We start from the raw sequence: 57,671 nt of genomic DNA on the forward strand, positions 1-57,671 counted from the left end.
TAGAGCTTTATTCCTATGAAGTCGATTTCCAGCGCGACATTCAGCCCGGTGACAGTTTCGAGGTGATGTTCGAGGAACTGCGCAACGATGCCGGCGAGCGCGTTCGCTATGGCGATGTGGTTTATGCCAGCATGACGCTAAGCGGCAATAATGTCCGTCTGTATTCCTATAAAGACAGCAATGGCGATGTTGACTTCTATAACCAGAAGGGCGAATCGTATCGCCGTGCCCTGATGCGCACCCCGATCAATGGTGCGCGTCTGTCATCGGGCTTTGGCGCGCGCAAGCATCCGATCCTTGGTTTTACCAAGATGCACAAGGGTGTGGATTTCGCCGCCCCACCGGGAACGCCGATCTTTGCGGCAGGTAACGGCACCGTTGCCCAGATCGGCCGCAATGGGGGTTATGGCAACTATATCCGTCTGCGCCACAACGATTCCTATGATACCGCATATGCCCATATGAAGGGCTTTGCCAAGGGCCTTAAACAGGGATCGCGGGTCAAGCAGGGGGATGTCATCGGTTATGTCGGCACCACCGGCGCATCGACCGGCCCGCACCTGCATTTCGAAATCCTGAAAAACAACGCCCAGGTCAACCCGATCAAGGTCAAGATGCCAAGCGGCAAGACCCTTAAAGGAAACGAACTGAAAACTTTCCTGGCCAAGGCAGAGGGGCTCCGCGGGCAGTATGCCGAACTTTCGATGCATAACCGCAAAGTCGCCAGCGCCGAATAAACAGCACTTCCTGAAAATTTAGCAAGCCCGCCATTTGGCGGGCTTTATGCTTTTGGTGCCTGCTCGCCCCCCAGCATTTTATGCATTTCAAGAATAAGACCGTCATAGAAATCACGTGCCATACCCGATAACGGCCGCACGTTGGACGTAATGATTTCCAGTGGCTCCATAATGCGAGGACGAAACGGCAGCAACCGGATGTTGGGAAAGTTGAAGGCATCGCTGAAATACCGGCAATTAAGGGCATCGACCAATGTCAAACCCATGCCGAGATTGACAAACGACATGGCATGAACCGTCGTATGGACCTCGATGATACGATTGAACGTGATCCCGGCATCGTCATAAGCCCGGCGCAATTCCCGTGTGGTGGCATTTTCCGAATCAAGTGTGATCCAGGGGGATGTTCCGGCATCCGCCAATGTCACCTCATCAAGCCGGGCGGCAGGATGATCAAGTGGAACGGCACAAAAGCAGGGCAAATCCATCGAAACCGATTCATGGCTAAGCGAGCTTTCGGATTTATCCACCAGCCCGATCTGATACTGTCCGGATGCCACCCCCTGCCGGATCACTGAACAACCCGCATGATGCAGGCTGACCTGCACACCGGGATTCCTTTTCATGTAATCGGCAATCAGTTCAGGCAAAAAGCGATAGGCAGGGCCAAAGATGGAACAGATCCGCAAACGCCCGCCCTTATTATTGCGTGCCGCTTTCAGACTGTCTTCAAGATGGCTAAGCCCTTGCAGAATTGAATAAACTTCATCATGCAGGAAGTGCGCTTCGTCGGTCGGCAGGAGTTTACCGTTATGTCGAACGAACAGCTTGTAACCGATTTCCGCCTCGAAATTCGCCAGCATCTTGCTGGCAGCAGGCTGGCTGACGAAGCTTCGTTCGGCCGCGCGGGTGATGCTGCCAGTGACAAAAACCTCGTGAAATATCCGTAAACGCTTGATATTCATCAATCATAACTCGAAGTTATCGAACCATTAAAAACATTCAATACCATTATTCTTGTTCTTATCCTAGGATCACGATGATTTTGCGCCGGGGGGCCGGAAATCGCGTCTGATGCAGCAGCATCACAAACTGCGATACGGAAAACCGGTTTGCAGAAACAGCATCAACAAGAACCTTAATCAGGGAAGCATAATGAATAAATTTGCCTCGGCGCTGGCTGTCAGTGCAGCCATGATTTTCGTCCAGACGTCGGCCAGTCAGGCCGAAGAAGGCACATCGACACTTCAGACCGTCAAGGATCGCGGCAGTGTTAGCTGTGTGATCGGGAACTCCTTCCCGGGCTTTTACAGCCTGAACAAGGAAGGCGAATGGCAGGGCATGGATATCGATATGTGCCGTGGTGTTGCCGCAGCCGTTTTCGGAGATGCCGGCAAGGTCAACTTCCTGCCGGTTCAGTGGGCACAGAGCTTTACCACGATCAAAAGCGGGAAGGGCGACATCCTTTCCAAAGGCATGACCTGGACGCTGTCACGTGATGTAAGCCAGGGCCTCGACTTCCTTGACACCTATTTCTATGACGGTCAGGGCTTCATGGTTCGCAAGGACCTTGGTGTCACGTCTGTCAAACAGCTTAAAGGGGCGACGGTATGCGTGCTGACCGGCACATCGAGCGAACTGAACCTTGCAGATTACAGCCGGACACATGGTCTGGACCTGAAAACGGTTGTTTTCGATGATTCGGCCGTGCGTAACACCGCGTTCTTTAACGATAACTGCGACGCGCTGACCAATGACAAATCCGGCCTTGCCGCACAACGTTCCGCCGCACCGAACCCGGCAGATTATGTTGTTCTGCCCGAAACCATTTCCAAGGAAGCCCTGTCATTTGCCGTCAAACAGAATGATAGCGAATGGGCCAATGTCGTGAAATGGACCTTCCAGGCGATGGTTGCCGCCGAAGAATACGGCATTACCTCGGAAAATGTTGATGACATGCGCGCCAATTCGGAAAGCCCGATCATCCGGCGTATTCTGGGGGTCGAAGGTGATCTGCATGTCGGTCTGGGATTGCCGCAGGACTGGGCCTATCAGGTCATCAAGAATGTTGGCAATTACGGCGAAATCTATGAACGCAATGTCGGCCCGGACAGCATTCTGGGTCTGGACCGCGAAGGTACGCTCAATGCCCTTTGGCAGGGTGGCGGCCTGATGTATGCAAAGTCATTCCGTTAATTCCGTACGTTCAGGCAGGCTGGTGATCCAGCCTGCCTGAATGCCCCACATTCCCACGGTTACCCCGGTATGAACTTTATTTCGCCATCGCGTCCAAAACCCGGCATCGCGCACAGCATTTTCTCCTGTCTGAACAAGGATTCAACACGCGGCGTGGTCATACAGGCCGCAACGCTTGGCCTTGTGCTGGCAGTTCTTTTGTATCTGTTTTCAAATTCGGCACAGAACCTTGACAGGCTCGGTCTGAGTTTCGGGTTTGACTTTCTGCAAACGACCGCCGGCTTTGACATAAGCTGGAGCCTGATCGCCTATGACCCGAGTATGAGCTATTGGCGGGTCTTTCTGGTCGGGATCGTCAACACCCTGTTCCTGTCCTTCTGTGTCATTGTCTTTGGCACCCTTATCGGCACCATTGTTGGCATTTTGCGCCTGTCCCATAACCCGTTGGTGTCGCAACTGGCGCGTTGTTATGTCGAGGTGGTCCGTAATGTCCCGCTGCTGATCCAGATTATTTTCTGGTTCACCACCGTCTTTTCCGCCCTGCCGCCACCGCGCAGCGGTTACGGGTTTGCCGGGCTGATCTTTTTGAACAATCGCGGCTTTTACATGCCATCCGCCGTCAGTGATATGTCCGGCTGGCTGATTGCCGCAGTAAGCCTGATATTGCTTGGCACGCTCTGGTTCTTGTTGCGTGGCATACGTCGCCAGCAACGCCAGAACGGATCGGTCAGCCGTTCGTACCGGATTGCCTTTGCCCTCTGGGGGCTTGTGTTATGTGGCATGGCCCTGATCGTTGGCAGTTCATTGCGCTGGTCTGTACCCGCGTTGCAGGGCTTCAATATCGAGGGCGGCATGTTTTTGCCCTCGGCATTTGGCGCGGCCTTTATCGCAATGACGGTTTACCGGTCCGCCGCCATTGCCGAAACCGTGCGTGCGGGCATGGAATCCATCAGCAAGGGACAACATGAAGCCGCCGCGACCATCGGCTTTTCACGGTTTCAGACGCTTCGCCTGATCCTGATTCCACAGGCCGTTCGCGCCATTATTCCGCCGCTTGCCAATTCCTGGCTGGTCGCGACCAAGGATTCGTCGCTTGCCGTTGCCATCGGCTTTCCCGAACTGGTGTCGGTCTTTATGCAGACATCGGTCAACCAGACGGGGCGCGCGATCGAGATCATTACGATGGTGATGGGCTTTTACGTCGTGGTCAGTCTGATCATTTCATATCTGCTCAACAAATATAACGCCCACGTGCAAATCAAGGCGAGGTAAGCAATGTCTGAACAGAAGCTCAAACATTTCGTTCCCACCCCGCCCCGCCTTCCGGCCACGAACGAGCAAAACCTGCTGCGTCGCATTCAAAAGCGCTGCTTTAACAGCATCGGCAACAGCCTGCTGACCATTTCGGTTCTGGTGCTGATCTATTATGTCGCGAAGTCGTTTCTTGACTGGGCTGTCTTCAACGCGGTGTGGAATGCGGCCACCCGGCGCGAATGCATGGATATAAGCCCGGATGGTGCCTGCTGGGCCGGTGTGATCGACTGGTTTAACGGCCTGATTTACGGGCGTTATCCGGATGAAGAACAATGGCGCGTCAATGGCGGTGTCATCATGGCGCTGTTATGGTTATTGCCCCTGATGACCCGGCGCATTGCCTATCGCAATTCCATCCTGATCAGCTGGATCACCCTGTATCCGTTCCTTGGGGCCTATATGTTTCTTGGCGGCACCTTCGGACAGGATGTCGGGATCATTCATATGATCTTTACGTCGCTGGCTGCGGGCTACTTCATCCTGCTGTATCTGAACTGGATGCTGTGTGCCGCCGGGCAGCCATCCCTGCCGGAAAGGCTGACACCGCTGACGTCAAAGCTGTTTCGGCGCGGGCAACATATGAACGGTTTCCTTTTGATCTGGGCCGTTCTGTCGATCCTTTGCGGCGGCGTACTGGCGCAGGTGCATCTGGAACCGGTTCCGGTGGATCGTTGGGGCGGATTGTTCCTCACACTGATCATTGCGTCTTTTGCGATTACCATGTCCATTCCGGTCGGCATTCTACTGGCCCTTGGGCGACGCTCGAAACTACCGGTCATTCACTGGCTATCGATGATGCTGATCGAACTGGTACGCGCGGTTCCGCTGATTACCGTTCTGTTCATGGCCGTAACCCTTTTGCCGATCTTTTTGCCAAGCGGTGCCGAGCCCGACAAACTCTCGCAAGTCCTGTTTGCGGTCTGCCTGTTTGCCGGGGCCTATATGGCCGAAAACATTCGCGGCGGCCTGCAGGCCATTCCCGACGGCCAATATGAAGCCGCCCAGACACTGGGCCTTGGCTATTGGCTGACGATGGGCCTGATCATTCTGCCACAGGCCATGCGGCTGATGATCCCCAACATCATGACATCCTTTATCAGCATGCTCAAAGACACGACCCTGGTGTCGATCATCGGCCTGTTCGACATCATGCTGATGGCGCGCAATATCGCCAACGACAAAAACTGGATCGGCCTGCATACAGAACCGCTTGCCCTGATTTCGATCCTGTTCTTCGTGATGTGCTACGGCATGTCGCAATACAGCCTGAACCTTGAAAAACGACTGAAAGCGCATCGCTCATGACTCTGTCTGATCCGCAGGCACCGGCAGGCAAACTGTCCCGCCCGGCCATTGAAATCGATAACCTGAACAAATGGTTTGGATCCTATCACGCCTTGCGTGACGTCTCCCTGACCGTTGGCGAGCAGGAGATCATGGTGGTGTGCGGCCCCTCTGGCTCCGGCAAGTCCACTTTGATTCGCTGCCTCAATCATCTTGAAGAATATCAGGAGGGCCGGATTTGCGTCTTTGGGCAGGAACTTGCCCGCGACCAGAAAAGCGACCTCTTCATTCATCAAACCATGGGCATGGTATTTCAGAACTTTAATCTGTTTCCCCATCTTACGGTTTTACAGAATTGCACCCTTGGCCTGACATGGTTGCGCAAGAAAACCGAAAGCGAAGCCCGCGATATCGCCATGGGATTGCTTGAGCGTGTTGGCATCGAACATCTTGCGGATCGCTTCCCCGGGCAGCTCTCCGGCGGTCAGCAACAGCGCGTGGCGATTTCGCGCTCCCTCGCGATGGATCCGAAAATCATGCTGTTTGATGAACCGACATCAGCCCTTGACCCCGAAATGGTCAAGGAGGTGCTTGATGTGATGGTCAAGCTTGCTGAAACCGGCATGACCATGGTGTGTGTCACCCACGAAATGCAGTTCGCCCGTCAGGTCGCCGACCGCGTGGTGTTCATGCAGGACGGCGAAATTGTTGAAGTTGGCCCACCTGAGCAAGTCCTCTTGCATCCGCAATGGGATCGCACGCGGGAGTTCCTCAATCACATTCTTTAGGTCCTGATCCCCTAATCCCCGATACACGCCCTGAAACGGAACACATCGAGATGTTGGCAAAACATTCATCGAACTATATCCATGCGCCTTATTGGCAGGCGGCCATCGCGCCGAAAAAACCCGAAGCATCGATCAACCTTCGCGATCTTCCCAAGCGTGCCGATACTGTCATTGTCGGCGGGGGCTATACCGGCATCTCGGCCGCCATCACCCTTGCCCGTGCCGGGCAGAAAGTCGTTGTTTTCGAAGCCGACGCGTTCGGTAACGGCGCCAGCAGCCGCAATGGCGGAATGCTTGGCCCGAGCTTCAGCAAGCTGGGTGAAAATGGCCTTGAACGCCAATATGGCCGCGAACAGGTTCACGCCACGATCCGCGAAAGTCTCGCCGCCTTTAACTGGCTGGTCGATTTCATCCGCAACGAACAGATCGACTGCGACCTTCAGATTTGCGGCCGTTTTCGCGGCGCCAGTCACCCCGCTCACTATGCCGGTCTGATCGAACAGGCCAGCGAAATCGCCAAGATTGTCGACTTCCCCGCGATTGAAATCAGCCGCACCCAACAGGGCGACGAAGTCGGATCGAACGCCTATTACGGCGGCGTGGTTTATCCGACCGATGGCGCGGTCCATCCGGCCAAGCTTTTTCACGGTCTGTGTGAAATTGCAAAGCGCGACGGGGCATTACTGTTTGATCACAGTCCCGTACGTCAGGTGATCAAAAACAACAGCCAGTTCAACATCAGCATCGATGACAAGAAAATCACCGCCGATCATGTCATCATCGCGACCAACGGATATACCGGCGGGCCGTTCGGTAAATTCAAACGCCGCCTGATTCCGATCCGCTCCGCGATGATCGCCACCGAAGAATTGCCGGAATCCGTCATCCGGTCGGTGTCCCCCAAACTACGCTGTCACGGCAGCACCGAACGTCTCTCGGTCTATTACCGTCCCTCCCCCGATGGCAAACGCATCCTGTTTGGCGGGCGGTCGCTTGGTTATGGTGATTGCCCGCAGATATATCATAAATACCTGCAAAACTTCATGACGCGCCTGTTCCCGCAGCTATCAAACGCAAAACTTGATTACGTCTGGTCGGGCAAAATCGCCTACACCTTCGATCATGTCCCGCATATCGGGGTAATGGATGGCATGCATTATGCCATGGGCTATTGCGGATCGGGCGTCGGACGGGCGAATTACTTCGGACGCAAGATTGCGCAAAAGGTGCTTGATCAGGCCGAAGGCTACACAATCTTTGAAGAATTCCCCTTCAAGACCCGCCCGTTCTATACCGGTCATCCGTGGTTCCTGCCCGCGATCATGAAATGGCACAGCTTGGCGGATCGACTTGGGTTTTAGGGGCGGCATTAATCCCCCTCGGAAATAAGAAAAGGGCGGCCCGACGGGGCCGCCCTTGCTTGTCTTTTAATCCATAGCCGATTGCTGGGGCCTATGCCGCATCCTGTTCGAACTGCAACCTGGCCAGACGGCCATAAAGCGGGTTTGATTCCATAAGTTCCTGATGGGTCCCTATGGCAATCAGCTTTCCGTCATCAATCACGGCAATCCGGTCGGCATGCAGCACGGTTGCCAGTCGATGGGCAATCACAAGGGTGGTGCGTGTTGCCATGATGGTTTCAAGCGCCTTCTGGACCACCTGCTCGCTTTCGGCATCCAGCGCACTGGTGGCTTCGTCAAGCAGCAGAACCGACGGATTGCGCAGGATTGCGCGTGCAATCGCGATGCGCTGGCGCTGCCCACCCGAAAGACGAACGCCCCTTTCCCCCAGGAAGCTGTCAAAACCGTCGGGCAACCGATCAAGGAATTCGGTTGCATGGGCGGCATCGGCCGCCGCCCGGACGTCCTCGTCGGACGCGTCAGGGCGGCCATAGCGGATGTTTTCCCACGCATTGGCGGCAAAAATCACCGGATCCTGCGCCACCAGACCAATCCGTTCGCGCACGGCGATCGGATCAGCCGTACGGATATCGACGTCATCGACCTTGATCACGCCGTTCGCCGGATCGTAGAATCGCAGCAGAAGCTGAAACACCGTGGTTTTGCCCGCACCCGACGGGCCGACAAGTGCTACGGTTTCCCCCGGTTTGACCTGTAACGAGAAACCGGTCAGTGCCGAGCGGTCCGGGCGCGCCGGATAATGGAAAGTGACGTTTTCAAAACTGACATGGCCAAGATGTTTTTGCGGCATCTGGACCGGGTTTGCCGGTGCGGCAATCGCCGGTTCGGTTTCAAGCAACCCCATCAGGCGTTCAGCCGCCCCCGCCGCGCGTTGCAGATCACCGATCACCTCGCTGATGGCACCGACAGAACCGGCAACAACAATGGCATAGAACACAAAGGCAGAAAGGTCCCCGGCCGAAATCGTGCCATCCAGCACGTCATGCCCGCCGATCCATAAAATCGTCCCCACCGCGCCAAACACCATGACGATGACAATGGCGGTCAGAAGGGCGCGCGCCGAAATACGCGAAATCGCGGTTTTGAATGCGCCTTCGACAAAGCCATCAAACTTGTCGCTTTCAATCTTTTCGTGGGTATAGGCCTGAACCGTCCGCAGCGCATTGAGCGATTCTTCGGAAAAGGCACTGACATCGGCAATGCGGTCCTGTGCCTCACGCGACAGGCGGCGTACCCGGCGCCCGTAACCGATGATCGGCACAACCACCAACGGCACGACGAGCAAAACAAGTGCGGTCAGTTTGGGGCTGGTGATCGCCAGCATGGTCAGACCGCCGACAAACATCAGGATATTGCGAAGCGCAATCGAAACACTTGATCCGATCACAACCTGCAAAAGGGTGGTGTCTGTTGTCAACCGCGAGAGGACTTCACCTGTGCGGGTTACCTCAAAGAATCCCGGATCCAGCCGGATGATGTGGGCATAAACCGCCGAACGGATATCGGCAACAACACGCTCCCCGATCCACGATACCAGAAAGAACCGGGCATAGCTTGCCCCGGCCATCAGCAGCGTTACGGCAAACAGAACAAAAAGCGCCTGATCAAGCAAGGAGGCATTGCCATCGGCAAACCCCTGATCAACAAGCATGCGCAACCCGCTGCCAAGCGCAAGCACCGTGCCCGACGCAACAACCAGTGCCACCATCGCACCGGCAACCTGCAACCTGTAGGGCCGAACGAAGGGGATAATGGCGCGAAGAGCGGAGAAATTACGACTGGAGTCCCTGTCTGCAAGACGGGGTGAAGTACGAGGATTTAATGCCACAGCAGCCTTCCAGTTTACGCTTTTCCTGCCATTTCCATGATCGGATCAGTCGAGATCAAGTCGCCGACCGGTTTTCACCGCAAGATCCGCCGAAAGCTGATCGGTCAGCGTCGTCGACCCGCGGGTCGAGGTCCAGCTTTCATTGTCTTCATCGAAATCATAATGGCTGGCCCCGCTGACCGGCGAGGACATCCATATCTGGCGGTTCGGACCATGTTTATTGATGATGAACTGTTCACCCGAGTCGAGCTCGATCGTCAGGATTCCCGATTGCAGATCGACATCAAGATCATCGCCCATCTCGTCATCTATATGATCCGAGAGGGTTTCGATGGTGTCATCAGCAAGCTGATGGAAGCGGGTTTCATCAAGGGCCACGATCAACACTCCGTCTGTCAAAAGGGGCAAAACGCCCCCTGGCAAGGCGACAATTTCATATGCTGGCGCACCATACTATATAAAGAGTCTCGCGCAAGTCTGCATCACACAGGAACTACGGATTATTACCCGATGCGGTGTGCAATATCACCCTGCCCGCCGGGAAAAAACGCCTATCGCAACCGTTAATCAGGCTTTATCCAATAATTCCCGGATACAGGGGTTGCATAGGTCGATTTTTTACCTTATACACCGCGCTTCAAATTCCGGAGTGATAGGCGATGAAAAAAGACATCCATCCCGATTACCATGAAATCACCGTTCAGATGACGGACGGCAGCAGCTTCACCACCAAATCGACCTGGGGCAATCCGGGCGACGTTCTGAAGCTTGACATCGATCCGAAAAGCCATCCGGCTTGGACTGGTGTTCATCGTCTGCTCGACAGCGGCGGTCAGCTCGCGAAGTTCAAAAAACGCTTCGCCGGTTTCAATATCGGTAATAACTAAGCAAATTTCGCCTTTCTGGCGATTTATGGGATCAGCGCCCGCTAGCGTCTTCATGATGCTGCGGGCGTTTTTCTTTTCCGGATGCAGAATCAGAATGGTATGCAACCCAGCTATACGGGGGCATTAGCCATATTTAATGGTCATCCGGACATTTTCTTGCCATAATCTTCAACCGGCGCTATACCGCGCGGAAAACGGGGATGGGGTCCCCCTATTGTCAGGAAGACTGGGCGAACCGAATGAACCAGGTGATTGCGCGCACCCAGGTCAGTTATGAGGTCTATGTAAAAGACCGTTCAGGGCGTTGGGAAATTCACGCCCATTTTACCGGTGCGCAGAAAAAGCAGGCCGAGGAAGAGGCGCGCTCGCTTGAAAAGATGGCGCATGTCTCGGCTGTGAAGGTCATTCGCGAAGTCTATAACCATGCGACCAATGCCGCGGATGAATATGTCATCTATGAAACGCGGCAAAGCGGCGCAAAAGACAAACCCCAGAACGCACCAAAGACAGCACCAACCCGCCCGGCCCCGGCGCGTGCGCCAGCAAGCCCCCGAACAGGTTTCCCACCCGGCCCTAAAACCGGCCCGGACAAAGGTCAAAACAGCCAGCCCGGATGAAAGCCCGGGCCTCATTGCTGTGGCGCTGAAACTGGTGATGGCGTTTTGCATCGCGATTGCCATCGGTCTGGCTGCGATGCTTGGCGCATCTCACGGGCTTGAATATCTGCCGCGTATGGGACTTTCGATCAGTCAGGGCTTCTACGACAAGGCCAATTTCATATCCTTTATTGTCGGCTTCCTTGCCAGTGCGACACCGATGCTGATGAGCATCACAAGCAAATTCAAGGGCAAGGCACGAACAGAGCCGGCGCAACAGCCCGTGGCCAAACGTTCAGCCAGACCGGGGCGCAAGACGGCATCGCCGAACCGCCCGTCCTTATCGGGCAGCTTTGCAGAAATGGCCGCCGAGGTTGCGCGTTCTGAAAATGAAGCAATGCCCGACATCGATGCGGATGAAACCGACGATACCCAATCCGCATCCGAGCCGCGCGATGACGGCATCCCCGATCAGCCAATGACCGTAACGCCAGCCCTTCAGGCCACGCGCGAGGTCATGAAATCCTTCATCGCCGGTTCGATAGAAGCCATCAAGCGGACCGTTCCGAACATGGACGCCTATCACAAATTCGGCGTCAATCTTTACGTTGCCGGTGCCTGCGACGCGTGTAGCGAGAAGAACGCCCTTGGCACCAGTCAGGGACGAAGTGTTCTGAAAGACTGCATTTCCGCACTTGGGGCAACCCACAATATGGCCGACACATTCTGCAAGAATGTCGACAGCTATATCCTGGAACCAAAATACAAGGACATGTATGGCGCGGGCAGAAGCTCGATGGATGCCTACATGAAGGACGAGCAGAGCATCACCACATCGGTGTCGCGTGCGATTGCGTCATGGTCCGAAAAGCCGACTGGCGCGCCAGCAAACGCGAATAACAAGCTGCATGCGCTGATGTTTACCGACATCGTCAATTCGACCCAGATGACCCAGCAACTGGGTGATGTCGGCGCCCAGAAGATGGTGCATATCCACAACCAGATCGTGCGCACCGCCCTGATCAATAATTACGGCAAGGAAGTGAAGCATATGGGGGATGGCATCATGGCCGTGTTCCCGTCGTCTGCAAGTTCCGTCGAAGCCGCCATCGAAATTCAGCGCAACATGGCGCAGCATAATGGCCGCGAGGACCTGAAATTCCAGGTTCGCATCGGCATCAATGCCGGCGAGGCCATTGCCGAAGAAAACGATCTGTTTGGCAGCGTCGTGCAACTTGCCGCACGTGTCTGCGCCCAGGCTGGTGGTGACGAAATTCTGGTATCGCAGAACGTAAAGGATACCTACGCCGGCAGCCGGGCGACCTTCACATCGAAAGGCACACGCCAGATGAAGGGCTTTGCCGAACCGATAGAAGTCTTTGCCGCGACCCCGCGCGCCTGAAGCATTTTGCCTTTAATCTGAAGAAGGTGGCTGAACCGTTGCTCAGGCTGAACAGCGTGCCGCAACCTGAAGCTCCATCCGCGCCGTTCGCATATAAAGCGAATGGGCCCGTTCCATAAGATCGCGAAGGGCGGGGGGAAATCCTGTTTCTTCGTCGCAGTCGTCGCGAACACAGATTTGCAGATCGACCATCAGATCATCAAGATCAACCGCATCTTCCCAATCAATCTCGCCCTCCTCAACCGCCCGCACCGCAAGCAGCCACGCCATCGTCCGGATCAGGCGGCTGGTCATGCGCATCTCCTCAACGAATTGCTTCATTCCAGGGCCACCATGGACAGCACGGCGCGATGCGGTTCGATTTGCGGAAAGATAATTTCGTGCCTCCACCAGCAGGGTGAAAGCCTCGTCATAGGTTCGCGAAAGAGGAACAATCGCGAAGTTGCTTTGATAGGGTTGCCCGATCCCGGTCGGGTGATCCTTTTTTGTCATAAAGCTTATATGGGAAACGGACACCGGGCTTCAAGCATTCGGGAAAATTTGCCCTGAATTTGCCCCGAAATAGAAAGACCGCCCCAAAGGGCGGCCTTGCCTCAACCTGCTAAACTTGCCGGACTTTTTTTTATTCTTGATCTTGTTTGTGGCCGAACTCTAGCTAGCGGTTGGCAAGGGGTCAAGGTAATAAGTGTCGGAAATATGACAGTACGTATTAATACGTACCGAAATACGTATAAACAGTACGTAAAAGGCGAAAACATAAAAAGAACCGCCCTAAATTCGGGCGGTTCAGTTTAACAGGGAGGCATCGAAACATCACGTTCGACAAGGGGCCAAACAGTGGCCCACTACCCATATATAAGACGGTAAGTTTAAGATTCAATTAACCGGAGGTTTAAAAATATATCCTCACGTTTAATATTTTGGCGTACCCGCCCCCGTCAGTTCTTGAAAAGCGCTTCCGCCCCGGCGCGAACACCATTGCGATGCTCCATTGCCGCATCAACCCGCACCAGTTCCTGCTGCAGGGCGGCTCGATAATCGACAAGGTTTTCAATCGACATTCCGTCAAGGCTCCGCGGCAGGCCGAACATCGCGGCCAAAGGTTTTTGCAGGTCGTCTTCTTCCACAGTCATCCTCCTTTGACATTTTGCCCCTGGCGGTTTTGCCGCTATTACATAGTGACCGAATTTATCATTCGCTATGGAGTTTTGTCATGACCTTGCCAGACGACCTTGCCCCAAGCCTTGCCCCAGACCTTGCCAAAGACATGCAGGCAATCGAAATCCGCATTGACGGCGAAAACCGCTATCTTGCCGCAGGCAAGGTCGCGATGCCGGAAATCGCGCAGGGCGAGGTTCTGGTGCGTATTCGTGCCGCCGGGGTCAACCGGCCCGATCTGATGCAGGTGGCCGGGATGTATCCCCCGCCCCCCGGCGCATCGGAAATCCCGGGGCTTGAACTTTCCGGTGAAATTGTTGCCACCGCCCCCGATGTCACGACATGGAAGGTTGGTGATCAGGTTTGCGCGCTGGTCACCGGCGGCGGCTATGCCCAATATGCCGCTGTACCCGCCGCCCAATGCCTGCCGGTTCCGGCTGGCCTTTCCATGACAGAAGCCGCAAGCCTTCCCGAAACATTCTTTACCGTCTGGCACAATGTTTTCGACAAGGCCGGACTTAAATCCGGCGAAACCTTCCTTGTTCATGGTGGCACATCGGGGATCGGCACCACCGCGATCCAGCTTGCCAAGGCGTTTGGGGCGCGCGTGATCACCACCGCCGGCACCGATGACAAATGCCAGGCCTGCCTGGACCTTGGCGCGGATATCGCCATCAATTACAAAACGCAGGACTTCGTCGAACAGGTAAAATCCGCAACCAACGGCAGGGGGGCGGATGTCATCCTTGATATGGTGGCGGGCGACTATGTTGGCCGCAATTTCAAGGCGGCCGCAATGGAAGGCCGCATCCTGATCATCGCGTTCCTGAACGGGCCAAAGGCCGAAACCAACTTTACCCCGCTTCTGTTAAAGCGCCTGACCCTGATGGGATCAACCCTGCGCGCCCAGCCGGTTGCCAACAAGGGTGCCATCGCCCGAAAGCTTCGCGAACAGGTCTGGCCGCTATTTGAAAACGGCACGATCAAACCGGTCATTTACCAAACCCTGCCGATGGATCAGGCCCAACAGGCGCATGAGATTTTGCAGGGTGGCGCACATGTTGGAAAAGTGGTACTGGAAGTGCCTTGATCGTTTACGGATCCGGGTTGAAGGCATATCGATCACCATCGGCTTCACCCTTTCCCGGCAACAGGCCTTCGATTGCGGGTCGAAAAGAAATATTCTTTTCGATAACCTGCAACAGATTGTTGCTTTTAACCGCACATTGATCGAAAAGAGCGCTGTGGCGGTTCCAGCGACGCGCGGCACTCACCTTGGGTTGCCTTTGCTGCGTTGCCGGAACACCAAAACAGATTATATTCTGGGGCAGATATTCCCGCGTATTTGGGGTTCATCCCATCGCCGGTCTCCAGAGAGAGAAAGAGTAAACAGGAGGAATTATGGCTCAGCCCCTCATGCCCAAAGCAACGGCCGTATGGCTTATCGACAATACCGGTTTGTCGTTCCGGCAGATTGCAGCCTTTACCGAGCTGCATGAACTGGAAATTCAGGCCATCGCCGATGGCGATGTCAATCAGGGGATTGTCGGCCTTGATCCGGTTGCCAATGGTCAGTTGACCAAAGACGAGATCGCGCGCTGCGAAGCTGATCCGCGTGCATTGCTGAAAATGGCAAAGTCCGACCTGCCGCGTCCGCGCGCGCATGGCAAAGGCGCACGTTACACCCCGGTTTCAAAACGCCAGGATCGCCCGAATGCGATTGCATGGCTGCTTAAACACCATCCGGAACTCTCGGATGCGCAGATTTGCAAACTGATCGGGACCACCAAGGACACGATTGGCAAAATCCGCGACCGCACGCATTGGAACTCGGCCAACCTGACGCCGCGCAACCCGGTGACCATGGGTCTTTGCATCGAACTTGACCTTGAAAAACAGGTCGTGATCGCACGCAGCAAAAACCCGGAAAAGGTCGTCAAGAATGTCGAGCCAGATCCGCTGCCCGAAGAATTGCAGATCAACCCGGAACCGGATTATCCCGGCAAAAAGGATGATCGCAAAAAAGACGAACCCAAAACATCCGATTACATGGAAGCAGCAGAAAACCTGTTCCGCTCCTGATCGATGCAAAGGCCGCCCACCGGGGCGGCCTTTTCTCTTTGGCGACCAACCCAAAAGCGAATATGTTTTGTTTCATATGAATGCCGTGAAACGGTAATATTCCTGAAATGAACACGACATAACATTCGTTCAAACAAAACCGCGAAACAACCGCCAAAGAACCCCTCATGCAAAAACGTCCGACTGAACGTCAGGCCAGCATCGTTGAACTTGTCCGTGCTGACGGTTTCAAGACCATTGAACAGCTTGCCGAACGTTTTCAGGTAACCCCGCAAACCATCCGACGCGACGTAAACGCCCTTTGCGACGAAGGATTGCTGCGCCGTCGCCATGGCGGGGTTGAACCGGCGCTCGAACATGAAAACATCGCCTATCGGGCGCGCAAGGTTTTGCATGTGAATGAAAAGCGCAAGATCGCGGCCCTTGTCGCGCGCGCCATTCCCGATGGCGCCTCCCTGTTCTTTTCAATCGGCACCACACCGGAACTGGTGGCAAGTGCGCTTTTGCAGCATCGCGGTTTGCGGATTTTCACCAACAACCTCAATGTCGCCTATGTCGCCGCCACCAATGACAGCTTTGATGTCACCCTGATTGGTGGCCGGTTGCGCAATCGCGACCGCGATGTTCTCGGGCCAGAGGTCGAGGCCTTCTTTAACAGCTACAAGGTCGATTACGGCATTTTTGGCGTTGGCGGCATTGATGCCGATGGCAGCCTTCTTGACTTTGACGAACAGGAAGTCCGCGCACGTTCCGCCATTCTGACCAACTCGCGCCAGACCTATCTGGTCGCCGACCATACCAAGTTCGGCCGCAATGCCGTGGTGCGGGGCGGCTCTGTCACACAGGTCACCGCCTTCTTTACCGATTGCGCACCGCCCGCTGCCATCGCCCAGATGATCGAAAAAAACGGCGTTGCCCTGCATATCCCCGAACCAAACGCCGAATTCCCGACCTTCTTCGTCCCCGAAGAAGACTAGCTGACACTAGGCCCCGTCCAGTCCCGCGCGGCCGCAATCAACCCGTTGCGGACTTCGCGCAACCCGCTGTCCATCACCTTGTCGCGCCGGACCACAAGTGCCAGACGCCGCGCAAGGTCCGGGGCAAGTTTGCGGGTTTTGATCGGGAATTGTGTGCGGCCCAACCGCGCGCCCATGGCGGGCAAAATCGTTGCTCCCAACCCGGCACCCACCAGTTCCTTGATCGCCTCGACACTGCCCAGTTCCATGATCGAATGCCTGGCAACACCGGCGGCCCGCAGCCAGTCATCAACAATCGTGCGCGTCTGCCCACCGCGTTCATACAGGACCAATGGAATATCTGCCAGATCAGCCGGCCGGACCAGATCGGGCACATCCATCCCGTCGGCAAAGATCGCGACAAACGGATCGGTCAGAACCGGCACGATATCCAGACTGCGCCCGCTGGCCGGTAATGTCACCAGCCCGATATCAAGGCTGTTTTCCTCAATCGATTTCAGAACGTCGCTGGTATTGCCGGTCCGAACGATGATTTCAAGCCCCGGAAAACGCCGCTGCAACTGTTCAAGAACCTTTGGCAGGAAATAGATGCAGGCCGTTGCACCGGTTCCGATGTGCACCTGCCCGACCGTACCACTGGCAAATCCCGCCACCGCGTCCAGAGCGTTCTGAACCGATGCGTCAATCTCCCCCACCCGATCCAGCAATGCCTGCCCGGCGGGTGTTGGCATCGCGCGTTTGCCAACCCGTTCAATCAGACGCACGCCAAGTCTGTCTTCAAGCTGGCGGATCTGTTGACTGATCGCAGGCTGGCTTAAATTCTGCCGTGCGGCGGCGGCTGAAAAACTGCCAAGTTCGATCACATCGGCAAAGGCATGCACCTGATCAAGGTTAAGGCCACGCATCTAAAACTATTCCTTATGATCCGCATAAGAATACAAATCTTATCTTATTTCAGACGACCGGCTAATGTCACGCCATACCGTCAATTTCTGATATGGAACCCCGATCAATGTCGACTGATACACTGCCCGTCGCCACCAAAACGTCCGATCTCGTCATACGCGATGCCGATCATGCCGACATTGCCGCGATCACCGCAATTTACCGCCACCATGTCCTGACCGGCACCGCCTCGTTCGAAGAAATCCCGCCGTCCGAGACCGAAATCACCAATCGCTTTGATGCCATCCGCGCCAATGGCCTGCCCTATCTGGTCGCCCTGCGCGGTGATGTCATCGTCGGCTATTGCTATGCCAGTCTCTATCGCCCGCGTTCGGCCTATCGCCACACGGTTGAAAATTCGATCTATGTCGCGCCGGACTGCATCGGCAACGGGATCGGTGCGGCCCTGATGGCGGCCCTTCTCGAACGCTGCGAAGCCGGTCCATGGCGGCAGATGGTTGCGGCCATCGGCGATAGCAAAAACCACGCATCCATTGCCCTGCATCGGAAATTCGGCTTCGACATGACCGGCACCTTCCACAATGTCGGCTACAAGTTCGGCACATGGCTGGACTCGGTTCTGATGCAGCGCCCGCTTGGTTCCGATCAGCCACTCATCCCCGGCCCGGCCGATAAATGATCACCCGCGCGCTTGTCATAAAGCTGGGGCTGGGGCAGCTCATCAGTTGGGGCACGGCCTATTATCTGATTGGCAATTTCGGAACCCTGATCGCCCAACATCACGGCTGGTCCAGCAGCGTGGTTTATGCCGGTTTCTCGCTAAGCCTTCTGACCATGGCGGTCGTCTCCCCCTTTTGCGGCAGGATGATCGACCGTCACGGCGGGCGGATCATCATGACGATGGGGTCATGCCTGAACGCCCTTGGCTGTCTGATCCTTGCATTCGCCGATCAGCAGATCCTGCATTTCATCGGCTGGATCATTCTTGGGCTTGCGATGCGCGCCACCCTTTATGATGCGGCCTTTGCCACCCTCGCCCGGATTGGCGGGCGCGATGCCAGACGGGCGATGGGGCAGATCACGCTTTTTGGCGGCTTGGCATCGACCGTCTTCTGGCCGCTCGGGCATTTGATCCAGTCTGAATGTGGCATCACAATTGCCCTTGTCGCCTATGCCGGTTTTGCCCTGCTGACCATCCCGATGTATGCCGCCATCCCCGATGCCCGACATGGCGCACCTTCGGGAACCACCCTTAATTCCACCGATAATACCAATGACACCAGTAATGCCGATGACCATGGACTGCCAACGCATCAACGGCTGTGCGGCTTTCTGTATGCCGTGATCGTCACCCTGCTCAATGTCGTGAATGCCGCGATGTCGGCCCACATGATCGCGATCCTGATCGGACTTGGATTAACCACCGCCGCTGCGATCAATGCCGCATCGCTCCGCGGTATCGGCCAATCCGCGGCGCGTGCCGCCGAAATCCTGTTTGGCAAACGCATCGCCCCGGCAAGCCTGACATTGTTTGCCACCGCCGTTTTGCCGCTGTGCTTCGTCCTTGCTTTCTGGGGGGATCGGTTTGCGATTGCCGCCATGACCTTCACCCTGCTTTACGGGGCGGCAAACGGCGTCCTGACAATCACGCGCGGAACCCTTCCCCTGATGATCTTTGGCAATGCCCGATACGGTCATCAGGTCGGGCGTTTGCTGGTACCGGGATTTATCCTCTCCGCCCTTGCGCCCAGCCTCTACGAACGCGCCATCGCGCACTGGGGTCCCAACGGCGCACTCTGGCTTTCCATCGGCCTGCTGGCCTGTGCCTGTGGCGCAGCCATATGGCTTTATCTGCTCTTACGCCCGCAAAGGTCTGAAACCCGCCCTGCGCTGATTGTCCGATAGATATTTCTCATAAAAAAAAGCCGCAAATCAAATTTGCGGGCCTCACTAGCATCGCGTCGCGTTCAGAACTTCAGGTCTAAGGTAATCATCACATCTGCGCGCTGCGCAGCCGGATCACCGGAAAGGCTCAACCTGCTCGAAAATCTGTCATCAATATCCGCAAGCATTGCGCCCGCGGAAATTTCTGGCGTCCCACGATCAGACAGGCTGGTACCGACATAGGGCGACGCCGTTACGGCAAAGTTTCCATCCCGACCCGTAAACGAAATGCCATAAGCAACCAAACCGCTCAGCGTATATTCGCGGTAATCATCACGCCCGACCATGCGCGACCCTTCGATTGAGCCCGACAGACCCGTCCCGCCCGAGGCAAACCGCACACCACCGCCAAGGTCAAACGCCCCGGCATCGCCGTTGGTCTGGTCGGTGAAATCGTGGATATAACCCGCTTTGACATATGGCGTCAGGGACGTCTCGCTTATCTGGAAAGAATAGGCCAGCTCGGCATTCGGCTTTAACTGAACGGTATTGACCGAGGATTCCGCAACCCGGCTACCGTCACTTTCGGTATAGGCAGCAAGCGTATTGCGCGACGTCAACGCACCAAGCCCGCCCGTCACCCGAAACGGGCTATCTGCAATTGGCTGGAAAGTTTGGCGTGCATCAACCTGCAGATACCAGCTCTGGCTGTCGGTGTTTCCCGTCACAGTGCTGTTGCGGCTTCTGGCGACATCCCCGAACGCATATCCCGCAATCGCCGAGAAGGTCAGCATGTCCGACGGTCTATAGATCACATAGGGCGAGAGGTTCCACGTATCCTCCTCGTAAGTGCCGTTCTCAAAGGTGGTCGTAATGTCGGTCTGGGCGTAGCCAACGGACATACCCGCCACCAGTGCGGGCGAAAAACGATAATCCGCACCGACATTGTACCCCCAGACACTGCCGTCATAACGGCTGTCCTCGCCCGTCCGGTTGCGCGTATTCTCGATATCGGTAAAGGACCCATGCCCCCAGATCGTAATCGGACTTTCGCGAGACAGCAGCGTGCGCTGTTCCGGCCCATCCGTCGGACTATCAGCGGCTTGCGCAGCAGCAAGCCGCGATGTATCGAAAGACGCAAGCATCGCCAGCCCGCCCAGGGTTGTGCCCTCCGTGCGCGTTTTCTTGTCCATCGGATCATCAAGCAAGCTTGAGGAAGCAAAACCGAATTGCTGTGTCGGTGTCGTGGTATCTGGCACTGTTCCGATATCTGGGCCGGCTGTCACATTAGCCACCCGTGATCCGAAATTCTGGCCGATGATAACGGACTGCGACCGCGTTACCGCGCCCTGAACGGCGCGCTGCGCCGCAGATGAATTGTCCGAAGCCACGTCTGCAGTTGTGATCGTCACGGAGGCGCTGTTATAGACCAGATGCACACCGCTCCCCGAAACCGTATAATTGACGGTCATGCGGATGGTCGCACCATTCTGCCCGTCGATGGTGACCGTTCCGGTTTCGGTGCCGTTGATGTTCCGGTTACTTGCACAGGCGGCACCAGCCGCAGCGCTGAATGCGCCGAGGGTGCAACCCTTATGCGACGTGTTATTGTGAGCGGCACCAGTTCCGACGCGAAATTCCTCATTGCCGCCGTTCTGGCTGACGAAGGTTATGTCGCGCAATGAGGTACCGACGTTGACACCGCCGCTTGTCGCGACGCAGGTGCCAGCACTATCGTCATAGGTCAGACTATTCGCACTGTTTGAAGTCGCGGCGACGGCGGCAAGGTTGGTGCAGGTGATCGTCGTGGTGGCCGCAGATGCGTCGCGCACATGACCAATCATAAAACCGCAAAGAAAGGTTATCGCAAAAAGCAAAGACGATGGCAGCTTTGCAATATTGATCATACTGGATCCCCCGAACCAATAATCCCCCAAAAATATCAATATAAATCAACATTGGGTTGTATAATATTTTCATTAACTGAGAAATGAACTGTGATCAATATTGTTTCCGCAATAAAGACCTCCCCATGGGCAAAGCTCGCGCAAGCTGTCGGTATCGCAGCGGAGCTTTCTGATCGGGTGAAGCATCTTCGCTCTATGGCAGCGTGATCGCACTGCCCCCTACTCAATGCCCGGCATGTCCGTCATGGCGTCACACAGATGCCCCGGCACATTGGCCATCTGCACGTAACTGGCAGTTCAAACCCCGCCAAGGGCTGGATAAATCAACGCCGCCCCCGGAACCCGGCCCCCAAAGCTCTCTTCGCGCGCCCGGACCGCAATCCCGGCAGCCAGAACGATCTTCTTGCCTGAATGCACCCGGCGATCTGATCCGTGCCTTTGCCGATCCGCCGGTCTTGCATTTCACGGGTTGGGTTGGGTTGGGTTGGGTTGGGTCGGGGCGGGTCGGCTCTGCTCGGCTCTGCTCTGCTCGGCTCTGGCCCTGCCATGCCTGCCCCGCCATTCCGATGCCGCCTTTGTGACATTGGCCGGGCTTGGCGGACGTGATGCTGCACGGGCAACGGGCAAGTCCCCTGCCCGGCCTTAGCATAGCTTGGCGGTCTGGCAGTCTCGCGGCCTGACGGTTTCGCAGCTTGGCCGTCTGGCGATCTGGCATCGACGGAGCTGTCGCACCTGCCGATCTCATCCAGTCGCAATTCGGCCCTGCTGCAACCATCACCGTCACCATCGCCACCCCTTTCGGGTTTGCCTCTTTCGCCTTCCCGACACTTCCGGCACGTCCCCATGCCCGAAGGACACATTTCTCCCGTCATGATTAACAACCGTTTTCGCCAATTCTCCCCGAAACTTATCGAGGCTATCGGGCGTCACCGCCCGGACGCACGTCCCCCGTAATGACTTTTCCATCCGCCATCAATACACCCCTTTGGCAACGTCGTCGTCGCCCTGCCGCCCCATCAGATCGCTGAACAATCATCGTCACTTTCCTGTCTTCCCGGCCCGAATACGCAAAAACCCGCGAAAGCGCATCACGCTTTGCGGGTTTTTGATCCGGGTGCATTTGTCCCGTTGACTTTGCCTTTATGGCACAAATAAAAGAACAAATCAAGAACATTTTTCGGAAAAATTCATTCCCGTGAAAATGATATATTTTTCAATACATTAGAAAGGCCCACCCGCAGGATAAACCAGAATAAATCCGGCGGGCGGTGATGCTGCCCCGGCCTCATACCAGTCCCGGCATCGGGAATTTTCATGCCGTCATGATGCCGCTGATTTGGCGTAACCGATATCTTTCAGGGCTTCGGCAATTTCCGGCAAAATCCCCGGATCATCGATGGTTGCCGGGGCGTTATATGCCTCTCCATCCGCGATGGATCGCATGGTCTTGCGAAGGATCTTGCCCGACCGGGTTTTGGGCAGACGATCCACGATAGTTGCCTGCTTAAACGCCGCAACCGGCCCGATCTGATCGCGCACCATGGCAACCACTTCCTTGATGATCGCCTCATGCGGGCGATCCACCCCGGATTTCAGAACCACAAAGCCAAGCGGCAATTGCCCCTTAAGGTCATCATGCACCCCGATCACCGCACATTCGGCAACATCGGGATGCCCCGAAAGCACTTCTTCCATCGCCCCGGTCGACAATCGATGCCCTGCGACATTGATGATGTCATCGGTTCGCGACATCACATAGATATAGCCGTCCTCATCAATGAAACCGGCATCCCCGGTAGCGTAATAGCCCGGAAATTCCTCAAGGTAGGCCGATTTGAACCGGTCATCATTCTGCCAAAGGGTCGGAAGCGTCCCCGGCGGCAATGGCAGCTTGGCGACCAGTGCGCCGATCTTGCCGCGTTCAAGCGGCTTGCCGCCCTCATCCACCACCTGCACGTCCCAGCCACAGGCCGCGACCGTCGGCGATCCATATTTGATCGGCAGCATTTCAATACCGCGCGGATTGGCACAGATCGACCATCCGGTTTCGGTCTGCCACCAATGGTCGATCACCGGCACGCCAAGACTGTCTTCGGCCCAGTGCAGCGTATCGGGGTCTGACCGTTCACCGGCAAGATAAAGCGCCTTCAGGCACGAAAGATCATAATTGGCCATCAACGCGGCCTTGGGATCATCGCGCTTGATCGCGCGAAACGCGGTTGGTGCGGTAAACAGGACCTTGACGCGATGCTGCGATATCACCCGCCAGAATGCCCCGGCATCCGGCGTTCCAACCGGTTTGCCTTCATACATCACCGTCGTGCATCCGGCCAGAAGCGGCGCATAAACGATATAGGAATGCCCAACGACCCACCCCACATCGGATGCCGCCCAATACACATCACCCGCCTCGACATCATAGATATTTTTCATCGACCAGTTAAGCGCCACCATATGGCCGCCATTGTCGCGCACAACCCCTTTGGGCTGGCCGGTCGTGCCCGATGTGTAAAGGACATAAAGCGGGTCGGTCGCGGCCACCGGCACACAATCAGCCGGGGCGGCCTTGGCACATTCCGCCATCCAGTCAAAATCACGCCCGTCAATCAGGGGGGCCGAACATTGCGCGCGCTGGAACATCAGGACCGTTTCGACCTTGTGCTTGGCCTGATCAATCGCCCGATCCAGAAGCGGCTTGTATTCGATCACCCGCGATCCTTCGATGCCGCAACTGGCACTCAGAATCAGCTTTGGCTTTGCGTCATTGATCCGGGTCGCAAGCTCGTTCGATGCAAAGCCACCAAACACGACCGAATGGATCGCACCAATGCGCGCACAGGCCAGCATCGCCATCGCCGCCTGCGGGATCATCGGCATATAGATGATCACCCGGTCACCCTTGGTCACCCCCTTGGCATGCAGGGCCCCGGCAAGGCGCGCAACCTCATCACGCAGTCGGTTATAGGTGAATGTTTCAATCGTATTTGTGACCGGGCTGTCATAAATCAGGGCCGCCTGTTCACCGCGACCGTCTTCGATATGACGATCCAGCGCGTTAAAGCAGGTATTGACCATCCCGCCTTCGAACCAGCGATAAAACGGCGCATTGCTGTCATCAAGCACCCGGTCCCATTTTTTATACCAGGACAGATTTTCCGCAGCTTCTGCCCAGAAACCTTCCTTGTCCGTGATCGAACGATCATAGATTTCCTGATAGCGACCCGTCATTTGTGAAACTTCCTCCCGCGCGTCTGGATCTTTGCCCAAATATACGCGTCTGGCTTGTGTGCTGCGTTACCGCGACATCATCATCCGCAAATGTTGTGACATCGCCTGCCCGATCTGTATCAAGGGCCAGCCCCAAGGCCGCCCTAATTCGGCATCATAATACCGATTTAAATTTCCAATGCCCCTTAGACATTGGTAGAGGGCAGAAAACCGGGATTTATGCGGATTTAAATCAATCCAGAAAACATCTTTCCGCGTATGCTGCTTTATGAAGGTCGGAACGCAGCAGGATGCTTACAAGAATGCCGCCTCTCGTTGTGGGCGACAAGCGGAGGCGGCAAAAAATGAAGGAACTGATCCTGTCGTCAGGAGATGCATTTTTCAGGAAATCGGCACAGCCTTACCATCAAGCCATGCGGATTTTGCCAGCATCCTCTTGACGGCTAATGGGTTATTCGACTTATCTCGTCCTTGATTTCGAGCTTGCGGCGTTTAATGTCTGCGACACGGGAATTGTCTGGCGCCGGGCGGCGCTGCTCGTAATGGAGTTCCTGCTCAAGTGCAGCATGTTTGGCAGTGAGAGCTTCGACATGGGATTGAACACTCATTCGCCTACTCCTCAGTTCTGACTTTGCCCACACAAAGATGGTAGTAATTCTGTAATATGATTTCCAGTCTTTCGACGACGCAATCGTTCAAATAGTGACCCGGATAACACATAAAATGTCTCAAAAGGATCGACTTATCATTGGCATAACCGGCGCGTCCGGGGTGATTTATGGCATTCGTTTTTTACAGCTGCTGAAAAATTCGCCAATCGAGACCCACCTGATCCTTTCAAAGGCGGCAGAACGCACAATCGCTTATGAAACCGATTTTAAAATCCGCGATATCAAAGAGTTGGCAGATGTTGTCCACGACAATGCGGATATCGGTGCCTCAATCGCATCCGGTTCTTTTCGCGCACGCGGCATGGTCATCGCCCCCTGCTCGATGAAGTCTCTGGCCGAGGTCGCAAGCGGAGTCGCCGACAATCTGATCGCGCGTGCCGCCGATGTGATGTTAAAGGAACGTCGCCGACTGGTTTTGATGGCGCGCGAAACGCCGTTGCATGCCGGCCACATCCGCAATATGGCACTGGCGACTGAAAACGGTGCGATCATTGCCCCGCCGGTTCCCGCCTTCTATGCACGCCCGCAATCGCTTGATGAAATGGTCACGCAAAGCTGCGGCCGGATCCTTGACCTGTTTGATATCGATCTTCCGGAAACGGCCCGCTGGGGCGACACGGACGCCGAAAACCACATCCCGGTCACCGGCAAACCGCGCAAGACGGATTAAGCTATCAGGCCGCCCTGCGCCTTCGAACTTAACTTCATGCAGGCGCAAAGCTGTTCCAATGCAGCATCGCATTCCGACTGGCTCAGTTTGAAACGTGTCGGCGATAGATAGGCCCGCGCGGGTGCCATCGGATCACCGGCCGGGATGGTTTCAACCGCCTTGCACAGAAGTTCCTGTTCGATACGTTCGGCGGCAACTTCGTCATTCTTGACCTTGCCACGCAGTTTTTGCGCACTGCTCCAATCGGCATTGCGCAAAAAGCGACGGGTATCGCGCAACGGCACAATCACCTGTTCACGCCAGTCCCGCACCGCATTTTCAAGGGCGGATATGCTATGCGGTGCCTGCCCCTTCTGGCCAAGATAGAACATGAACAGCAACATGTTCACATCCAGATCACAACGTTCCTGCAATTCAAGACAAAGCGGCGCAACGCCGTCCCGTCCATACATCTCGACCGTAAAGGCCCAGACTTCCTCTGCGTTCATATCCAACCTGTGCGTTTTTCGTTTTTATAAGCGTGCGGTCTTTCGATCAGACCGTCTTTGCCGTCCGCGCTGTTTCTGGCGGATGCCCCAGATAGGCACCAAGCCCTTTTGCAGTCGATACCATGGTTCCCTTGGTATCGACAAGACGCGGCCCGACAATCACATCGGCCATCGCAACATCGATCACCTTGCGCTTTGACCAGGCGACCACACGGTCAAAGCTTTTCTGCGCAATCAGGTCCACCGCATGCACCCCGAAGGCTGATGCAATGACCCGGTCGCGCGGCGATGGAATCCCGCCGCGCTGCACATGGCCCAGCACGGTCACGCGGGTTTCCCAGCCGGTTCGTGCGCCCAACTCATCGGCCAACCAATGACCGATCCCGCCATAACGTATTTTCTGGCCATCATCACCTTGCGTCACCGCCGCACCGTCATCACGCTTGACCGCCTCGGCAACGATCACCAGCGCATGATTGCGCCCGCGCTTGCGAATGTTCAGGCAATGCTCGGTCAGGGCATCCAGATCGTAATCCATTTCCGGGATCAGGATCGCATCCGCCCCGCCCGCAACCCCGGCAAAAAGGGCAATATGCCCGGCATCGCGCCCCATGACTTCGAGGATCATGATGCGGTCATGGGATGCGGCTGTCGGCTGCAACCGGTCAAGTGCCTCGACCGCCACATTGACCGCCGTGGTAAAGCCGACGGAATATTCCGTCAGTGCCAGATCATTATCAATGGTTTTGGGGATCCCCACCAGATTGATGCCACCCATTTCGGCCAACCGATGCAGGATCGCCATACTGCCATCCCCGCCAACCCCGATCAGGGCATCAAGGCCAAGCTTGTGATACCCGGCAATCACATCGGCGGATCGGTCGGCAAAACTGCCATCAGGCATCGAATAATGGAACGGGTCCCCCTTATTCACGGTGCCAAGAATCGTACCGCCCAAACGCAGCATTCCGTCATTATTGACGTAATCGTTCAGATCAATGGCCTGCGGCGGGTCCTGCATCAAACCGTGCGTCCCCTGCCGGATGCCAACCACGTCCCAGCCATAACCAAGGACCGCACGGCGTACAACCGCCAGAATAACCGCATTCAGGCCCGCGCAATCGCCGCCACTGGTCAGAATTCCGATCCGCATCCGTATCCTCCGTCCTATCCGATCTTGCTTAACAAAGCAGATTACAAATCATATGGGTTGCCAACCCGAATTCTGATAGTATTACAGGCTCTTCGCGTCGCTAACCAAGCTGGATCAAAAATGGACGAAATCAATCAGATCGCGGTTGAAAAAAGACTGCTGTTTCTGCGCGAGGAACATCGTGATCTCGATATCGCAATCGAACAACTGGCCCACGGGGCCCATCACGATCAGTTGCGGCTGGGGCGCATGAAAAAACGGAAACTCGCCCTTAAGGACGAGATTTTGTATCTGGAGTCGCAACTCGTACCCGACATTATCGCCTGATAAACAATCCGGTGTTTCCCGCAGAACACCCCTTTTGGAAAGACACGAGGGGCACGGCAGGACGCCGTTCTCGCCTCAAAGACCGCTTGGAATACGTTGTAATTGCGCTGATTTCATTTCTTTTTCAGCACGCAGGGCATAATCGACAGATACCAACGCTTCTTCGGCGGTTTCCCCCGATTTGACGTGATAAATGCCAAAAACCGGAACGATGGTGATGTATTTTCCGTTCCAGAAATAAGGATGCTTTCTTAGCCGACGTGCAATTGCGTCTGCCCGCTGCCAGGCATCCTGTTCATCCATATTGTAAAGCAACGCGATAAAATCGTTGCAGCCAAGATATCCGACCTGATGGGGCGGCATGATGAATTCGGTAATCGTGCGATACAAAAAGGTAAACACCCCTTCCTTGCATCCATGACCGTGACGCTGCAACACATCATCAAGATTGGCAATCTCGCACAGCAACAGCGCGCGCGTCGTTCGATCCGATCCAACCAGCACCATTTCATTTTCAACAATCTGCATGAAACTGGTGCGGCTTAACGCGCCGGTAAATGGATCACGCCCTTCTGCGCGGGCCAGTTCGACCTGATGACGCTGCAATTCGCTCAGATGGTCCGAAAGCCCGTTAACGCGCAGCATCAAACGCGAAATCGCCCGTTCCACAGCCGGGGTCACCTGTTCATCAGGAATGCCCAGAACATCGGCAATGTCGTGGATGTTCGCGGTAACAGCCGGTTCGGCATTCAGGATATCGCGATTGACGATATCAACCTGATGCTGATCGGGGTCAGGCGCACCTTTTTTGCGCACCGACCTGCCATAGGTGTACGCGGCATAGGGATTGGATGGATACCGTCCATCGCCCGCCCCCATTGATGACGGTGTGGCGGAACCGGGTCTGGTGACTTTCATGTCTGCCCTCTCTTGTGCTACCTGCACAGAGACAAAAATTAAGATCAAAAACTATAAACCCAAAATACTTATACTTCACTTAAATTATCAACTGTAAGCAAGGATAGTATCCCTACCCTTATAGCTACCCCTGCGCAATATTGCGCGCCGTGCAGAATGCTGCGCGAAACGATGTCATATCGCGCCATTGGCGGGCTTGCATGATCACCCTTCCTGCCTATAATGCGGGCCTTCTGATAACGCCCGAAAACGGAGCCGCCAGCATGAGCGATCAAAGCCCGGTCATCGGCATTATCATGGGAAGCCAGTCTGACTGGGAAACCATGAAAAATGCAGCAGATGTCCTTGATGCGCTGCACGTCCCCTACGAAACCAAAATCGTATCAGCCCATCGCACCCCTGATCGCCTTTATGACTATGCCAAATCAGCAAAGTCGCGCGGCCTTAAGGTGATTATTGCGGGTGCTGGTGGTGCGGCCCACCTTCCGGGCATGGCCGCGGCCATGACGCCGCTTCCGGTTCTGGGCGTTCCGGTACAAAGCCGCACGCTTAAAGGCCTTGATAGCCTTCTGTCGATCGTTCAGATGCCGGGCGGCGTTCCGGTCGGAACACTGGCAATTGGCTCCGCAGGGGCGAAAAATGCCGGCCTGATGGCCGCCGGGATCATGGCGCTGATGGATGATGCGCTGGCCGATCGTCTTGACGACTGGCGCGCACAGCAAACCGATGCGGTTGCCGACGAACCGGTCGATCCCGCACCGTAATGCATCAAACGCGCCCGAACGGGCGCGTTTTTCTTTGGCATCATTCAGGTCAATGATGCCCGCCCCGACCGGGGAATGTGAAGGAATTCGAGGAATAAATGACGCAGGATTTCGCGACACGCATCATCGCACCGGGCAGCACGATTGGCATCATGGGCAATGGACAGCTTGGCCGGATGGCGGCCCTTTGTGCCGCTGAACTTGGTTATAAGGTCCATGTTTTCGGCCCCGGCACAGACAGCCCGACCGAACAGGTCTGTGCCAAGGCAACAATTGCCGATTACACCGATCTCGATGCGCTTAGTGCCTTTGCCACTGACGTCGATGTTGTAACGTTTGAATTTGAAAATGTGCCGCATGACAGCGTGAAACTGTTATCCGAACTGGTGCCGGTCCGTCCGGGCTGGAAATGCCTGCATCTGTCGCAGAACCGCCTGCGTGAAAAGACCTTCTGCAATGAAAACGGTATCGGCACGGCACCTTTTGCCGCCGTCCGTTCGATTGCCGATCTTGAGGCCGCCGTTGCCAAACTTGGCCGCCCCGCCGTGCTTAAAACCACCGAAATGGGGTATGACGGCAAGGGGCAGGTTAAGATAACTGACGAAACCAGCCTTGCCGACGCATGGGCGGAAATGAACGGTGCCGAGGCCATCCTTGAGGGCTTCATCTCGTTCGAACGCGAAATCTCCGTCATTGTCGCGCGCGGGGTCAAGGGGGACACCGCCTGCTTCTGCCCGGTTGAAAATGTGCATACCAATCACATTCTTGATGTCACCATCGCCCCGGCGAAAATTCCAGCTGATCTTGCCCAAAAGGCCGAGGACATCGCCACCCGTCTGGTCGAGGCGATGGAATTTGTCGGCTTGCTGGCGGTCGAAATGTTTGTGACCACCGATGGCGACGTTCTGGTAAACGAAGTTGCCCCGCGCCCGCACAATTCTGGCCACTGGACGATTGATGCCTGTGTCACCAGCCAGTTTGAACAGTTCATCCGTGCTGTTTGCGGATTGCCGTTGGGCAATCCGGCCCACCATTCAAATGCCCGGATGAAGAACCTTCTGGGCCATGACATTGATGACTGGCAGGCAATTTTGGCCGAGCCGGATGCAAAACTGCACCTTTATGGCAAGGCCGAAGCCAAAGCCGGGCGCAAGATGGGTCACGTCACCTGGGTCCTGCCCAAAGAGGACTGATATCCATCCAAGTGCAATTTATGCCAATGCCCCGAACCATGCTGGTTTCGGGGCATTTTTCATTGGATCACAGATGCTTCGCCCGACAGGCAGTTTCTTCCTGCCAAACTGGCATTGCGCTTGCTGATGTCCCGTCAGGAAATACTTTTCGGGTAACAGGCGTGATGAAAAAACTTCTTCTCATCCTTGCAGTCATAACCGGCTTTGCATCAGCCACCGGCACAAATAACGCCGTCCACGCCGCACCGGGGGCCGCGGGTTTCCCGGATGTACTGCAAGGCGATCAGCTTCGGTTTGGCAATATGATTGTCGAACTGTTTGGCATCCGCGCCCCGCGACCGGGCATGATCTGCCGGGCGGGCAGTGTCGAGTTTCAATGCGGGGCCGCCGCCGCACAGGCACTTGACCGCATCATTGAAAATTATGCCGTCGCCTGCCAGCAGGTTTCAGATTCCCAGCTATTCCCGATGCTGACCGAATGCCGCATGGGTCAGACCGACATCAACCGTTTGCTGCTGCGCGCGGGTTGGGCAATTGTCGATATGAACAGTTGCGATGGCAACCCGAACTGCCTGACCTATCTGGGGGATCAGGCCCATGCCAAGGAAAACCGCAAAGGCATGTGGATGGGTGACCTGCCCTATGAACTGGTTGCATTGGCCGCCAAACCAAAGCCGATTGATATCGACAACGCCAATGGCGAAACGGAAGTTGCCAACGACAACGGTGCACCGTTCAGCATCAATCTTGCCGCCGAAATGGAACAGGCGAACAAGCCCGACACGACGCTTCTGAGCTTTCTGATGCGCTAGACGCAGTCACACCAGTCTTGTCCCCAAAGTCCTCCCCAACGCAAAACGCCGCCCGATGCAGGGCGGCGTTTTGTCTATGGATATAAATCAGAGCCGGTCTATGCGCCGAACTGGCGACGGACCCGCCCCGGCGTTGGCATGCATTTGGCCAGCTTCGCACCAAGCTTGAACGGGGTTGCCGCGAATTTCCCGGCCTTTTTGACCGTTCCGGTGATTTTCGGAATCTGCATGACATTGCCGATCCGGCGATCCAGAAAGGCCCAGCTGTCCGCGTGACCTTCGGATTTGTCATCCAGCCAGTAGGCAAGGGTTGAACCATAAACCCCCGCCAGCAACATCCGCTTGGTGTACCAATTGTGATCGGTCGATGTATCACCGGCCGCGATCCACATCTTATCCACCGTGCCATGCGTCAGCTTAAGGCCAAGCGGGACGTTTTGCGGCAATGCCAGATAGGAAAGGGCTGCCCGCACCGTATCCTTTTCATGTTCCACCAGCGACAGTCGGGTTTTGACCGCAGTGGCAATCCGTTCGCGGATTTTCATCGATGGCAGATCAAGCTTGTCGAGTTCCTCGACCATTTTGCGATCCGTCATCTCGACATAGGTAATGATGGCCTGACGAATGCCCCCGGGCAAAAGACGATCCACCTCGCCCGGTGCAAGTTCAAGGTCCTCGGCACCGCTGCGAAGGGCGGCCATGCTCCAGCCGTCAAACGGGATATGTTGAAGTGCCGCCGCAACCAGCGCCTCACGCTGCGTACGCAGGCGGTTCATGCTTTCGGAAACGGTCATTTCAGGCCTCCTTGCTTTCGTCATTGGCACCATCATCGGAACTGTCAGCAGATGATGCCCCCTGTCTGAGGGGCGTCTCGGGCGGGTTGTCGCGCAACTCGTCGACAAAGCCCAGCAACGTCATGTCTTCCATACGTTCGGGATACATCACCCCGATCAAATGATCATATTCATGCTGAACCACGCGCGCATGGAATCCACCGGCAATGCGTTCAACGTCCTTGCCATATTCATCTAACCCGCGGTAACGGATTTTGTTCCAGCGCGGCACCACGCCCTGCAACCCGGGAATCGACAGACATCCTTCCCAGCCATCAACGATTTCATCGCCAATCGCCTCTATTTCCGGATTGATCAGCACGCTTAACGGCACTTCCGCATCATCGGGATCATCGCTTTTGCGAAAGGCCGGGACATAAAAAACCATGATCGCCTTGGACTGAAACACCTGTGGCGCCGCAAGGCCTACGCCTCCGGCATCCTTCATGGTTTCCTTCATATCCGCGATCAAACGCTGGATTTCGGGATCAAGCGGGTTTTCGACCCGGTCCGCGACCCTGCGCAGAACCGGGTGGCCCATCCGGGCAATTTTAAGGATCGACATGGCCCTATATCCAACCAAAACGCCCCGACTGTAAAGCCCCTACGCATGATCCGCCGCCTAATGAGCCGACAAAACCAGCGTCTGTAGCGGCCAGAGCAGCGCCTGAATACGCAGGAGTAAGGCATGCACGATCCCGACCGTCTGTACCATATGCAGGAACAACCATTCGCCCGTACCGATTTCCGGGTTTTCAAGCTGATCATGGTTATTGGTATAGGCATTGGCAACGCACTGGCTGCCCCTTGGCACATCCTTGATCTGCTCAGGATAAAGCGGGATCATTTTGGCAAGGAACGTACCCGGTACGGCCCGTTCCGAGATATCTAGCAATCTGTCTGTCGGGCGGAACTGACCGGCAGCAATCACCGGTTGCACGCTGGTTACCAACATCGGGATGACTTCAAACGGCAGCGACGCACACGACATTTCCGCAAGAATCCCGGCTTTGACAACCTGGGCGGAAACCTGCTGAAAACCGGCTTGGAATATGACCTCCTTGGGTTCGACTGGTATAAGGATACCGGCCGGACGTAACAACGGATTGACGATATCACCGATCTGCAATGCAAATTGCTGTATCACGCCATCGACACCGGCCCGGACAACGGTTTTGCCAAGGGCAACCTCGGCCGAACGAAGCGACGCTTCCGCGCTGGCAAGCTGGGCTGGCAGAAGGGTTTCCATTCTGGTTTCGACGGCATTGACATTGGCCTTGGCCGCATTAACCGATCCCTGTCGTGTGGTTAAGGCCACTTCAAGCCGTTCGACCTCCCGCCGGGAAACCGCATTGGTACCGCGTGACAAAAGATCAGCCTTGACCGCCAATTCCTCGCGCACCTGCTCATACGCCCCTTGCGCTTCTTCAAGATTGCCGTTCGCCACCGCAAGATCAGCCTGCGTTACCGCCATCTGCGCACGGATTTCCTGCACCTGCTGCCGGGCGATTTCGACCGCCTCGGTTTCTGTCCGGTCATCAAGGCGGAATAACGGTTCGCCCGATTTTACCTGATCATCGTTATCGACATAAATCTCGACCACCCGGCCATTTTTCTCCGGCAAGATGGTCAGGGTCCGATAGAACGACGCAACGTTATGACTTGACGGGTGGTAATAAAAAATCAGCGTAATCAGCGAAATTGTCAGGATCGCACAGCCGACAATCCCGTATCGCAGCTCGTACCAGACCGAAAACAGGGTGATTTCCTTGCCGATACGTTTGCCCTGCGCATATCGGCGAATCAAGTAATCAGGCAGGATCGTAAAAATGGAACATAGCATAAGTTCAAACATCTTTACGGCCCTCCTGCACATTCATATCGGCGGAGATCGTCGAGGCGTCACCATCGGTGACCGGCTTTGGCCCGGTGGATTCGCTCATTACCCCCTTTTCCCGTGCCATGACCTTCACGGCATCAGCAATCGCATTAATCGGGGTGTAAAAATCGGGAACCTGAACCACGGCAATCACCAAAGCCGCCAGCCAGAACAGGTTGTTATGGGTAAACAGCGCCAGAAGCGTCAGGATACTGATAAGCTGGATCTGGGTGTGATTGGCATGATGGGCCAACCGTTCAGGCAGGGCATGCAGGCTCAGATAAAGAGCCCCCAACCCAAACACCCCCAGAACGACAGACCAGACAACAATCATGAACAACACATCCGACTGTCCGGGCCCGGTAATGAAGAACGGCGCATGTGCAATTGCCGTCTCTCGCAATGAGCTTTCCATGTGCAAATATCCCACCGTTATGAGGGCTCTGCGCGGATGCAAACCTACGCCACCGGCGGCATACCCAAACTCACCCCCAGCGATAAGCCCAATTTTGTCAAAGCATTATATCAACTTTTGAGATTTTTTCGGCCATACAATTCGCGCAAAACGCAACACCACAAACCCAGAGTCTGGAAATGCGGGTTTTGCCTTGGCGTTTTGCGCCTTTGGCTCAACAAACGCCAAAGGCGAATATCTCCTTCCCTCTTTTCTTTTGCACCGCTTTACACTATATAAAGCCCACGGTCATACAGGCCGTGTAACCAACCGGAAAGCATGATGCTCTTCCGGGTGTTTTTGTTTTTTTGAAAGGAGCGTGGTTTCCGTGCAGGTAATCGTTCGCGACAACAATGTCGATCAGGCTCTGAAAGCGCTTAAGAAAAAGATGCAGCGCGAGGGCATTTTTCGTGAGATGAAACTCCGCCGCCACTTTGAAAAGCCGTCGGAGAAGAAAGCTCGCGAAGGGGCGGAAGCAGTCCGCCGTTCCCGCAAGCTGGAGCGCAAGCGCATCGAGCGCGAAGGCTTCTAGTCTTTTTCACTTTCGGGGTTCCTCGAACGTGACTGTACGATCGGTTTTGGCTTGCTAAAACCGGGCCCGTGCGCCAAGCCCGCCTCGGAGCAATCCGGGCGGGTTTGGTTTTTTATACCCCTTTTTCCAAATCTCTCCCCGGATCGCATAGCTGTCATTCCTGCTAAGTTTTTTGTCTTGGCATCGGATTGTTTTAAACAATTCCCCGGCAGGTCTTCACTCGCCATGCGCAAACACCTTTGCGCCACCACCAACCAGTCAATCGGGGAGACATGACTGTGAACACACAAACCGATACCGGCAACGCCCCTGCCGGATTCGATTTCAATGGATATTACCGACTGACCCGCGTTTTGCCTGTCATCGCTTTGATGGCTGCGATCTATGGCATTGCCGCACTGGTCGATTACCACATCAATGCTGTCCTGCTGACCATCGTTGTCATGATCGTGCTGTGTCTTTTGCGCGTGCCAGTGCCGATTGCGCTGATTTCCGCAGCCTTGCTGGGTGCGTTGCACGCAGGAATGGATACAACCACCGCCATCGGTGCGCTTAATGACAACCTTCTGGTCGGTGCCCAGGTCGGCATGACCTATGTGATGATCGGTGCCTTTGCGGTTGCGATTGCGCGTTCGGGCATTCTTGATCTGTTTGCCCAAAAGATCGCCGCCCGTGTCGGAAGCGATGCGCAAAGCACTTCAAAGGGCCTTAAATGGTTCCTGTTTGCGATCTTTATTTTCTGTTCGTTGATTTCGCAGAACCTGGTGCCGGTTCACATCGCCTTTATTCCGGTGATGATCCCGCCGCTTCTGGCGGTATTCAATCGCCTGCGGATTGACCGCCGCGCCATTGCCTGCATCCTCGCCTGCTCGATCAGCTTTTCCTATCTGCTGCTGCCGACCGGTTTTGGCGCGATTTACCTCAACGAAATCCTGATGGCAAATGTTAACGACGTTGGCGCGGCCTACGATCTTTCCATGACGGCCGATATGGCACCCAAGGCAATGTTCCTGCCGGTTATGGGGATTGTTGCCGGGATGCTGGTTGCGGTTTTCATCACCTATCGCAAACCGCGCGATTATGTGACCGATCCATCTGCCGAGCGCCATATCAACCCGGCCAAGCCCGTGTCGATCAATCCGCTTCAATTGCTGGCAACCGTAGCCGCCCTTGCCGTTGCGCTGATCTGCCAGTTGCAGTTTGACAGCCTTCTGGTCGGGGCAATGATCGGCTTTGTCATTCTGGCGGCGGCGGGCATTTTCCGCTGGCGGGCACAGGATGATGTCTTCACCGAAGGCATGCGGATGATGGCCCAGATTGCCGTGATCATCACCATCGCATCGGGCTTTGCCGGGGTGCTTGATGCCACCGGCGAAATTGCTCCGCTGGTGCAGGCCAGTGCAGAACTGATCGGCGATAACAAGGCAGTTGGCGCGCTGATCATGCTTCTGGTCGGCCTGTTCATCACTATCGGCTTTGGCGACAGCTTCGCCAGCGTGCCGATCCTGGCTCCGATCTATATCCCGCTGGCACTGGCCCTTGGTTTCTCACCCATGGCGACCATCGCGCTTCTGGGGGCATCGGCTGCCCTTGGCGATGCCGGATCACCGGCATCCACCATCACGCTTGGCGCAACATCGGGCCTTAATGCCGACGGGCAGCATGACCATGTGAAGGATTCAGTGATCCCGACCTTCATACACGCCAATTTCGGCATGGTTGTGTTTGCGTGGATTGCGGCGATGGTTCTGTAATCAGAACCAAGACCTAAAAACGACATCAACAAAAAGGAGCGGCCCCGAAAGGTGTTACTCCTTTTTGCATTATTGCGGACTTTGCCGCGCCGACCGGTCCGATATCCAGTTTGTAACCTTATCGATCATCGTCGGCTCATAACCAATCGGATCAGGCATCGGTTCATACCGAACAATGATCCCAGACTGTGTGCGATAAACGCTATAAAGCGTATCCTGCTTGATATCGGTAAAGGTCGAACTGCCATATTCGGCATCGACCAGGAAATTCCATTCCGCCAGATAGTTCATCAGATCAAGCGCATCGTCCTGCACCAGATCATAGGCCATCTTCGGCTTGGTGTTCTCATCCTCGATATCGCGATAACGACCCTCAAAGCGCACCAGCTTATAGCGCGCATCCATGCCCATCACATTGGCCCAAGGCTTCAGCTTAATGAACTCGGCATCAATTCGCCACTGATCGCCATAAATCTCAAAGATTCCAACATCCCCGCCTTCTCCCGCCGCCAGATGCGCCTCGAAAACATCGTCTTCAAGCGGCTCGAAATACATCTTGGCAATCGGCTCCTCGGCGGTCAGCCGGACATAGGTCAAGATCGTCATCCCCATCGAAGCAACCAATGCAATCGACAGAACAATGATAATCAATATTGAAGCTCTTACCAGCCGAAACATATCTAATTAAGATTTACGAAAATTGAGCATGGGCCAGTCCACATGCTCTTCTAGCCCACTAAGCAATATGGGGCATTGATTATCAAAAAACAAAACGACCATCGCTGCTAATGATAAGTAATCAATCAGCAGACTATTTTTCTTATCTATCGAAAAATCTTCATAGACCAAAGAGTCGCTATTTATATCTAAGTAAACCCCGATGATAGATGAACAAAAATTTGGATGACAGAAATCTGACAAGAAATCATACTTATCTCTAAAGCCAACATCTGTTTTCTGCCCAATCAAACTTGAGAAGTATTTTTCAGATTTATCAATAAAATACAATACATTAACTGGGTCTGGCGCGTGCGAAAAAATCTCATGAGATGCCCCAGCCAAAGCCCTCACAAATTTTTTGTAGAGATTCTCGTACGTAGTCCTACCGTCCAGAAAAGATTTAACGACAGCACAATAATATCCTAGTTGACATGTGCTTTCGATATGAGCGCGACAGGTTAATGCTAACCCCAACACATTCTCACTTTCAATCATCTGAAAGGATGCCGAAGTCAGTGCTACCGAACGTCTTAATGCATTTTGTCGCAATACCCTAAAATTCTGAAGGACAATAGATTTGCTATCGTGCTCTCCCTTCTGCTTTAAATTGATTACCTTCTCGCATCTAGAGCTTGTATCGAGATGATGCTTAAGAATTTTTTCGAACTGTTCCACACAGCCAATGCGCTCTGAAACTTCCCTCGCCCGTTCAAACATTGGCTACGCCCACTAATTTTCTCAAATAATAGCTAGAAAACTGCACACAAACACCTTTGATGCTCTCCTCACAGAGGATCAAGCAAAAAAGGCGACCCCAATAGGAGCCGCCTTCTTCATATCAAACCAACCGGCTTGATCACCCATCCAGATGCATCACAATCTCTTCACACATCTTTTTGGCATCACCGAACAGCATCATCGTGTTGTCCTTGAAGAACAGCTCGTTCTGTATACCGGCGTAACCTGCGGACATTGAACGCTTGATGAACAGAACGGTTTTGGCTTTTTCGACCTCAAGGATCGGCATGCCAAAGATCGGCGATGACGGGTCGGTTTTGGCCGCCGGGTTGGTGATGTCGTTGGCACCAATCACAAAGGCCACATCCGCCGTGCCGAAATCGCGGTTGATTTCTTCCATTTCAAGCACGTCGTCATAAGGCACATTCGCCTCGGCCAGAAGCACGTTCATGTGGCCTGGCATACGCCCCGCCACCGGATGGATGGCATAGCGGACATTAACGCCCTCGGCCTTGAGGATATCCCCCATTTCACGAAGCGCATGCTGGGCCTGTGCGACCGCCATGCCGTAACCCGGCACGATGATCACGCTCGACGCGTTCTTCATGATGAAGGCCGCATCGTCGCTTGAGCCCGATTTGACCGAACGGTCGCCATCGGTTCCGACCGCCGGGCCTGCATCGCCCTCGGTCCCGAAGCCGCCAAAGATGACGTTAAAGATCGACCGGTTCATGCCCTTGCACATGATGTAGGACAGGATCGCACCCGATGCACCAACCAGTGCGCCGGTGATGATCAGGGCATTGTTCTGAAGCGTAAAGCCGATGCCGCATGCCGCCCACCCCGAATAGGAGTTCAGCATCGAGACAACAACCGGCATGTCCGCCCCGCCAATCGGAATGATCAGCGTCACGCCAAGCACCAGAGCAAGCATCACCAGAATCCAGAAAGCCATGTGGCTTTCGGTTGTCACAACGATGATGCCAAACACCAGTATCCCGATTGCAATCGCAAGATTGAGCATATGCTGCCCAGTAAAGCGAACCGGCGTACCCGATACGATCCCCTGCAACTTGCCAAAGGCAACAAGCGAGCCGGTGAAGGTAATCGCACCAATGGCAACACCAAGGCCCATTTCAATCAGGCTGGCCGCCCCGATATTGCCCGCCGTGCCAATGCCATAGGCCCCCGGCGAATAAAGGGCGGCGGCGGCAACAAACACCGCTGCCAGACCCACCAGCGAGTGGAAGGCGGCAACAAGTTGCGGCAATGCGGTCATCTTGATCTTGAGCGCGATGACCGTACCAATGGCCCCGCCAAGCAAAATGCCGACAATGATGGTGGTATAAGACACGACTTCGGGTGATGCCAGGGTGGTCAGAATGGCAATCGCCATCCCCACCATGCCAAGGATATTCCCGTTACGTGCCGTTTCCGGTGAAGACAGACCGCGCAGCGACAGAATGAAGCAGACGGACGCCACCAGATACAGGAAAGCCGACAGGTTTTCCGACATTGTGTGTTCCCCCTACTTCTTTTTCTTGAACATGTGCAGCATGCGCTGTGCGACGATGAAACCGCCAAAGATGTTGACCGACGCCAGCACCACGGCAATGAAGCCCATCGCCTTGGACAGGTTCATATCAATCGGGCCAGCCGCCAGAAGCGCACCAACAATGATCACCGATGAAATGGCATTGGTCACCGCCATCAACGGTGAATGAAGGGCCGGGGTGACTTTCCACACAACGTAATAGCCAACAAAGCAGGCCAGAACAAACACCGTCAGGCCAAGCACCGTAGGGCTGACACCGCTTGTATGGACAACCGTGTTGGCCGAGCTGGCCATATCGCCCGCCTGATTGGCAAGGCTATCGGCAAGCTTTGCGGCCTTTTCGGCCAGACCAAGGGCCGCATCGCGCAGCTCGTTGGCATTCTCGGCGGCATTCTGGGCCGCATTTTGGGTTACGGATTGATCAGCCATTTGCGACCTCCTCACCACCGAATTTCGAATGAACAACCTTGCCATCACGGGTCAGCATGGTTTCGGCAATAATCTGGTCTTCGGCATTGAAGGCCAACGTGCCTTTTTCCTTGTCAACGGACAGCGTGATGAAATTCAGAAGGTTTTTGGCATACATCGCCGTTGCATCGGTTGCGACGGAACTGGTGATGTTTTCAGGGCCAATGATTTTCACACCATTATCGGTCACAACCGTTTCACCAAGTTTCGCACCCGCAACGTTGCCACCGCGTTCAGCCGCAAGATCAATGATGACCGATCCCGGCTTCATGCCCGCGACCATGTCGGCGGTAACGATTTCCGGTGCCGGACGGCCCGGAATCAATGCTGTTGTGATGACGATATCGGTCTTTGCCAGAACTTCCTTAAGCTTGGCGGCCTGTTTGGCCTTGTATTCGTCCGACATTTCCTTGGCATAACCGCCTGCGGTTTCGCCGTCGGCTGCGTCGTCTTCGACCTCGATAAACGTCCCGCCAAGCGATTGAACCTGTTCCTTGACCGCCGGGCGCACATCAAACGCGGAAACCACCGCGCCAAGGCGCTTGGCGGTCGCAATCGCCTGAAGCCCGGCAACACCGGCCCCGACGATAACAACGCGTGCGGGTGGCAACGTCCCGGCGGCTGTCATCATCATCGGATAAATCCGGCCAAATTCATGGGCGGCATCAAGCACCGCACGATACCCCGCCAGGTTGGATTGTGACGATAGCACATCCATAGACTGGGCACGCGAAATGCGCGGCATCAGTTCCATCGCAAAGGACGAAACCCCGGCCGCCGCCATTTTTTCAATAAGATCCTTGCGATCATACGGATCAAGCAAGGCAATGACGGCGGCACCCTTTTTATAGGCGGCAAGCTCGTCGGTTTTGCCATCAACAACCGGTGGACGCACCTTCAGGATGACATCGGCATCCTTGACGGTGGTTTTCATTGTTTTGGCAATGGTTGCACCGGCATCGGCAAAGCGATCATCCGGTATCGCGGCGTTAATTCCGGCACCAGCTTCGATTGCAACGTCAAACCCAAGACCAATCAGTTTCTTGACGGTATCTGGTGTAACGGCAACGCGCCTTTCCCCGGGCCATATTTCCTTTGGAACGGCCAGTTTCATCGCGTTCAACCTCCTTCCCTACAATTATGAATAAGCACGGCATTTTTGTTTTTATAAAACGCGGTCCGCGTCCGGTGCCTGCTGCGCATCAGACTGGCCACGATTACCCTTGCCCGGCAAGAAAAAAGGCGGTTCTTCCGCTTTAACAGAAGAAACCGCCCACTTTCCCACCACGCATTCCGAGGCAAAAAGCCTTGGCGACAAGTCAGGTCCCACCCGCCATTGGTGCTCAGGACAAACAATCAATGACGCCCTGCCTTGTCTGCGTTGAATGCAAGATGCGATTTCTTCCGGCCTGCGACAACATCAAAACCCTATAAAAAATCACTTTAACTTAATTTCAGTTTATATTATCTCAAAACACATGTGAGCGGATTTTCGCACATATTATTTCCACCCTGTAACAGGTCCTTATCCCGAACAGATAGAATCAATCCCTTGATTTATGGAAGTTTCCCCTATTTCACGCCATCGCGGTAAGTGAATATTATTTGAAAAACACACCCGCAGGTTTTCACCAAACCCATCACAACGCAAGCAAAGAAAGGAAAAAGTTTTCAACACCCAGGGTCGTTCAAGTAGGGAAATTTCGGATTAAATAGCCGAAAAAGGATCATGCAAAACTGTATTGTTCCGAAATAGCCGATCAATTAGCAAATCGACCCAACCGATTCTTTCGATCCGGAACGTCAAAAATAAAATTATAAAACAGGGAAATCGGATCAGTTTTCTGGACGATCCAGCCCGACTTTGGAAAGGGCAGCATCCTGATTGCGGGCCAATATGTCCGCATCAAAGTTTCCGACCAGATCGTTGAATATCTGATACCAGTTCAGATGCGCATCAAGGCGCAGGAACAACGCACCAAGCCCAACGGCCGCACGATCCACCAGAACAAATTCGCGCGGCGGCTTGACCCCACCGACGCGGCGCAACTCACGGTGCACCCTGCCCGCGACCTCCGCCCCATAGGCCACCGAATTGGTTTCATCCATCCGGCGTTCGCGATCATCAAGGATCGGGCCATAGACAAAACCAGCCCAGATATTAAGAACATCAATCAGTTCTCGTGACGGGTTATCGAATCCCCAGCTTTGATAGGCATGAACCGCCTTTTCCTCGTCCTTATCCCGCAATGCTTCATAAAGCGTGATGACGGCATTGACGAAAGCAGGCGGGAAAATACGGATACAGCCGAAATCAAGCAGATTGACCGACAGATCATCGCGCAGCGAATAGTTCCCCAGATGCGGATCGCCATGAATCACGCCATAACGGTAAAATGGTACATACCACGCGCGAAACATGTTCAGCGCCACCTGATTGCGTGCTTCCTGCGACGGATCACTATCAAGGAAGCTCTGGAATTTCTGCCCAGTCTGCCACGTCATGGTCAGAAGCCGCTTGGTCGTAAGGTCCATCACCGGTTCGGGCACATGCACGCAATTTTCATCCGCCACCATATGGCGATAAAGCTGCATGTTGCGGGCTTCGCGTTCGTAATCAAGTTCTTCACGCAGGCGCGCGGTCAGTTCCAACTGGATATTTTCGGCATCAATCGCGCTGTCATACCGGCGATAGATCGCAAAGGCAGCGCGAAGCTGCTTAAGATCGGCTTCCACTGTCGCCGACATATCGGGATATTGCAGCTTGCAGGCCACCGTTCGACCATCATCAAGTGTGGCACGATGAACCTGCCCAAGCGATGCCGCGGCCACCGCATCACGGCTGAAATCGGTGAATTTTTCCTGCCATCCCGCCCCCAATTCGGTGCGCATCCGGCGTTTGACAAACAGCCATCCCATACTGGGGGCATCCGCCTGAAGCGTTGCCAGTGCCTGGGTATATTCCTTTGGCAGGGCATCGGGGATGGTCGACAGGATTTGCGCAACCTTCATCAACGGGCCCTTAAGTCCGCCCAAGGCGGATGTCAGTTCGGCGGCATATTTCGCATGATCGATATCACCGCCGAACATTTTTCCCGTGGCAAGGCGTGCAGCCAGCTTTCCAGCCGACGCCCCCACCTTCGCATAACGACGAACCCTCCCGCCGAACCGATTGCTCTCGTTTTGGGCGGTGAAATCTTCGTCGTCATTGCTCATCTCAGGAAAGTTCCTCCAACTCGTCGATCATGCGTTTGATCATGTTAAGGCCGCGCTGCCAGAATGCCGGATCGGAGGCATCCAGACCGAACGGTGCCAGCAGTTCCTGATGGCGTTTGGTGCCACCGGCTTTCAGCATTTCGAAATATTTCTGCTGGAAACCGTCTTCGGCATTTTCATAAACGTCATACAGCGAATTCACGAGGCAATCGCCAAACGCATAGGCGTAAACATAAAACGGCGAATGGATGAAATGCGGGATATAGGACCAGTAAAATTTGTACTCGTCCTCGTACCGGATCGCATCACCCAGACTTTCATGTTGTACGGCAAGCCAGATCTCGCAGATCTCATCGACCGTCAACTCCCCTTCGCGGCGCTTGGTATGGACGCGTTTCTCAAATTCAAAGAACGCGATCTGGCGCACGACGGTGTTGAGCATATCCTCGACCTTGCCGGCCAGCATGATGCGCTTCATCTTCGGATCTGTTTCCGCCCGCAGCATCGACTGGAAGGTCAGCATTTCACCGAAAACAGACGCGGTTTCCGCAAGTGTCAGCGGCGTATCGGACAGGAAATAGCCCTGCTCCCCGGCAAGAACCTGATGAACCCCATGGCCAAGTTCGTGCGCCAGCGTCATCACGTCGCGCGTTTTGCCGTGATAGTTCAGCAGAAGGTACGGGTGGGCTGACGGTACGGTCGGATGGGCAAAGGCCCCCGATGATTTACCGGGGCGCGGCGGCACATCAATCCACGGATTATCAAAGAATTTCTGACCGACTTCAGCGAGCTCGGGCGAAAATTCACCATATGCCTTAAGGACGGTTTTACGCGCCGTGTCCCAATCGATATGGCGATCATCATCATCTGGAAGCGGCGCATTGCGATCCCAGTAATCAAGCTGATCAACGCCAAACCATTTGGCTTTGAGGCGGTAATACCGATGCGACAGATCGGCATGGCTGCTGGCGACTGCGGAATTCAGCGCCTCGACAACATCGTCTTCGACCTGGTTTGACAGGTTGCGCGCCGACACGGGGGTTGCGAATTTACGCAGCCGGTCGTCAATTTCCTTGTCCTTGGCCAGCGTATTGGTGATATGGGCCAGAAGCTTGATGTTTTTGCCTAGGACATCGCCAATCGATTTTGCCGCTGCCTTGCGTTCCGCCACCTTGGTCGAAGACAGCATATTGGCGACATCCGACATGGTCAGTTCTTCGCCATTCATCGGGAAACGCAGATCGGCCATCGTCTGATCGAACAAACGCACCCATGCGCTTGAACCGGCAACGCGGCGTTCATGCAGGACCTGCTCGACCTCGTCCGAAAGTTGGTGCGGACGGAAAGCACGGTTTTCATCAAGCCACGGGCGATAGCGGCGAAGGGCGGCACTTTCGTCATATTTTGTCGAAAGCACCTCTTCCTCAATCCGGTTGATTTCAAGACCGAAGAACAGCGACAGGCTGGAAATGCTCGTCATTTCTTCCTGAACGGATTGATAGAACTGACCAATCGCAGCGTCCGAGCTATCGCCTGCATACAGCAGTTGGGCAAATGATCCGATCCGGCCACAGACTTCACTGATGGCTTCATATTCGGCAATTGCGGCTGCAAGTTCATTCCCCGAAAGATCGGCAAGCTTGCCCTGATAGTTTTTCTGGAAGGCGTCCGAGCGGGCTTTGGCATCGTCAAGATCACGCCGGATGGCCGGGTCTTTGGGATCGTTATAGAGATCGGTCAGATCCCAGGTCGGCAAATTCTTGTCGGTCGCGTTCATTTGTCCTCCAGACAGTCGATTATGCCATCAGGCCTTTTACATTCAGGCCCGAAACATCCATGCCCCGATATATGCTGGCCGGGGGCCCTGCGCCAGTGCCGATAACAGCTTTGTCTGTGCGCGCACATCAAACGGGGCGAATTTCAATACCGACAATAGCGTTTTGAACCCGGCTTGTGAAATCGCTATCATCGATGGAACCCAACGAATTTTTCCTACGGTGTGAAGTCGCACGCATTTGAACGGTTCAAAGATCATTTTCCGGCTGCGTAATGCCGCAATCCCTGATAACAAAAGCAATGTGGCCCCGTGCATCTGTGATGGAAGGCCGAACTTTTGATAGTTTGCGATCACAATGCGGTGACAGACGTAAACAGTGACGCCAAGATCACTGTATGAAGACTAAGAGAAACGACAACAAGGCAAGGAAGCGTCATGACGAATTTGCAGGATTATGCCGATTGGCAGAACTTGCCGTCGATGTTTTTCAAACAGGCTGAAAAATACGGGGATGCTCCGTTCTTGTGGACCAAGGATGGTGAGACAGGTGAGTTTGTCCCGACCAGCTGGAATGACGCCGCCGATCAGGTGCGCGCATTGGCGCGCTCGCTTTATAAAATCGGGGTTCGCCCCGGTGACCGGGTTTTGCTGGTGTCGGAAAACCGCACCGAATGGGGTATTGCCGATCTGGCGATCATGTGTGTTGGTGCCCTGACCGTTCCCGCCTATACCACCAATACCGAACGCGATCATCTGCACGCGATCGAAGACAGCGGTGCAGGCATTGCCATCATATCGACCAAAAAACTCGCCCAGCCGTTCTTGCATGCTGCCCTTGATAGCGGGCGCTGCCGTCATGCCATCATGATGGAAGACTGGGGTCAAAGCTTTGTTGGTGACATCACCATCATCCGCTGGGAAGATATGATTTCGCAGGGGCGCGGACTAACCGATGATATCGATGCATGGGTTGCCAATATTGAACGCGATCAGCTTGCCTGCCTGATATACACATCCGGCACGGGCGGCGCGCCCAAGGGCGTTATGCTCAGCCATGGGGCGATCCTGTCAAACTGCATGGGGGCGTTTGATATCATCGAAACGCTGGGGATCGAGGAAGAAGTCTTTTTGTCCTTCCTGCCATTGTCGCATTCGTATGAGCATACCGCGGGCCTTTACTTCCCGATGAGCATCGGCGCGCAGATTTATTACGCCGAAAGCCTCGACAAGCTTGCCGCAAACCTTGCCGAAGTCCGACCAACCATCATGACGGCGGTGCCGCGCCTTTATGAAATGCTCTATCAGCGCATGAGCCGCATGGTCGAAAAAGAAGGCGGCTTCAAGCAGAAGCTGTTTAACCTGACGCTCAAGCTTGGTCGCAAGACTTACGAAAAAGAACCGCTCAGCCTGATTGAAAAAATCCAGAATTTCGTTTGCGAGATTCTGTTGCGCCGCAAATTGCGTCAGCGTTTCGGCGGCCGGATCAAGGCCATGGTATCAGGCGGCGGTCCTCTGAACTACGAACTTGGCGTTCTGTTTGTTTCGTGCGGCATTCGTATCCTTCAGGGATATGGCCAAACCGAATTTGCCCCGGTCGTGTCGTGCAACCGTGCCGAAAACAACAAATTGCGTACTGTTGGCCCGCCGATGGTCGGGGCCGAGGCGAAAATCGCCGATGACGGCGAAATCCTGCTGCGCGGCGAAAGCATGATGAAGGGGTACTGGAACCTGCCCGAAGTCACTGCTGCCACCATCATAGATGGCTGGCTGCATACCGGGGATATCGGCAAGTTCGACGAAGAAGGCAGCCTTGTCATCACGGACCGCAAAAAGGATATCATCGTCAATTCCGGGGGCGACAATATCTCGCCCCAACGGATCGAGGGTCTTCTGACGCTGGAAACCGAAATTTCCCAGGCGATGGTTTACGGCGACGACAAACCTTATCTGGTTGCTGTCCTGTGGCCGGACGAGGATTTCATGCGCGAATTCGCCAAGGAAAACGGGATCGAGAACAATATTGATCTCCTTGGCGAGAACGAGGAATTCCGCAAGAAAATCCGCACCGCGGTTGATCATGTCAATCGCCGTCTTTCGACGATTGAAAAGGTCAGAAGCTTTACCTTCGCCGAAAGCCCGTTCTCGATTGATAACGAGATGCTGACGCCATCAATGAAAATCCGTCGCCACAAGATCAAGGCAGCCTATGGCCAGGCTCTTGATGCCCTGTATCAGCGCAAACGTGGCGGGCAGTAACAGGAACCAATGGCAAATCATTTGGCGGATAAACCGATGTTAACCCTGATCCGGGGCCTTCCCGGATCAGGCAAATCAACCCTTGCCGCCGCGATTTGCCAGATAACCGATGCAGTCCATCTCGAAGCCGATCAGTTCATGATCGACCGCAACGGCAATTACCGGTTTGATAGCCGCAAACTGCGTGACGTTCATGCACGCTGCGAAGCCGAATGCGACGGGCATCTATCAGCCGGGCAAAGCGTTGTTGTTTCCAACACATTTAGTGAAATCTGGGAAATGCAGGCCTATCTCGACATGGCGGAACGCCACCATGCCGCATTGCAGATCATCGAATGCCATGGACGATTTGGCAATATCCATGGCGTCCCCGATGATAAAATCAACGCCATGCGCAAACGCTGGCAACAGCTTCCCGAACGTTATAGCTAAGCCGTTCAGTTCACGGTCGAAAAGACCTTTTTCAACACATCCGTTGTCCAGCGTGACGGATCAGAACGGATATCGGCTTCCTGTTTTGCGATGTAATAAAACAGGCCATCCATCGCCTTGTCGGTGGCATGATCGGAAAGTGACGCCTTGATATCGGGCACCATCGGCAATGTGTCGTACTGCCCCATCATCTGATCATAAAGCTGCAACGCGCCGGTTTCGGCCAATGCTTCGCCAATTACCGGCCGCAATCTGCTTTCGATATCCCCGCCCGATACACGGCGCAGATATTTCGTCGCGGCATCTTCCGGCCCATCAAGAATACCCTTGGCATCTTCAAGCGTCATGCGGCTGACGGCATCGGCGAGAATATCACCGGCATCCCGCATGGTCTGTTCGGCCGCGCGGTTCATTCGCAATTCAATTTCCTCGCCATAACTGCCAAGCCCGGCAGCACTTAGCAGGGATTGCGCATGCTTGACGCTATCAGGCAGCGGAATATGCGCCACCGGATCGGCATTGAAGCCATCCGTCACGCCAAGATCGGTGGTGACAACCTCAACCCCCTTATCAAGCGCCTGACGCAGGGCATCGGAGACCGTTTCATCGGATAACCTCGCCATCGACGCCGAACTGCTGCCCGATCCGCTGCCAGTCGTGTTCCCTGTCACGCTGCCAAGTGCTTCCTTAGCCTTGTCAAAAAACGATTGCGCAGATGCATCAACCGATAGTCCGGCCATCAGGGCCAGAAACGACGCGGACACAATCAATCGGGTAAAGGTCTTGGGTTTTGGTGGCAGTGATCGCATGGATGTCCCCTTGGATTTGGTATTTTCATCATCCTGCAGGCAGATCATGGCCTTGAAAAGACAAAACCCCGATCCGGGACCGGGGTTTTGCAAGATTTCAAATCTGCGATGATCAGTCGACCAGTTCGACCTTCTTGCCGTTCAGAAGTAACTGACCGCCTTCAGCAGAAACCGGGATGGTATCGCCATCCTTGATCCCACCTTCAAGGATTTGCATTGCAAGCGGGTTTTGCAAATAGCGCTGAACAACCCGCTTAAGCGGACGCGCACCATAGACCGGGTCATACCCCTTATCGGCCAGCCAGCTTTTGGCAAACTCGTCAAGCTGCAGGGTGATCTTGCGATCAAACAGCAGTTTTTCAAGACGCCCCAACTGGATATCAACAATCGTATCCATCTGGGCACGTTTCAGGCGATGGAACAGAAGGACTTCGTCCAACCGGTTCAGGAATTCCGGGCGGAACGACGCCCGCACGACTTCCATCACCTGGCTGCGCAATTCGCTGCTATCATGACCTTCTTCCTGATTGGCCAGAATGTCGGCCCCCAGGTTCGACGTCAGGATGATCAACGTATTACGGAAGTCGACCGTGCGTCCCTGCCCATCGGTCAAACGACCTTCGTCAAGAACCTGCAACAGAACGTTGAACACATCGGGATGGGCTTTTTCAACTTCGTCAAACAGCACCACCTGATACGGACGCCGCCGCACTGCTTCGGTCAGCGAACCGCCTTCCTCGTACCCGACATAGCCCGGAGGCGCACCGATAAGCCGTGACACCGCATGTTTTTCCATGAATTCCGACATATCGATGCGGACCATGGCCTGTTCATCGTCAAACAGGAACTGCGCAAGCGCCTTGGTCAATTCAGTTTTACCAACACCAGTCGGGCCAAGGAACAGGAACGATCCCATCGGCCGGTTCGGGTCCTGCAACCCGGCACGCGCACGGCGCACCGCGTTCGAGATCGACCTTACGGCTTCATCCTGACCGACGACGCGTTTGCGCAGGATATCTTCCATCCCAAGCAGCTTTTCACGTTCGCCTTCCAGCATCTTGTCAACCGGGATACCCGTCCAACGCGACACGACCGAAGCAATGTGCTTTTCCGTCACCGCTTCTTCTTTCATGCCGTCGGCCTGATCGTCTTCGGCCTTTTCAAGCAACCGTTCCAGTGCCGGGATTTCTTCGTATTGAAGCTGCCCGGCACGGTCCAGACGTCCGTCACGCATCGCGCGTTCAAGTTCGCCGCGTGCCTGATCAAGCTGTTCCTTGATATGGGTCGATGCCGCCAGTTCCTTTTTCTGGGCTTCCCATTTCGCAGTCAGCTCCGCCGATTTGCCTTCAAGTTCGGCCAGTTCCTTATCAAGGCGCCCCAGACGATCTTTCGATGCCCGGTCTTCCTCTTTCTTAAGCGCCTCGCGCTCGATCTTCAGCTGAATGATACGGCGATCAAGCTCGTCAATTTCCTCGGGCTTTGAGTCCAGTTCCATCCGAAGGCGCGAAGCCGACTCATCCATAAGGTCAATCGCCTTATCGGGCAGGAAACGATCCGTGATGTACCGGTTCGAAAGCGTTGCCGCTGCCACCAGCGCATTATCGGCAATACGCACGCCGTGATGGAGTTCGTATTTTTCCTTGATGCCGCGCAGAATGGAAACTGTATCGGAAACGCTGGGTTCTGAAACAAAGACCGGCTGGAAACGACGGGCAAGCGCCGCGTCTTTTTCAATATGCTGCCGGTATTCGTCCAGGGTCGTTGCCCCGACGCAGTGAAGCTCGCCGCGCGCCAGTGCCGGTTTCAGAAGGTTCGACGCATCCATCGACCCCTCGGCCTTTCCGGCCCCGACCAGCGTGTGCAATTCGTCAATGAACAGAACAATCTGTCCTGCTTCGGCCTCGATCTCGGACATAACCGCTTTCAGGCGTTCTTCAAACTCGCCGCGGAACTTGGCACCGGCAATCAGCGCCCCAAGATCAAGCGACAGAAGCTTTTTGTCCTTAAGCGTTTCAGGCACGTCACCCTTGACGATGCGCAACGCCAAACCCTCGGCAATGGCGGTTTTACCCACGCCGGGCTCGCCGATCAGAACCGGGTTGTTTTTTGTCCGGCGCGACAGGACCTGTATGGCGCGACGAATTTCCTCGTCGCGACCAATCACCGGGTCAAGCTTGCCTTCACGTGCTGCAGCCGTCAGATCACGCGCATATTTCTTAAGCGCATCATACTGGCTTTCCGCACCGGCACTATCGGCAGTACGGCCTTTACGGACGTCATTGATGGCACCATTAAGCGCCTGCGCGGTAACGCCCGCATCGGCCAGGACCTTGCCCGCAACCGATTTCGGATCAAGTGCAATGGTCAGCAACAACCGTTCAGCAGTGACATAGCTGTCACCCGCCTTCTTGGCGACTTCCTGTGCCTGATCAATCAACCGGGCAAAATCGGACGACAGATAAATCTGGCCATTGCCGCCCGATACCTTGGGCAGTTTTGCCAATTCCTGCGCACAGCGATCCTGTGCCGTTTTCGGCTTTCCGCCCGCCGCCTTGATAAGATTGGCTGCCAGACCTTCTTCGTCGTCAAGCAGCACTTTCAGAAGGTGGATCGGCACAAATTGCTGATGGTTTTCACGCAGCGCCAATGATTGCGCCGCCTGAAGAAAGCCTTTGGACCGGTCCGTAAATTTTTCGAATTCCATGCCTGTCACTCCTTGAGCCAACAGTATCGTAACATGCGGACCTTCTTGGAAGCATCCGCGACCTTAAGTGGTTTTATCCACAATGGAAATTATCACCCTTTCCATTGCCGACGTCTTTGATATGTCTCAGTTTCAGGGCTTTGCAAGACGATACCCCTACAAAAGTTGCAAGAATTAATTGTGCATCGCAAAACCGTTTTCTGGCATCATTCAAGATTGCGACGAAAAGCACTGTCATTCCCGGCAAATCCGTTGCGCAAGACCGCACAGGAAGTCTTGCCCTTGGGAATGCAAGGCATTAACGTCGCCCTTCATATTTTTACGGCTTGCAACCCGGCCCGCCCCGTTTGCCGATATGCATATTATGCCACACAGGATCGAATGCCATGACTGTCCAGCTTAAAGCCATCAAACGTTACCCCGTCAAAGGGCTCAGCGGCATTGAAATGCCTGCCGCCGACATCACTGCACACAAGATGCTGCAAGATGATCGTCGCTTCATCATCGCCACCCAATCATCGGTCGGTCAGGACGGTGTGCACGAATGGGCGCGCAAAAGCAATTTCCTGCAACTGGTTAACACGCCCAAGCTGGCTGAACTCGGCATTGAATATGACGATGCCACGACGACACTGGCGATCCTGCGCAACGGCCGGGCAATCTGCAAAGGCAATATTGACGACAAGATGGGCCGTACCGTGATTGAGGATTTCCTGTCGGCATTCCTGAAAAACGAGATCGCCGGAACGCCCAGAATTTATTCTGTCCCCGATGTCAGCTTCGGCGACATGAAGGAACCCTATATCTCGATCATCAATCTGGCATCGGTGCGCGATTTCGGCGACCGTGTCGCCCAGACAGAAATCGATCCGATGCGCTTCCGCGGTAATCTGCTGATTGACGGGCTTGAACCATGGGCGGAACTGAAATGGGAAGAAGGCCAGATCATTCAGATTAATGGCGTTGATTTCCGCGTTATCCACCCGATCACACGCTGCAAAGCAACCAGCGTCAACCCCGGCACGGCAGAGTCCGACATCAATGTGCCCCTGCTGCTGCGTAAAGGTATGAACCACCTTTATATGGGGGTTTATGTCGAAGCACTCGGTTCCGGTGCCATCCATCCGGAAGATATAGTCACCGTGGCATAATGCTAGCTGAATGTCGGGGCATGTACGGCCATGCCCTGAAACATCTCGTCATGGTACCAGTCGATCCGGTATGCCCGGATCGGCGGGGTTCCTTTACGAAACAGGATCTGTTCTTCGACCGGGAAACGCGCAACTTCGGTTGATCGCAGGATTGGCTGATTGTCCTGGGGTCGCAGATGCACCGGGCGATCACCGCTTACACCACCCCCGGTATCGTCAAATTTCGACATCGCAGTCAGTCCGGCAACCCAATCCAGGTTGAAAGCCCCATCCTGGCTCAGCACCGAAATCGCATCCGCCTTCCCGACAACATTTTCCCAATTCAGGCAAACATCCATCAGGCCGCTAACACCGGAAAAACCGGGCCAGATGATCATACCATCGCCAAACCCGCCACCCAAAAGACGTTCAAATAACGGCATCCGGCCAACGGCCTCGATACCGTCCAGCAACACCAGAAATTCTGCATCCCCGCTTTTCCAGTCCCGGCGGGCAATCAGCTGCATCATCGCACCAATCATCACCCGGCTGAATGCGGTTTGGGTGGCCGGTGTGTCACCGCCCATTTGACCGACAATGAAAATGGATACCGGTCGCCCCGTCAGATCATCAAGACCAAATGTGCTATTGCTGACGACACGTGCAATCGCCGGATTGTCAAAATCGGCCGTTGCCATCCGGCACGCCTCGATAATCGACATCCGCTGATCTTCGGTCATATCAAGGATCGTCAGGGCGATATCAGAAATCCTGCCATCTGCGGATTCAATCCCCATCAGATCCTCAAGTATTTTATAGAAACGGTGCGATGGCATGACCAGGTTGCGGCGAACTTCGGCAAGGCTTCTGCTTTCTTTCAGGCTGGTTTGCATTGTGTAAACAATGAACCCCTGCAAAAGGGTGCGTGCCGCACGTGTTTCCTGCTCGTCCAGTTCCTGTACAAATGCCGGTGCCAACAATGTATCGGCAATCAAACCGGCATCGGCAATTAATCCTTCGCCCTGCTGGCGTATAAAATCGCATGGATTGAACTGATCGGTTTCTGCGCCGGCCTGACCATGCGGATCAATCACGATGATCCGCTGCCCAAGTTTTTTGCGGCGCTCATGCACCGCACGATAGATGCTGCCATAACGTTCATAAACAAACAGCGCACCAGTATGGAGCAAGGCGTTTGGCTCCGCCGAAGCGCGATAATATTCTTCCGGCTTGCTGGCGAATGTTATCACTCGGCGCAATCCCGATGCCCCGATCAGGCGCTCTTCAGCCCCCCAGCGTCCCAGAACGATTGACGGCTTGGGATCAAGAAGCTTTCGCGCTTCCAGGTCTTCGGCCTTGGCCCATTGGCCCTCGGCTTTCATCTTGGCCGCTACCATTGGTGATACAGATTGTTTTTTCTTCGACGGGGATGATTGCGCACGATTAAGCACGATCACAACCAGCGGCAGGAACATCGGAATGATAAAACAAACCGCCCCTAACAAAGCCAGCTCATAATCACCGTTAAAAACGCCAAGCGCGACAACCATAGCGCCAAGCGCCCACAGCAGTACCATAATGACGCGGAACAAGCCTGCCCCCATCATTCACCCCCCAAGAATGTTTACCTGTCTTTTAGCGAAGAGACCCCAATGCATTAAAATGCCTTTCGATCCTCCAGCAGGTCATACTTCCATCAAGTGATAGCAGTTAAAATCTGCAGTTGCATCATATTAACTATTTATGGATGCTGGGTTTCACATCAAGAAGTCCAATTGACAGCACCGTAAATAAAGCTGTGGCAACGTGGCACTTCGAGGGCCCGGAAACAACAAACCCCGCGGGATTTCTCCGGCGGGGTTTGTTGTAATCGTGACAAGCCAAATGATCAGGCGGAAACCGGTTCCGCTGATTTGTCTTCGCTTGTACCTTCATCGCCATCTTCGCGACCGGCAGCACGGCTGCGGCCACGACGCGCTGTCGGATGACGGCCACGTGTGCGGCTTGTTCCGGCAGCAGCTTTGCGCGGTTTCTTTTCTTCGCCGTCCGCCGACCTATCGGTATCAGCATCGGCATTGTCAGCTGGGCCAATATCCAAAGATGGCTGATCGCTGTCTTCGGATGCGGCTTTTGGCGGGCGACCACGCGGCGCAGCACGGCGTGCACGCGGTGCACGTTTTACCGGTGCAGCATCACCATCGTTGTTGTCCGTGGAAGAAGCAGCAGAAGAAGCTGCAACATCATTGCTATCGGCCGAATTGGTGCCGGTATCATTGGACGTATTATCTGCCGACGCCGCAACATCATCCTGATTGACAGAATTGTCGCTGCTGTCGTCCCCATTCTGGTTCTCGCTGCGCTCGTCACGGTTCGGGCGGTTGTTGCCCCGATCGTTACGGTCATTGCGATCATTTCGCTGCGGACGCGGGCTGTTATTGTCGCCACGCTCTTCACGACGCTGGTTTTCCCAGTCAATCGCGGCTTGCAGAATACGATGATAGTGTTCCGCATGCTGGTAATAGTTTTCAGCAAGGACCGGATCGTCAGTACAATCCTTCGCCAGCGAAACGTATTTTTCGTAAACCTGCTGGGCGTTTCCACGAACGCGCCCGTCCGGACCGTTACTGTCAAAAGTCTGAAATTTCGGATTTACAGGACGTTTATTCGGCTGCTGCCGACCGCGCGGACGCTTATTATTGTTGTTGTTGTTGTTATTTCTCATATCAACATGTCTTTGGTGTTGAAGGACAAATCCGGATTCATAAAGGAATCCCGGAACCACTCCGTCTGAAAAACATATTTCCCGCTAAACAGCACCGATTGAACGGCACTACGACAAACCCGCCGAAAACCTTAAAGGGAACGGAGATTCATTACTGTTTACAGGGGAACACGGCGCTTTCATAGCGCGTCGGGCACCCGGCCCGTAAAAACAACCTATATGGCTTGACGCCTTATTCCAACTGTTTTTTTCAATGCCCGTATTTTTTTTGCAATGACGTGGCAGATCGGTCAGATCACACAGCGCCCGACAGAACAGCGGGTCTTTTTGGCTGCAACGCAGCGCACGATGCCACCCAGATCCTCCCGATATTCCACGCCGACAAATCCGGCCTCGACCAAAAGGCGGGCAACGTCTTCTTCCTGTCCCTGCCCGATTTCAAAAATCACGAATCCGGCCGGTTTGACGAGTGAAAATGCAACCTGTGACAGAATGCGATACGCACTAAGCCCGTCACCTTCATCGGTCAGCGCCAGACGCGGATCATATTCGCTTACTTCAGGCGATAACATTTCCATATCTGCCCGTGTGATATAGGGCGGATTGGACACCACCAGATCAAAACCTTCCTGGCGTTCCTCGTCCGTAATCGCACTGTCCCAGTCCGACACACGAAACTCAACCTGATCGCCAAGATCAAGGCGGTCGGCATTTTCGCGTGCGCAGGCAACTGCCCCCGCACTGATATCAACGCCAAGCCCACGGGCATTTTGCAGATCGCCGACGATGCATAACAACAGGCATCCCGTGCCGGTTCCGAAATCAATAACCGTCGGCACGTCGCGGTCTTCAAGCCAGTCCAAAGCCAGTTCGACAAGCGTCTCGCTATCAGGACGCGGATCAAGGGTTTCGGGGGACAGCTTGAAACTGTGACGCCAGAAATCCCGTTGCCCCAAAATGCGTGATACCGGTTCGCGCTTCAAACGGCGTGCGATCATGTCCCGGAATTTTGCTGCACGGTCATTGGCAACCACATCCTCGGGCCATGCCGCAATCCGGCTACCATCAACTTCTGCTGCATCGGATAATAGAATACGGGCATCCATTCGGGCATTTTCGATACCAGCATCACGCAATGCGCCAACCGCCTCGGCCATCAGCGCGCCAAGGGTTACCAAGTTGTCGGTCGTGGTGGCATGGTCTGCCGTCATGGGATCAATTCTCGATCTCGGCCAGTTTCTGGGCCTGATCTTCCGCAATCAGGGCATCAATCATTTCATCAACCGACGGTCCACCTGTAATGAAATCATCCAGTCGATAAAGGGTCAGGTTGATACGATGATCCGATACACGCCCCTGCGGGAAGTTATAGGTGCGGATGCGTTCCGAACGATCCCCGGAACCGACCTGTGATTTACGGTCGGCTGCGCGCGCGCTGTCCTTGCTTTCACGCTCCTGATCATACAGGCGCGAAAGCAGCATCTTCATCGCCTTTTCCTTGTTCTTGTGCTGCGACTTTGCTTCCTGGCTGGCAGCGACCACACCGGTCGGGATATGGGTGATACGCACCGCACTATCCGTGGTGTTAACGTGCTGGCCACCCGCCCCTTGCGAACGATAGGTATCGATACGCAAATCTTTTGGATCGATATGGATGTCGACCTCCTCGGCTTCGGGCAGAACGGCAACGGTTGCCGCCGAGGTATGAATGCGCCCGCCACCTTCGGTCACGGGCACACGCTGCACCCGATGCACGCCACTTTCAAATTTCAGGCGCGCAAACACGCCCGAACCCGATACGTTGACGATGACTTCCTTGTATCCGCCGAGATCGTTTTCATTGGCGTCCATCTGCTCGAACTTCCAGCCGCGGTTTTCCGCGTAACGCTGATACATGCGATACAGATCGGCGGCAAACAGGGCAGCTTCCTCGCCCCCGGTACCAGCGCGAATTTCAAGGATGGCGTTCTTTTCGTCCGCATCATCCTTGGGCAGAAGCATCAGCTTCACGTCATGCTCGGCCTTCGGCAGCACGTCGAGGATTTCATATTTCTCGGCTTCGGCCATTTCGCGCATATCGCGATCAGAACCCGCATCGTCA

General features: G+C 54.9%; 53 protein-coding genes (2 of these 53 only partly in view). 24 read left to right on the forward strand and 29 right to left on the reverse strand.

The annotated features are described in order from the left end of the window. Positions 1–737: the 3' portion of a peptidoglycan DD-metalloendopeptidase family protein gene (locus P8T57_RS03220; protein WP_341364557.1), read on the forward strand. The gene continues 574 nt to the left of window position 1, outside the view; only the last 737 of its 1,311 coding nucleotides appear in the window; its start codon lies beyond the left edge, outside the window; its stop codon occupies positions 735–737. Positions 738–781: 44 nt separating this feature from the next. On the opposite strand, the gene P8T57_RS03225 is transcribed toward P8T57_RS03220, so the two are convergent. Further along, entirely contained in the window at positions 782–1,702 is a 921-nt protein-coding gene (locus P8T57_RS03225) for a LysR family transcriptional regulator (RefSeq protein ID WP_341364558.1), read from the reverse strand. A gap of 190 nt (positions 1,703–1,892) precedes the next feature. Between P8T57_RS03225 and P8T57_RS03230 the strand changes: the two genes are divergently transcribed. The 5 genes from P8T57_RS03230 (at position 1,893) to P8T57_RS03250 (ending at position 7,680) form a co-directional block, all read left to right on the forward strand. Continuing rightward, positions 1,893–2,933, forward strand: coding sequence for an amino acid ABC transporter substrate-binding protein (locus P8T57_RS03230; protein ID WP_341364559.1), 1,041 nt, complete (start codon positions 1,893–1,895; stop codon positions 2,931–2,933). A 69-nt stretch (positions 2,934–3,002) separates the two neighbouring features. Then, positions 3,003–4,205 carry an ABC transporter permease subunit gene (locus tag P8T57_RS03235; protein ID WP_341364560.1) on the forward strand — a complete coding sequence of 401 codons (1,203 nt, stop codon included), beginning with the start codon at positions 3,003–3,005 and terminating at the stop codon, positions 4,203–4,205. A 3-nt stretch (positions 4,206–4,208) separates the two neighbouring features. Continuing rightward, on the forward strand, positions 4,209–5,552 hold the full coding sequence (locus tag P8T57_RS03240; RefSeq protein ID WP_341364561.1) for an amino acid ABC transporter permease: 1,344 nt from the start codon (positions 4,209–4,211) through the stop codon (positions 5,550–5,552). After that, positions 5,549–6,319, forward strand: a complete 771-nt coding sequence (locus tag P8T57_RS03245; protein WP_341364562.1) for an amino acid ABC transporter ATP-binding protein — start codon at positions 5,549–5,551, stop codon at positions 6,317–6,319. The genes P8T57_RS03240 and P8T57_RS03245 overlap by 4 nt, the downstream gene beginning before the upstream one ends. A gap of 50 nt (positions 6,320–6,369) precedes the next feature. Next, positions 6,370–7,680 carry an FAD-binding oxidoreductase gene (locus P8T57_RS03250; protein WP_341364563.1) on the forward strand — a complete coding sequence of 437 codons (1,311 nt, stop codon included), beginning with the start codon at positions 6,370–6,372 and terminating at the stop codon, positions 7,678–7,680. Positions 7,681–7,771: 91 nt separating this feature from the next. Here P8T57_RS03250 and P8T57_RS03255 read toward each other — a convergent pair whose 3' ends face one another. Both P8T57_RS03255 and cyaY read right to left on the reverse strand, forming a co-directional pair. Next, positions 7,772–9,568 carry an ABC transporter transmembrane domain-containing protein gene (locus tag P8T57_RS03255; RefSeq protein ID WP_037990143.1) on the reverse strand — a complete coding sequence of 599 codons (1,797 nt, stop codon included), beginning with the start codon at positions 9,566–9,568 and terminating at the stop codon, positions 7,772–7,774. A gap of 45 nt (positions 9,569–9,613) precedes the next feature. Continuing rightward, positions 9,614–9,946 (reverse strand): iron donor protein CyaY, encoded by a 333-nt coding sequence (gene cyaY, locus P8T57_RS03260; RefSeq protein ID WP_007092401.1) that lies wholly within the window; start codon positions 9,944–9,946, stop codon positions 9,614–9,616. 281 nt (positions 9,947–10,227) lie between these two features. Between cyaY and rpmE the strand changes: the two genes are divergently transcribed. The 3 genes from rpmE (at position 10,228) to P8T57_RS03275 (ending at position 12,453) form a co-directional block, all read left to right on the forward strand. Beyond that, positions 10,228–10,455, forward strand: a complete 228-nt coding sequence (gene rpmE / locus P8T57_RS03265; protein ID WP_007092400.1) for a 50S ribosomal protein L31 — start codon at positions 10,228–10,230, stop codon at positions 10,453–10,455. Positions 10,456–10,694: 239 nt separating this feature from the next. Continuing rightward, positions 10,695–11,072, forward strand: a complete 378-nt coding sequence (locus P8T57_RS03270; protein ID WP_341364564.1) for a hypothetical protein — start codon at positions 10,695–10,697, stop codon at positions 11,070–11,072. Then, entirely contained in the window at positions 10,990–12,453 is a 1,464-nt protein-coding gene (locus P8T57_RS03275) for an adenylate/guanylate cyclase domain-containing protein (RefSeq protein WP_341364565.1), read from the forward strand. Before P8T57_RS03270 ends, P8T57_RS03275 begins: the two co-directional genes overlap by 83 nt. Positions 12,454–12,495: 42 nt before the next feature. On the opposite strand, the gene P8T57_RS03280 is transcribed toward P8T57_RS03275, so the two are convergent. Further along, positions 12,496–12,945 (reverse strand): DUF1465 family protein, encoded by a 450-nt coding sequence (locus tag P8T57_RS03280; RefSeq protein ID WP_341364566.1) that lies wholly within the window; start codon positions 12,943–12,945, stop codon positions 12,496–12,498. Between the two features lie 446 nt (positions 12,946–13,391). Beyond that, positions 13,392–13,586 (reverse strand): DUF1192 domain-containing protein, encoded by a 195-nt coding sequence (locus tag P8T57_RS03285; RefSeq protein WP_341364567.1) that lies wholly within the window; start codon positions 13,584–13,586, stop codon positions 13,392–13,394. Between the two features lie 80 nt (positions 13,587–13,666). Between P8T57_RS03285 and P8T57_RS03290 the strand changes: the two genes are divergently transcribed. The 3 genes from P8T57_RS03290 (at position 13,667) to P8T57_RS03300 (ending at position 16,670) form a co-directional block, all read left to right on the forward strand. Beyond that, entirely contained in the window at positions 13,667–14,701 is a 1,035-nt protein-coding gene (locus P8T57_RS03290; RefSeq protein WP_341364568.1) for an NAD(P)H-quinone oxidoreductase, read from the forward strand. 311 nt (positions 14,702–15,012) lie between these two features. Further along, positions 15,013–15,693 (forward strand): cell cycle transcriptional regulator TrcR, encoded by a 681-nt coding sequence (locus P8T57_RS03295; protein ID WP_040060006.1) that lies wholly within the window; start codon positions 15,013–15,015, stop codon positions 15,691–15,693. 167 nt (positions 15,694–15,860) lie between these two features. Continuing rightward, positions 15,861–16,670: a DeoR family transcriptional regulator gene (locus P8T57_RS03300; protein WP_341364569.1), complete on the forward strand. Its 810-nt coding sequence runs from the start codon at positions 15,861–15,863 to the stop codon at positions 16,668–16,670. On the opposite strand, the gene P8T57_RS03305 is transcribed toward P8T57_RS03300, so the two are convergent. Continuing rightward, positions 16,667–17,575, reverse strand: a complete 909-nt coding sequence (locus P8T57_RS03305; RefSeq protein ID WP_341364570.1) for a LysR family transcriptional regulator — start codon at positions 17,573–17,575, stop codon at positions 16,667–16,669. The genes P8T57_RS03300 and P8T57_RS03305 overlap by 4 nt on opposite strands. Before the next feature lie 107 nt (positions 17,576–17,682). On the opposite strand from P8T57_RS03305, the gene P8T57_RS03310 reads away from it, so the two are divergent. Together P8T57_RS03310 and P8T57_RS03315 are read left to right on the forward strand one after the other, a co-directional pair. Next, positions 17,683–18,255, forward strand: a complete 573-nt coding sequence (locus tag P8T57_RS03310; RefSeq protein WP_341364571.1) for an N-acetyltransferase family protein — start codon at positions 17,683–17,685, stop codon at positions 18,253–18,255. Next, positions 18,252–19,481 (forward strand): MFS transporter, encoded by a 1,230-nt coding sequence (locus P8T57_RS03315; protein ID WP_341364572.1) that lies wholly within the window; start codon positions 18,252–18,254, stop codon positions 19,479–19,481. The genes P8T57_RS03310 and P8T57_RS03315 overlap by 4 nt, the downstream gene beginning before the upstream one ends. Before the next feature lie 62 nt (positions 19,482–19,543). On the opposite strand, the gene P8T57_RS03320 is transcribed toward P8T57_RS03315, so the two are convergent. The 3 genes from P8T57_RS03320 to P8T57_RS03330 all read right to left on the reverse strand — a co-directional run bounded on the left by P8T57_RS03320 (position 19,544) and on the right by P8T57_RS03330 (position 25,203). Continuing rightward, the gene (locus P8T57_RS03320; RefSeq protein ID WP_341364573.1) at positions 19,544–21,367 is read right to left on the reverse strand and encodes an autotransporter outer membrane beta-barrel domain-containing protein; all 1,824 of its coding nucleotides are present in this window, start codon (positions 21,365–21,367) and stop codon (positions 19,544–19,546) included. Between the two features lie 1,320 nt (positions 21,368–22,687). Beyond that, positions 22,688–24,634, reverse strand: a complete 1,947-nt coding sequence (locus P8T57_RS03325) for a propionyl-CoA synthetase (protein ID WP_341364574.1) — start codon at positions 24,632–24,634, stop codon at positions 22,688–22,690. A 404-nt stretch (positions 24,635–25,038) separates the two neighbouring features. Further along, positions 25,039–25,203: a DUF465 domain-containing protein gene (locus P8T57_RS03330; protein WP_007091085.1), complete on the reverse strand. Its 165-nt coding sequence runs from the start codon at positions 25,201–25,203 to the stop codon at positions 25,039–25,041. Between the two features lie 115 nt (positions 25,204–25,318). Here P8T57_RS03330 and P8T57_RS03335 point away from each other — a divergent pair, with 115 nt between their 5' ends. Then, positions 25,319–25,936, forward strand: coding sequence for a UbiX family flavin prenyltransferase (locus P8T57_RS03335; RefSeq protein WP_063092388.1), 618 nt, complete (start codon positions 25,319–25,321; stop codon positions 25,934–25,936). On the opposite strand, the gene P8T57_RS03340 is transcribed toward P8T57_RS03335, so the two are convergent. Both P8T57_RS03340 and P8T57_RS03345 read right to left on the reverse strand, forming a co-directional pair. Further along, on the reverse strand, positions 25,933–26,424 hold the full coding sequence (locus P8T57_RS03340; RefSeq protein ID WP_341364575.1) for a TIGR02444 family protein: 492 nt from the start codon (positions 26,422–26,424) through the stop codon (positions 25,933–25,935). The two genes, P8T57_RS03335 and P8T57_RS03340, sit on opposite strands and share 4 nt — an antisense overlap. Positions 26,425–26,470: 46 nt before the next feature. Then, complete coding sequence (locus P8T57_RS03345) at positions 26,471–27,577, reverse strand: ATP-dependent 6-phosphofructokinase (protein WP_341364576.1); 1,107 nt, start codon at positions 27,575–27,577, stop codon at positions 26,471–26,473. Between the two features lie 120 nt (positions 27,578–27,697). Here P8T57_RS03345 and P8T57_RS03350 point away from each other — a divergent pair, with 120 nt between their 5' ends. Then, entirely contained in the window at positions 27,698–27,904 is a 207-nt protein-coding gene (locus tag P8T57_RS03350) for a DUF465 domain-containing protein (protein ID WP_007091089.1), read from the forward strand. Positions 27,905–27,979: 75 nt separating this feature from the next. Here P8T57_RS03350 and P8T57_RS03355 read toward each other — a convergent pair whose 3' ends face one another. Beyond that, positions 27,980–28,822, reverse strand: coding sequence for a diguanylate cyclase (locus tag P8T57_RS03355; RefSeq protein WP_341364577.1), 843 nt, complete (start codon positions 28,820–28,822; stop codon positions 27,980–27,982). A 263-nt stretch (positions 28,823–29,085) separates the two neighbouring features. On the opposite strand from P8T57_RS03355, the gene purE reads away from it, so the two are divergent. The 3 genes from purE (at position 29,086) to P8T57_RS03370 (ending at position 31,591) form a co-directional block, all read left to right on the forward strand. Next, positions 29,086–29,586, forward strand: a complete 501-nt coding sequence (purE, locus tag P8T57_RS03360) for a 5-(carboxyamino)imidazole ribonucleotide mutase (RefSeq protein WP_341365359.1) — start codon at positions 29,086–29,088, stop codon at positions 29,584–29,586. Positions 29,587–29,684: 98 nt separating this feature from the next. Beyond that, a complete protein-coding gene (locus tag P8T57_RS03365) occupies positions 29,685–30,779 on the forward strand; it encodes a 5-(carboxyamino)imidazole ribonucleotide synthase (protein ID WP_341364578.1) in 1,095 nt (364 codons plus the stop codon). A gap of 164 nt (positions 30,780–30,943) precedes the next feature. After that, positions 30,944–31,591: a thermonuclease family protein gene (locus P8T57_RS03370; protein WP_341364579.1), complete on the forward strand. Its 648-nt coding sequence runs from the start codon at positions 30,944–30,946 to the stop codon at positions 31,589–31,591. Positions 31,592–31,689: 98 nt separating this feature from the next. Here the strand turns inward: P8T57_RS03370 and P8T57_RS03375 are convergent, their stop codons facing one another. Genes P8T57_RS03375 through P8T57_RS03390 form a run of 4 tightly spaced genes read right to left on the reverse strand, consistent with a single transcriptional unit; the run spans position 31,690 to position 34,718 of the window. Further along, positions 31,690–32,385, reverse strand: coding sequence for a COQ9 family protein (locus tag P8T57_RS03375; RefSeq protein WP_341364580.1), 696 nt, complete (start codon positions 32,383–32,385; stop codon positions 31,690–31,692). Position 32,386: 1 nt separating this feature from the next. Further along, complete coding sequence (gene def / locus P8T57_RS03380) at positions 32,387–32,989, reverse strand: peptide deformylase (RefSeq protein WP_341364581.1); 603 nt, start codon at positions 32,987–32,989, stop codon at positions 32,387–32,389. A gap of 57 nt (positions 32,990–33,046) precedes the next feature. Next, positions 33,047–34,279, reverse strand: a complete 1,233-nt coding sequence (locus P8T57_RS03385) for a biotin/lipoyl-binding protein (protein WP_341364582.1) — start codon at positions 34,277–34,279, stop codon at positions 33,047–33,049. Further along, positions 34,272–34,718, reverse strand: a complete 447-nt coding sequence (locus P8T57_RS03390; RefSeq protein ID WP_341364583.1) for a hypothetical protein — start codon at positions 34,716–34,718, stop codon at positions 34,272–34,274. Before P8T57_RS03390 ends, P8T57_RS03385 begins: the two co-directional genes overlap by 8 nt. Positions 34,719–35,085: 367 nt before the next feature. Here P8T57_RS03390 and rpsU point away from each other — a divergent pair, with 367 nt between their 5' ends. Continuing rightward, positions 35,086–35,289: a 30S ribosomal protein S21 gene (rpsU, locus tag P8T57_RS03395; RefSeq protein ID WP_007091098.1), complete on the forward strand. Its 204-nt coding sequence runs from the start codon at positions 35,086–35,088 to the stop codon at positions 35,287–35,289. Between the two features lie 272 nt (positions 35,290–35,561). Next, positions 35,562–37,043, forward strand: coding sequence for a Na+/H+ antiporter NhaC family protein (locus P8T57_RS03400; RefSeq protein WP_341364584.1), 1,482 nt, complete (start codon positions 35,562–35,564; stop codon positions 37,041–37,043). Positions 37,044–37,112: 69 nt separating this feature from the next. Here P8T57_RS03400 and P8T57_RS03405 read toward each other — a convergent pair whose 3' ends face one another. From P8T57_RS03405 to P8T57_RS03435, 7 genes are all read right to left on the reverse strand, one after another. Further along, on the reverse strand, positions 37,113–37,694 hold the full coding sequence (locus P8T57_RS03405) for a hypothetical protein (RefSeq protein ID WP_341364585.1): 582 nt from the start codon (positions 37,692–37,694) through the stop codon (positions 37,113–37,115). A 33-nt stretch (positions 37,695–37,727) separates the two neighbouring features. After that, positions 37,728–38,480, reverse strand: coding sequence for a hypothetical protein (locus tag P8T57_RS03410; protein ID WP_341364586.1), 753 nt, complete (start codon positions 38,478–38,480; stop codon positions 37,728–37,730). A 139-nt stretch (positions 38,481–38,619) separates the two neighbouring features. Beyond that, on the reverse strand, positions 38,620–40,017 hold the full coding sequence (locus P8T57_RS03415; protein ID WP_341364587.1) for an NAD(P)(+) transhydrogenase (Re/Si-specific) subunit beta: 1,398 nt from the start codon (positions 40,015–40,017) through the stop codon (positions 38,620–38,622). A gap of 12 nt (positions 40,018–40,029) precedes the next feature. Then, the gene (locus tag P8T57_RS03420; RefSeq protein ID WP_007091103.1) at positions 40,030–40,485 is read right to left on the reverse strand and encodes an NAD(P) transhydrogenase subunit alpha; all 456 of its coding nucleotides are present in this window, start codon (positions 40,483–40,485) and stop codon (positions 40,030–40,032) included. Next, positions 40,478–41,638 carry a Re/Si-specific NAD(P)(+) transhydrogenase subunit alpha gene (locus P8T57_RS03425; RefSeq protein WP_341364588.1) on the reverse strand — a complete coding sequence of 387 codons (1,161 nt, stop codon included), beginning with the start codon at positions 41,636–41,638 and terminating at the stop codon, positions 40,478–40,480. The genes P8T57_RS03420 and P8T57_RS03425 overlap by 8 nt, the downstream gene beginning before the upstream one ends. 722 nt (positions 41,639–42,360) lie before the next feature. Beyond that, the gene (locus tag P8T57_RS03430) at positions 42,361–43,740 is read right to left on the reverse strand and encodes an AarF/ABC1/UbiB kinase family protein (protein ID WP_341364589.1); all 1,380 of its coding nucleotides are present in this window, start codon (positions 43,738–43,740) and stop codon (positions 42,361–42,363) included. Position 43,741: 1 nt separating this feature from the next. Continuing rightward, positions 43,742–45,517, reverse strand: coding sequence for a M3 family oligoendopeptidase (locus P8T57_RS03435; RefSeq protein WP_341364590.1), 1,776 nt, complete (start codon positions 45,515–45,517; stop codon positions 43,742–43,744). A 435-nt stretch (positions 45,518–45,952) separates the two neighbouring features. Between P8T57_RS03435 and P8T57_RS03440 the strand changes: the two genes are divergently transcribed. Both P8T57_RS03440 and P8T57_RS03445 read left to right on the forward strand, forming a co-directional pair. Then, positions 45,953–47,773, forward strand: coding sequence for a long-chain fatty acid--CoA ligase (locus P8T57_RS03440; protein ID WP_341364591.1), 1,821 nt, complete (start codon positions 45,953–45,955; stop codon positions 47,771–47,773). Positions 47,774–47,809: 36 nt separating this feature from the next. Beyond that, positions 47,810–48,205 (forward strand): ATP-binding protein, encoded by a 396-nt coding sequence (locus tag P8T57_RS03445; protein WP_040061069.1) that lies wholly within the window; start codon positions 47,810–47,812, stop codon positions 48,203–48,205. Between the two features lie 5 nt (positions 48,206–48,210). Here P8T57_RS03445 and P8T57_RS03450 read toward each other — a convergent pair whose 3' ends face one another. Further along, positions 48,211–49,014 carry a DUF4197 domain-containing protein gene (locus tag P8T57_RS03450; protein WP_341364592.1) on the reverse strand — a complete coding sequence of 268 codons (804 nt, stop codon included), beginning with the start codon at positions 49,012–49,014 and terminating at the stop codon, positions 48,211–48,213. Between the two features lie 112 nt (positions 49,015–49,126). Further along, a complete protein-coding gene (gene clpB, locus P8T57_RS03455; RefSeq protein ID WP_037990211.1) occupies positions 49,127–51,718 on the reverse strand; it encodes an ATP-dependent chaperone ClpB in 2,592 nt (863 codons plus the stop codon). Between the two features lie 386 nt (positions 51,719–52,104). Between clpB and P8T57_RS03460 the strand changes: the two genes are divergently transcribed. Further along, positions 52,105–52,869 (forward strand): MOSC N-terminal beta barrel domain-containing protein, encoded by a 765-nt coding sequence (locus tag P8T57_RS03460; RefSeq protein WP_341364593.1) that lies wholly within the window; start codon positions 52,105–52,107, stop codon positions 52,867–52,869. Positions 52,870–52,871: 2 nt separating this feature from the next. Here P8T57_RS03460 and P8T57_RS03465 read toward each other — a convergent pair whose 3' ends face one another. The 4 genes from P8T57_RS03465 to prfA form a co-directional block, all read right to left on the reverse strand. Then, positions 52,872–54,440, reverse strand: a complete 1,569-nt coding sequence (locus P8T57_RS03465) for a type IV secretory system conjugative DNA transfer family protein (protein ID WP_341364594.1) — start codon at positions 54,438–54,440, stop codon at positions 52,872–52,874. Between the two features lie 296 nt (positions 54,441–54,736). Beyond that, positions 54,737–55,570, reverse strand: a complete 834-nt coding sequence (locus P8T57_RS03470) for a DUF4167 domain-containing protein (RefSeq protein WP_341364595.1) — start codon at positions 55,568–55,570, stop codon at positions 54,737–54,739. A gap of 290 nt (positions 55,571–55,860) precedes the next feature. Then, positions 55,861–56,781 (reverse strand): peptide chain release factor N(5)-glutamine methyltransferase, encoded by a 921-nt coding sequence (gene prmC / locus P8T57_RS03475; protein ID WP_341364596.1) that lies wholly within the window; start codon positions 56,779–56,781, stop codon positions 55,861–55,863. A gap of 4 nt (positions 56,782–56,785) precedes the next feature. After that, positions 56,786–57,671 carry the 3' portion of a peptide chain release factor 1 gene (gene prfA, locus P8T57_RS03480; protein WP_341364597.1) on the reverse strand. Its footprint extends 197 nt past the window's final position, so the window shows 886 of its 1,083 coding nt (coding positions 198–1,083); its start codon lies off the right edge, out of view; it ends in the stop codon at positions 56,786–56,788.

The sequence above is a fragment of the Thalassospira sp. SN3W genome, from assembly GCF_038070535.1.
GTDB classification, from domain to species: Bacteria; Pseudomonadota; Alphaproteobacteria; order Rhodospirillales; family Thalassospiraceae; genus Thalassospira; species Thalassospira xiamenensis.

What these genes read in the sequence shown, in the direction of transcription:
- P8T57_RS03225 (WP_341364558.1), bottom strand. Translation starts at nt 1,702, where the DNA reads ATGAATATCAAGCGTTTACGGATATTTCACGAGGTTTTTGTCACTGGC.
- P8T57_RS03230 (WP_341364559.1), top strand. Translation starts at nt 1,893, where the DNA reads ATGAATAAATTTGCCTCGGCGCTGGCTGTCAGTGCAGCCATGATTTTC.
- P8T57_RS03235 (WP_341364560.1), top strand. Translation starts at nt 3,003, where the DNA reads ATGAACTTTATTTCGCCATCGCGTCCAAAACCCGGCATCGCGCACAGC.
- P8T57_RS03240 (WP_341364561.1), top strand. Translation starts at nt 4,209, where the DNA reads ATGTCTGAACAGAAGCTCAAACATTTCGTTCCCACCCCGCCCCGCCTT.
- P8T57_RS03245 (WP_341364562.1), top strand. Translation starts at nt 5,549, where the DNA reads ATGACTCTGTCTGATCCGCAGGCACCGGCAGGCAAACTGTCCCGCCCG.
- P8T57_RS03250 (WP_341364563.1), top strand. Translation starts at nt 6,370, where the DNA reads ATGTTGGCAAAACATTCATCGAACTATATCCATGCGCCTTATTGGCAG.
- rpmE (WP_007092400.1), top strand. Translation starts at nt 10,228, where the DNA reads ATGAAAAAAGACATCCATCCCGATTACCATGAAATCACCGTTCAGATG.
- P8T57_RS03270 (WP_341364564.1), top strand. Translation starts at nt 10,695, where the DNA reads ATGAACCAGGTGATTGCGCGCACCCAGGTCAGTTATGAGGTCTATGTA.
- P8T57_RS03280 (WP_341364566.1), bottom strand. Translation starts at nt 12,945, where the DNA reads ATGACAAAAAAGGATCACCCGACCGGGATCGGGCAACCCTATCAAAGC.
- P8T57_RS03285 (WP_341364567.1), bottom strand. Translation starts at nt 13,586, where the DNA reads ATGACTGTGGAAGAAGACGACCTGCAAAAACCTTTGGCCGCGATGTTC.
- P8T57_RS03290 (WP_341364568.1), top strand. Translation starts at nt 13,667, where the DNA reads ATGACCTTGCCAGACGACCTTGCCCCAAGCCTTGCCCCAGACCTTGCC.
- P8T57_RS03295 (WP_040060006.1), top strand. Translation starts at nt 15,013, where the DNA reads ATGGCTCAGCCCCTCATGCCCAAAGCAACGGCCGTATGGCTTATCGAC.
- P8T57_RS03300 (WP_341364569.1), top strand. Translation starts at nt 15,861, where the DNA reads ATGCAAAAACGTCCGACTGAACGTCAGGCCAGCATCGTTGAACTTGTC.
- P8T57_RS03305 (WP_341364570.1), bottom strand. Translation starts at nt 17,575, where the DNA reads ATGCGTGGCCTTAACCTTGATCAGGTGCATGCCTTTGCCGATGTGATC.
- P8T57_RS03310 (WP_341364571.1), top strand. Translation starts at nt 17,683, where the DNA reads ATGTCGACTGATACACTGCCCGTCGCCACCAAAACGTCCGATCTCGTC.
- P8T57_RS03315 (WP_341364572.1), top strand. Translation starts at nt 18,252, where the DNA reads ATGATCACCCGCGCGCTTGTCATAAAGCTGGGGCTGGGGCAGCTCATC.
- P8T57_RS03320 (WP_341364573.1), bottom strand. Translation starts at nt 21,367, where the DNA reads ATGATCAATATTGCAAAGCTGCCATCGTCTTTGCTTTTTGCGATAACC.
- P8T57_RS03330 (WP_007091085.1), bottom strand. Translation starts at nt 25,203, where the DNA reads ATGAGTGTTCAATCCCATGTCGAAGCTCTCACTGCCAAACATGCTGCA.
- P8T57_RS03335 (WP_063092388.1), top strand. Translation starts at nt 25,319, where the DNA reads ATGTCTCAAAAGGATCGACTTATCATTGGCATAACCGGCGCGTCCGGG.
- P8T57_RS03340 (WP_341364575.1), bottom strand. Translation starts at nt 26,424, where the DNA reads ATGAACGCAGAGGAAGTCTGGGCCTTTACGGTCGAGATGTATGGACGG.
- P8T57_RS03345 (WP_341364576.1), bottom strand. Translation starts at nt 27,577, where the DNA reads ATGCGGATCGGAATTCTGACCAGTGGCGGCGATTGCGCGGGCCTGAAT.
- P8T57_RS03350 (WP_007091089.1), top strand. Translation starts at nt 27,698, where the DNA reads ATGGACGAAATCAATCAGATCGCGGTTGAAAAAAGACTGCTGTTTCTG.
- P8T57_RS03355 (WP_341364577.1), bottom strand. Translation starts at nt 28,822, where the DNA reads ATGAAAGTCACCAGACCCGGTTCCGCCACACCGTCATCAATGGGGGCG.
- purE (WP_341365359.1), top strand. Translation starts at nt 29,086, where the DNA reads ATGAGCGATCAAAGCCCGGTCATCGGCATTATCATGGGAAGCCAGTCT.
- P8T57_RS03365 (WP_341364578.1), top strand. Translation starts at nt 29,685, where the DNA reads ATGACGCAGGATTTCGCGACACGCATCATCGCACCGGGCAGCACGATT.
- P8T57_RS03370 (WP_341364579.1), top strand. Translation starts at nt 30,944, where the DNA reads ATGAAAAAACTTCTTCTCATCCTTGCAGTCATAACCGGCTTTGCATCA.
- P8T57_RS03375 (WP_341364580.1), bottom strand. Translation starts at nt 32,385, where the DNA reads ATGACCGTTTCCGAAAGCATGAACCGCCTGCGTACGCAGCGTGAGGCG.
- def (WP_341364581.1), bottom strand. Translation starts at nt 32,989, where the DNA reads ATGTCGATCCTTAAAATTGCCCGGATGGGCCACCCGGTTCTGCGCAGG.
- P8T57_RS03385 (WP_341364582.1), bottom strand. Translation starts at nt 34,279, where the DNA reads ATGTTTGAACTTATGCTATGTTCCATTTTTACGATCCTGCCTGATTAC.
- P8T57_RS03390 (WP_341364583.1), bottom strand. Translation starts at nt 34,718, where the DNA reads ATGGAAAGCTCATTGCGAGAGACGGCAATTGCACATGCGCCGTTCTTC.
- P8T57_RS03400 (WP_341364584.1), top strand. Translation starts at nt 35,562, where the DNA reads ATGACTGTGAACACACAAACCGATACCGGCAACGCCCCTGCCGGATTC.
- P8T57_RS03410 (WP_341364586.1), bottom strand. Translation starts at nt 38,480, where the DNA reads ATGTTTGAACGGGCGAGGGAAGTTTCAGAGCGCATTGGCTGTGTGGAA.
- P8T57_RS03415 (WP_341364587.1), bottom strand. Translation starts at nt 40,017, where the DNA reads ATGTCGGAAAACCTGTCGGCTTTCCTGTATCTGGTGGCGTCCGTCTGC.
- P8T57_RS03420 (WP_007091103.1), bottom strand. Translation starts at nt 40,485, where the DNA reads ATGGCTGATCAATCCGTAACCCAAAATGCGGCCCAGAATGCCGCCGAG.
- P8T57_RS03425 (WP_341364588.1), bottom strand. Translation starts at nt 41,638, where the DNA reads ATGAAACTGGCCGTTCCAAAGGAAATATGGCCCGGGGAAAGGCGCGTT.
- P8T57_RS03430 (WP_341364589.1), bottom strand. Translation starts at nt 43,740, where the DNA reads ATGAGCAATGACGACGAAGATTTCACCGCCCAAAACGAGAGCAATCGG.
- P8T57_RS03435 (WP_341364590.1), bottom strand. Translation starts at nt 45,517, where the DNA reads ATGAACGCGACCGACAAGAATTTGCCGACCTGGGATCTGACCGATCTC.
- P8T57_RS03440 (WP_341364591.1), top strand. Translation starts at nt 45,953, where the DNA reads ATGACGAATTTGCAGGATTATGCCGATTGGCAGAACTTGCCGTCGATG.
- P8T57_RS03445 (WP_040061069.1), top strand. Translation starts at nt 47,810, where the DNA reads ATGTTAACCCTGATCCGGGGCCTTCCCGGATCAGGCAAATCAACCCTT.
- P8T57_RS03450 (WP_341364592.1), bottom strand. Translation starts at nt 49,014, where the DNA reads ATGCGATCACTGCCACCAAAACCCAAGACCTTTACCCGATTGATTGTG.
- clpB (WP_037990211.1), bottom strand. Translation starts at nt 51,718, where the DNA reads ATGGAATTCGAAAAATTTACGGACCGGTCCAAAGGCTTTCTTCAGGCG.
- P8T57_RS03460 (WP_341364593.1), top strand. Translation starts at nt 52,105, where the DNA reads ATGACTGTCCAGCTTAAAGCCATCAAACGTTACCCCGTCAAAGGGCTC.
- P8T57_RS03470 (WP_341364595.1), bottom strand. Translation starts at nt 55,570, where the DNA reads ATGAGAAATAACAACAACAACAACAATAATAAGCGTCCGCGCGGTCGG.
- prmC (WP_341364596.1), bottom strand. Translation starts at nt 56,781, where the DNA reads ATGACGGCAGACCATGCCACCACGACCGACAACTTGGTAACCCTTGGC.